Raw genomic sequence first — 56,676 nt, 5'->3', positions numbered from 1 at the left:
TTGGTTCTACCACGCGCTGCGCGCCGAAGGCTTGCCAGCGATCTGCATCGACGCGCGCCATGCCAAGGCCGCGCTCGACATGGCCGCCAACAAAACCGACGCCAACGATGCCGACGGGCTGGCCCATCTGGCCGAGGTCGGCTTCTTCCGCGAAGTGCGGGTGAAGGGATACGACAGCCTGCTCGTGCGAACGCTTGTCGCCGCGCGCAGCAAGCTCGTGCAGGTGACGACCGAGCTATCCAATCAGATCCGCGGCCTGATGAAGACGTTCGGCTTGATCGTGCCGGGCGCAAAGGGCGGATCGTTCGAGGCGGAGGTTCGACGTCTCCTGTCGGGCGATCACGGTCTGGCTCGCGTCATCCTTCCGCTGCTTGAGGCCTGGAACGCGGTTCGCCGTCGAGCAGCGGAGCTCGGACGCCAGCTTCTGGCCGGTGCACGGCAGAGCCAAGCCTGCCAGCGGCTGATGGCGATTCCCGGGATCGGGGCGATCACCGCGACCGCCTTCGTGACCGCGATCGAGGATCCCGCCAACTTCCGATCGTCCCGCTCCGTCGCCGCCTGGTTCGGGTTGACGACGCGGCGCTATCAGTCGGGCGAGGTCGACTATGACGGGCATATCTCCCGGAGAGGAGACGCCCATATGCGAGGGCTTCTCTACGAGGCGGCGACCGTTCTCCTGACGCGTAGCCAGGTGGACAGCGACCTGCGAGCCTGGGGACTGAAGCTGCGCGAGCGGCTCGGCTTCAAGCGCGCCGCCGTGGCGGTCGCGCGCAAGCTGGCCGTCGTCATGCACGCCATGCTGAAGTCCGGCCACTCCTACCGTGCGAAGGCTGCCATGGCCTGATCCCAGAACACCCCAGCTTGTCGCGTCCCGAAGGCGCGTCGAGGCGTCCCTGCCGGGACGTGGGCGAACCATTCCGCCTAGGCTGTTGCACCGTGAGATCCAGACCGGTCCATCGAGTGCGCTTCACACATCGGAAGGTTCATCCTGCGAAGCCCCATCATGCGGCGGCTCATGCCGACCGCGAAGACGACCGTGCTCCCGGCAAACGACGGCCCGACAATCCAAAAAGGACTTGCTTTATGCGAGGCGATTAGACGACAGCCTCGGTCGGAAGCCGCCCTTGGCATGGTCAAGCTGATTGGGTTTTGACCCTAGAGCTCGAAGCTCACGCCCTGCGCCAGCGGCAGGCTCTTGCCGTAATTGATGGTGTTGGTGGCCCGGCGCATATAGGCCTTCCAGGAATCCGAACCGGCCTCGCGGCCGCCGCCGGTCGCCTTCTCGCCCCCGAAGGCGCCGCCGATCTCGGCGCCGGAGGGGCCGATATTGACGTTGGCGATGCCGCAATCGGAGCCCGCCACCGACAGAAAAATCTCGGCCTCGGACAGATCCCGGGTGAAGATCGAGGAGGAGAGACCGGCCGCCACCGCATTCTGCGCCGCGATCGCCTCGTCCAGCTCCCGGTAGGGTACCACGTAGAGGATGGGCGCGAAGGTCTCCCGCAGCATCGGGCCGGCCTGGGTTCGCATCTCGACGAGGGCCGGGCGGAGATAGGCCGCCGCATCGCCGCGGATGTCGGACAGGCGCTCCCCGCCCTGAATCGTCGCCCCCAGCGCCCTCGCCTCGTCGAGGGCTCGCGCCATTCCGTCCGCCGCCGAAAGGTCGATGAGCGGGCCGACGAGGGTGGCGGGATCGCGCGGATCGCCGATCCGCACCGACGCATAGGCCGTGCGCAGGCGCGGCAGAAAGGCGTCGTAGATGCTCTCCTGCACGAACAGGCGCCGCAGCGTCGTGCAGCGCTGGCCCGCGGTGCCCATGGCCGCGAAGGCGACGGCACGCAGCGCGAGGTCGAGATCGGCGGAAGCGGCGACGATCGCGGCGTTGTTGCCGCCGAGTTCGAGGATGGCCCGGGCGAAGCGCGCGGCGAGCACCGGGGCCACCTGCCGGCCCATGGCGGTCGATCCCGTCGCCGAGACCAGGGGAATGCGCGGATCGGCGGCGAGCCGCTCGCCGAGGGAGCGCCCGCCGATCAGCACCTGCAGCAGGCCCTCCGGCGCCTCGGCGCCGAAGCGCTTGAGCGCCCGCCCGGCGATCGCCTGCACGGCGAGCGCGGTCAGCGGCGTCTTCTCGGACGGCTTCCACAGCACCGGATCGCCGCAGACGAGGGCGAGCGCCGCGTTCCACGACCACACCGCCACGGGGAAGTTGAAGGCCGTGATGACGCCGCAGGGCCCGAGCGGATGCCAGACCTCCATCATCCGGTGGTCGGGCCGCTCGGTCGCGATGGTGAGGCCGTGAAGCTGGCGCGAGAGACCGACCGCGAAATCGCAGATGTCGATCATCTCCTGCACCTCGCCGAGGCCCTCGGAGAGGATTTTTCCCGTCTCCAGCATCACCAGCCGGCCGAGATCGGCCTTGGCGGCGCGCAGCTCCTCGCCGAGGAGCCGCACCAGCTCGCCGCGACGGGGCGCCGGGACGCGGCGCCAGGCCAGAAATACCTCGGCGGCGCGGCCGATCGCGGCCTCAGCCTCCGCATCGGTGGTCTCGTGCAGATGCCCGATGGTGAGGCCGTCGATGGGCGAGCGGGCCGGGACGCCGCCCTCGCCCGTGAAGGGCGCCGGGATACCGAGCCGCTCCAGGACGGCCAGCAAGTCGTCGCGGACGGAGAGGACGGTCGGGGCCATGCGGTCTCCTGTGCGTCGGTTCGGGAGCGGGCCGTTCGCGAAAGGCAGCGCGCGGCGTCCCCTCCCGGAGGGGGGGCGCCGCACGGGCGGGTCAGGCCGCCTTCTGCTTCGGGCTGATCAGCTTGCGGTTGATCAGCACCTCGGCGATCTGGACGGTGTTGAGCGCTGCGCCCTTGCGCAGGTTGTCGGACACGCACCAGAAGGACAGGCCGTTCTCGACCGTGATGTCCTCGCGGATGCGCGACACGTAGGTGGCGTCCTCGCCCGCCGCCTCGTGCGGGGTGATGTAGCCGCCCGGCTCGCGCTTGTCGTCGACGAGCACGCCCGGCGCCGAGCGCAGGATCTCGCGCGCCTCCTCGGCACTGATCGGCCGCTCGAACTCCACGTTCACCGCCTCCGAATGGCCGATGAACACCGGCACGCGCACGCAGGTCGCCGTCAGCTTGATCTTGGGATCGAGCATCTTCTTCGTCTCGGCCACCATCTTCCACTCTTCCTTGGTGGAGCCGTCCTCCATGAAGACGTCGATGTGCGGGATGACGTTGAAGGCGATCCGCTTGGTGAACTTCTGGACCTTGACCTCGCCGGCGGTGAAGACCGCCCGGGTCTGGTTGAACAGCTCGTCCATCGCCTCCTTGCCGGCCCCCGAGACCGACTGGTAGGTCGCCACCACGACCCGCTTGATGGTGGCGGCGTCGTGCAGGGGCTTGAGGGCCACGACGAGCTGAGCGGTCGAGCAGTTCGGGTTGGCGATGATGTTCTTCTTCGAGAAGCCGACCACCGCGTCCGCGTTCACCTCGGGCACGATCAGCGGCACGTCGGAATCGTAGCGGAACGCCGACGAGTTATCGATGACGACGCAGCCCTGGCTGCCGATGCGCGGCGACCATTCCTTGGAGGTCTCGCCGCCGGCCGACATCAGGCAGATGTCCGTGTCGGAGAAATCGTACTGATCGAGGGCCTGGACCTTCAGCGTCTTGTCGCCGAAGGACACCTCCTGGCCGAGGCTGCGGCGCGAGGCGAGCGCCACCACCGTGTCGGCCGGGAAGGCGCGCTCCGCCAGGATGTCGAGCATCTCCCGGCCCACATTGCCGGTGGCTCCGACGACGGCAACCTTGTAACCCATCTCATCTTCTCCAGTTCGGCGAAAGAATCCTCCCCGGAGATCGCGATCGGGCTTCGCTGAAGGAGCCCGGCCTCCGTCCGCCGCGGACGGGGAGGGATCCGAGGACGACGCGAGGCTTCAGCCGGCGGTGACCGCCGTCAGGGCTTTCGGTTTCGTCGTAATCGACACGGCACGCATGGCGCGGTCTAAAGTCCCCGGACGGTGCGCCCACAGGAGATGGGGAGCACGGCCGGGCGCAGCAACAGCGCGCGCCGGGCGATCTGTCAAGGGCCGGGGCGCTGCGCCGGCAACAGAATCGGCCGGTCGTCAGCGGTCAGGACCGATTCACCATGATCGGCACGAGCCGTGGACAATTGCCCGCCGCCAACCGGATGGCGAGGCGGCTGCGGTTGCATGGGTGCGCGGCCATCCGTTCCCGGCCGCTTCACGCATTCGGAGGCCCCGTGCCGCTGCGGGATTTCGATGACGCGGCCCTGATGCGGGCCGGACGCGCGCTGGCCCGCGATCTCGGGCCGGCCGATCCGGTGGTGCCGCGGCCGCTGCCCCGGGCTGTCCGGCGGCGCAGCTGGCATCCGCTGCGCAGGAGCATCGGCGCCGCCGCGGTGATCGCGCTCATCAGCATCCTGGCGAGCGAGCGCCGGGACGTGCCGCCGGAGGCGGCTGCCCCGCTCGCCCCGCCCCCCGCCTGGGAGGCGGCCGCGCCGGACCGCTACCGCCTCGACGGCGCCGAGGAAGCCCGGGCGACGGCGCGGCGCCGGCCGGGCCTCGGCCTGCGGGAGGACAGCCTCGCGCTTGGCACCTTCGGGGCCGTGGAGACGCTGTTCCTGCGGATCACCCTCGCGGATGCGCCCGACCCGGAGACGAGCCTGTTCGTGAGCCTCGCGCGCCGGGCCGCCGAGCACGATGGCCTGGCGGTGATCAAGACCGGCGACCGCGGTCAGGTCGACAGCCGCTTCGGCCCGGTCGAGACCCTTGAGGCGACGCTCTCGGGGGAAGAGGGCAGGCGGGTCTGCACGGCCTTCCGCGTCATCGACGCCACGGTGCGGCTCGACGGCTGGCTCTGCGCGCCCCTCGGCCTACTGCCTGAGCCCGTGGCGGTCGGCTGTGCCATCGACCGGCTCACCGCCAGGCCCAACGTCCTCCTGCCCGCCGCCTTGGTCGACCTCCTCACGCGGCCCGCGCGCCCGGTCTGCGCGCCGCCCGAGCCGGTGGCGGCATTGGTGCCGCGCAAGTCGCGCGATCGGAAGAATGCGGCGAAAGTGCGACAATCGGCCCAAGCGTGGCAGGATCCCGGAACCACGGCCGCGCTCGGGCGTCATCCTGGGACAAGCCGCTGACCTTTCCTTATCACCTCGCCGCTAAGGTCGCGGCGACACAATCGAGGTTCCGCCAATGCGCATGTTCCGACCGGCCCTGCTCGGGCTCCTCTCACTCGCGGCGCTCGGCGCCGGCACCGCCGTCTCGGAGGCGCAGGACAGCTACGTCATCCGCAGCTATCGCGGCGGGCAGGGCCTCGCGATCCGCGTGCGGCCGCGCAGCTGGCTCGATGCCGGCAACGTGGTCGAGCCGAATTCGGGCGCGGTCTCCAACCCGGCGACGAACCCGCATTTCATCACGGCGTCCTATCTGAGCTCGCCGCCCTATATCGCCAACCGCGAGCGCTGGGGCGGGGCCGGCGTCCTGCCCGACCCGATCACCAACGGCCCGTTCATCGGCGCCCGCCGCGCCGCCGTCACGGTCGACCTCTCGGGCATCGACTATCTCGACCCGACCTCGCCGCTCGCCCGCGGCTACTGACTGGTAGTGCCATCCGCTCCGCGGCTACTGACCGGTAGTGTCATCCGCGATGCAGCGACGGGCCCCGTTCGGGGCCCGTTCCGTTTCCGCATCCCGGCGAGCCTATTCTCATTCCGGCCGCGACGGCTTAAATGACGATGGGTCCCTTGCCCGCTCCCCACCGCAGAAGGCCGATTCGTTGAAGAAAGCGTTCGTCAAATCCTACGGCTGCCAGATGAATGTCTACGACGCGGCCCGGATGGTGGATCTGCTCGGCCGCGAGGGCTTCACGGAAACGGCCGTGATAGAGGAGGCGGACGTCGTCGTCCTCAACACCTGTCACATCCGCGAGAAGGCGGCCGAGAAGGTCTATTCCGAACTCGGCCGGGTGCGCGACCTCAAGGGCGAGCGGGCGGAGGCCGGCCGCGAGACGACGATCGTCGTGGCGGGCTGCGTGGCGCAGGCCGAGGGCCGCGAGATCATCCACCGGGCGCCCGCCGTGGACGTGGTGGTCGGCCCGCAGAGCTACCACCGCCTGCCCGACCTGCTGCGCCGCGCCCGGGCCGAGAAGGTCGTCGACACCGAGTTTCCGATCGACGACAAGTTCGACCACCTGCCGCCGCGCCGCATCGCCGGCGTCTCCTCCTTCCTCACCGTGCAGGAGGGCTGCGACAAGTTCTGCGCCTTCTGCGTCGTGCCCTACACGCGGGGCGCCGAGGTCTCGCGGCCGGTCGCCAAGGTGCTGGCGGAGGCCGAGCGGCTGGCGGCCGGCGGCGCCCGCGAACTCACGCTCATCGGCCAGAACGTCAACGCCTATCACGGCGAGGGCCCGGACGGGGCGACCTGGTCGCTCGGGCGCCTGCTGCGGCGGCTCGCCGAGGTGCCGGGCATCGCCCGGCTGCGCTATACGACGAGCCACCCGCGGGACATGGACGACGACCTCATCGCCGCCCATCGGGATTGTCCGGCGCTGATGCCCTATCTGCACCTGCCGGTTCAGTCGGGCTCCGACCGCGTCCTCGCGGCCATGAACCGCAAGCACGACGCCGAGACCTACCTGCGCCTGATCGACCGCATCCGCACGGCGCGGCCCGACATCGCCCTCTCGTCCGACTTCATCGTCGGCTTTCCGGGCGAGACGGATGCCGATCATGCGGCGACGATGCGGCTCGTCGCCGAGGTCGGCTTCGCCAGCGCCTTCTCGTTCAAGTACAGCCCGCGTCCCGGGACGCCTGCGGCCGAGAGCGCCGACGCGGTTCCGGAGGCGGTCAAGCGCGAGAGGCTCGCGGAGCTGCAGGCGCTCCTGGAGGAGCAGAACCGCGCCTTCAACCGCGCCACGATCGGGCGCACGGTCGAGGTGCTGTTCGAGAAGCCGGGCCGCCATCCCGGGCAGGTCGCCGGCAAGTCGCCCTATCTCCAGGCGGTGCAGATCGAGGCCGATCCGGCCGTGATCGGCACGGTGCTTCCGGTGCGCCTCACCCGGCCTGGGTCCAACAGCCTGTTCGGGGAACGGGCGGAGGCGGCGCCGGCCGCCGCAGCTTGAGGGGCGAGCGCGTGCGACCGGGAGAGGCTTCGGGACGCGGCGGACGGACACGCGAGGCGGCGGCGCGGCCGGTCGCGGGCCTGAGCGAGGCCGCTGAGATCGCCATCACCTTCGACGACAATCGCCTCGCAAGCCTCGTCTTCGGCCAGTACGACCAGAACGTCGCCCATCTGGAGCGGCGGCTCGACGTCCTGGCGACGGCCCTCGGCAACCACGTGGTGGTCAAGGGCACGCCGGACGCCGCCGAGCGGGCGCGGCTCGTGCTCGAGACGCTCTATGCGCGGGTGCGCGACGGAGGCGGCATGCCGATGACGCTCGGCGACGTCGACGGCGTCATCCAGGAGGTGTCCCTGCAGGGCAACCTGTTCCCGGCCGCCGAGGCGCCCGCGAATGGCGAGCGCGCGCAGTTCGAGCAGATCGCTACCCGCCGCCGCGGCGCCGTGCGCGCCCGCAACGCCGCGCAGGACGCCTACATCAAGGCGCTGCGCGCCAACGAACTCGTCTTCGCCGAGGGGCCGGCCGGTACCGGCAAGACCTGGCTCGCCGTGGGCCATGCGGTCTCGCTCCTGGAGCAGGGGCATGCCGAGCGCCTGATCCTGTCGCGCCCGGCCGTCGAGGCGGGCGAGCGGCTCGGCTTCCTGCCGGGCGACATGCGCGAGAAGGTCGATCCCTATCTCCGCCCGATCTACGACGCCCTCTACGACTTCATGGAGGCGCGCCACGTCGACCGGGGTCTGCAGACCGGCATGATCGAGATCGCGCCGCTCGCCTTCATGCGCGGGCGCACGCTCACGAACGCGGTGGTGTTGCTCGACGAGGCGCAGAACACCACATCCATGCAGATGAAGATGTTCCTGACCCGGCTCGGCGAGAACTCGCGCATGATCGTCACCGGCGATCCGAGCCAGATCGACCTGCTGCCGGGCCAGAAATCCGGCCTCGTCGAGGCGGTGCGCATCCTCGAAGGGGTGGAGGGCATCGGCCGCGTGATCTTCAAGGATGCGGACGTGGTCCGTCACGACCTCGTGCGCCGCATCGTCAGCGCCTACGAGGCGGATGCGCGCCTGACCGGCGAGCAGCCGGACAGCCGTCCGGCGCCCCGGCGCGGTCCCCTGCCGTGATCTCCCCTGCCAAGACCCCCCTGTCATGACAAACGAGATCGACGTGGTCGTCGAAGACGAGCGCTGGGATCGGGCCGTGCCGGATCTCGGCGGATTCGTGCGTGGCGCGGTCGAGGCGGCGCTCGCCGTCCTGCCGCCGGGCGGCCCCGTCGAGGTGAGCGTGGTGCTCACCGACGACGCCGCCGTGCAGGAGCTCAACCGCACCTGGCGGGGCAAGGACAAGCCCACCAACGTGCTCTCCTTCCCGGCCGGCCACCCGCATGGCGGCGACCTGCGGCCCCTCGGCGACGTGGTTCTTGCGTATGACACAATGCTGCGCGAGAGTGGGGAGCAGTCGAAGCCCCTCGGCCACCACCTTGCGCATCTGCTGGTTCATGGCACGCTGCACCTTCTCGGCCAGGATCACGAGACCGGCGAGGCCGAGGCCGAGGCCATGGAAGCGCTGGAAGTCGTCGCGCTCCGGCGCCTCGGCGTTCCGGATCCCTACGGCGACGCCGCGGAGTGAGTCGCGGACGCTGCAATTTCCAGACTAGAGAGACATGAGCAACGATCGAAGTCGTGGCGCCGCCGCGACCGCCCAGGCCGCCCCGGACGAGGACAGTCCGGCGCGCGAGCCGTGGTATGACCGTCTCCTCACCATTTTCCATCTGAAGCCGCGCGAGACCCCGCGCGACGAGATCACGGACGCACTGGCCGAGGCGCAGTCGGGCGACCACGCCTTCTCGCCCGTCGAGCGGGCGATGCTGAAGAACGTGCTCAGCCTGCACCGCGTCCGCGTCGACGACGTGATGGTGCCGCGGGCCGACATCGTGGCGGTGCCCGACGACATCTCGCTCGGCGAGTTGCTGAAGGTGTTCCGCACGGCCGGCCATTCGCGCCTGCCGGTCTACGGCGAGACCCTCGACGATCCCCGCGGCATGGTCCACATCCGCGATTTCGTCGATCATCTGGCAGCCCGAGCGGAGGGCGGCTCCGGCCGCGGGGTGAAGCCCGCCGCCGAGCCGCCGCCGGTGATCCAGGACGATGGCCGGGCCCGGCGGCCCCAACTCGCCCGCACCCCGAGCCTCTGCGAGGTCGACCTCAACGCCACGCTCGCCTCGACCCGCATCCTGCGGCCGGTGCTGTTCGTGCCGCCCTCCATGCCCGCCATCGATCTCCTCGTCCGCATGCAGGCGAGCCGGACTCACATGGCCCTCGTCATCGACGAGTATGGCGGCACCGACGGGCTGATCTCCATCGAGGATCTCGTCGAGGTCGTGGTGGGCGACATCGAGGACGAGCATGACGTCGCCGAGGGCCACCGGGTGCTGCGGGTCGAGGGCGAATCCGAGATCTACGTGGCGGATGCCCGCGCCAGCCTCGATGACGTGGCCGAGGCGACGGGCTTCGACATCGCGGCGGCGGTCGGCGAGATGGCCGAGGAGGTCGACACGATCGGCGGCCTCGTGGTCACCATCACGGGCCGGGTTCCCTCGCGCGGCGAGGTGATCGCGGTGCCGGGCGACTTCGAGGTCGAGGTGCTGGACGCCGATCCGCGCCGGATCAAGCGCCTGCGCCTGCACCACGGTCCGGCGAAGCTCGCCACCTCGGCCGAGCCCCTTGCCCTTCCGCCGCCCCATACCCTGAACGGCACCGGCGCCCCGGCCGATGCCGGTGCGTGACACCGACGGTCGTCTCCTCTGGCCGCCGGGTCTGGTCTTGATTTGTCGTCGGGCCCCCGGCTCGGCGTCGAAAATTCGACATGGGTCGATGGTCCGCTGCGCCGGCACCTGCTGCGTCAGCAGCCCGGGCCGTTGCCGTAACACGGTTCCCGGTTGATTCCTTCCGAGACGAATCCACGCGGGCACCCCCTCTCCCGAGTGGGAGAGGGGCAGGGGTGAGGGTGGAGACGGTTCCGCAGAACTCAGGAACCGTGCCGCTGCCAGCGCTGCGCTCAGTGCTTTGTTCTGAAGCGTAGCACCCTCACCCCTACCCCTCTCCCACTCGGGAGAGGGGATCCCGCGCCCTCTTGTCTTCGGACGGATCAACCGGAAACCGAACAACTCCACCCGGCCGCCTTCCGCGGCCTCGCACCGACCTTGCGCGGAAGACGTCATGCGGCCTCCCGACTTCGACGCGCCGAGCTTTTCGGCCCCCTCGCGGCTCGGCGCCGTGGCGGATCGCATCGCGCTCGCCTCCGGCTGGCAGCGCCTCGCTTTGGCATGGCTCGCGGGCGCCTGCGGGGCGCTGGCGATGCCGCCCTTCGGCATCCTGCCGGCGCTGGCGGTCGCGCTCGTCCCCGCCGTGTGGCTCCTCGACGGGGCGGCGACCGGGACCGGTCGCCTGCGCCGCCGCCTCGCCACCGCCGGGAGCGCCGCGGCGATCGGCTGGGCCTGGGGCTTCGGCTATTTCGTCGCCGGCCTGTGGTGGCTGGGCGCGGCCTTTCTGGTGGAGGCCGACCAGTTCGCCGTGCTGATGCCGCTCGGCGTGCTCGGCCTGCCGGCGGTGCTGGGCCTGTTCTTCGGCTTGGGCTTCGCGCTCGCGCGGCTGCTCTGGTCGCCCGGCTGGGCCCGGATCCTCGCCCTCGCCGCCGGACTCTCGGCCGCCGAGTGGCTGCGTGGGCATCTCTTCACCGGCTTCCCGTGGAACACGCTCGGCATGGCGCTCGGCCAGAACCTGTGGCTGATGCAGGCGGCCTCGGTCTTCGGGCTCTACGGGCTCACGCTGCTCGCCGTGCTGATCGGCGCCGCGCCCGCGACCCTCGCCACGGGGGCCACGCCGCGGGCGCGCTGGACGCCGCCGCTCCTCGCGCTGGCCGTCCTCGCGCTCCTCGCCGGGGCGGGAGCGTGGCGGATCCCCGCCGGGCCGATGCCCGACGTGCCGGGGGTGCGGCTGCGCCTCGTCCAGGCGAACATCCCCCAGGATGCCCGCTTCAACCCGCGCAACCGTGACGGCATTCTTGAGCGCTATCTCGGCCTCAGCGACAGCGCGACGGCGCCCGAATCCAGGGGGCTTGCCGATGTCACGCACCTGATCTGGCCTGAATCGTCCTTCCCGTTCCTGATCCAGCGCGACCCGAAGGCCCTCGCCCAGATCACCGCCGCGCTCCCGCCGGGCAAGCATCTCGTGACCGGGGCCGCCCGGGCCGACGAGCCGCTGCCGGGCGAGCGGCTGCACTTCTACAACGGCATCCTGGTGATCGGCGCCGAGGGCTTCGTCGGGCTGCCCTATGACAAGCACCACCTCGTGCCCTTCGGCGAGTACCTGCCCGGACCGGTCGACCGGATCCTGCGCGCCGTCGGCCTGCGCCAGTTCGTGGCCGTCCCGGGCGGGTTCACGGCCGCGGAGGGCGCGCGACGCCCCTTCTCGGTGCCCGGGCTGCCGCCGGTGGCGGCCTCGATCTGCTACGAGGTGATCTTCCCGGGCGAAGTCGTGCCGCAGGTGGGCGCCCGACCCGGGCTGATCCTGAACCTCACCAATGACGGCTGGTTCGGCGATACGCCGGGACCCCGCCAGCATTTTGCCCAGGCGCGCCTGCGTGCCGTAGAGGAAGGCCTTCCTCTCGTCCGCGCCGCCAACACCGGCATCTCCGCAGTGGCCGACCCTTACGGACGGGTGACCGGGTTCCTGCCGGTCGGGGCCGAGGGTGTGCTCGACCGGAAGCTTCCCAGAAACCTAGGGGAAAGCACGTTCTATTCACGTTTTCGCGATTTGTTTTTTGCCGCTCTGCTTCTAGGGTCTGTCCTGCTGGCCATCGGCGCGCGCGGGAGGATCGCGCGGCCTTAGGCAGGGGTGGAGCAGACACATTGAAGAAGGCACCGGATCCGATCGATCGCCACGTCGGGCACCGGGTGCGGGTCCGGCGGCTTCTCGTCGGCGTGAGCCAGGAGAAGCTGGGGGATGCGCTCGGTGTCACGTTCCAGCAGATCCAGAAATACGAGAAGGGGGCCAACCGCATCAGCGCAAGCCGGCTCCAGCAGATCGCCGAGATGCTCGGCGTGCCGGTCGGCTTCTTCTACGAGGGCGCGCCGCGCCCCGAGAACTGGCTGGATGAGGAGCACGTCGAGGTGGCGAGGCAGCCGGGCTCGGACCTGTTCTGGACGAGCCAGGATCTCCAGCTCGTGCGGGCCTTCCAGCGGGTGGACGACCCGCAGGTCCGCCGCCGCCTCGTCGCCCTCGTCGAGGCGCTGAGCGGCAAGGACGTCGCGGCCCAGGGCTGAGAAGCCCCGGGCCGTGAGCTACCGCGGTGCGAGGCCGAACAGGGCGCGCGCCTCGGCGGGTGTCGCCGGAACGCAGTCGAGGAGCGAGAGCAGCGTCGCCGCCTTCTCGACGAGGGCCGCATTGCTCGGCGCGAGCTGGCCGCGGGAGAGATAGAGGTTGTCCTCCAGGCCGACCCGCACGTGGCCGCCGGCCGTCGCGGCGAGCGCCACCATCGGGAACTCGGCGCGCGAGATGCCGAAGGCGGACCAGATCGCGTCCGGCGGCAGCCGGTCGCGCATCTGCAGCAGCGTCTCGGGCGTTGCGGGGGCTCCCCAGGGGATGCCGAGGCAGATCTGGAACAGGGGCGGGCGGGCGAGATGCCCCTCCGCGATCAGATGCTTGGCGAGTTCGATCTGGCCGAGGTCGAACACCTCGATCTCGGGCCGCGTGCCGGCCTCGGCGATGCGGGCCGCCATGGCCCGCAGATGGCCGGGCGTGTTGAGGAAGGCGTGCTCGCCGAAATTCATCGTCGCCACGTCGAGGGTGCAGATCTCGGGCCTGAGCGCCGTGACGTGCCGGGTGCGCGCCTCCGGCGAGGCGAGGCTGGTTCCGGGGCCGGGCCGAGCCGGATCGTCCTCGCCCGGGACGAACCGGCCGCCCGCGCCGGTGGTCAGGTTGAGGATCACGTCGGCATTCCGCTCGCGGATGCGCTCGACCACTTCCCGGTAGAGCGCGAGGTCCATGCTGGGCTCGGCCGTCTCGGGATCGCGCACGTGGATATGGACCACGGCCGCCCCGGCGCCGGCCGCCTCGAGCGCGGATTGGGCGATCGCCTTGGGGCTCACCGGGACGGCCGGGTTCTTCGACGGGGTGTTGAAGGAGCCGGTGAGGGCGCAGGTGATGACGGTCTGGCGCGACATGGCGTGATCCCTCAATCGCTGCCGCCATCGACGACCAGGGTCTCCCCGGTCATGTAGGCCGCCCCCGCCGCGAGGAAGAGCATCGCCTCGGCAATGTCCTCGGGCTGCGCCAGGCGGGCGAGCAGAGTGCGCGCCAGCGTCGCCTGCTTGCGCTCGGGCGGCCATTCGCGCGTCCAGGGCGTCTCGACGAGGCCGGGCGCCACCGCATTGACCCGGATTTCGGGAGCAAGCGCCCGGGCGAGACTGCGCGTGAGGTTCACGAGCCCGGCCTTGCTCGCCGAATAGGCGATGCTGGATCCGCGCCGTCCGAGCCCGGCCACCGAGGCGGTGTTGACGATGGCGCCGCGCCGCGTCTTCAGCGCCGGGGCTGCGGCCCGGGCGCAGCGATAGGGCCCGATCAGGTTCGTCGACAGGATCGTCTGCCAGAACTCCTCGGTCATGGCGTCGAGGTCCGAGAAGGCGATCGGCTGATGGGTCCCGGGCGTGCCGGCATTGTTGATGAGCACGTCGAGGCCGCCGAGCGCCGCGATCGACCGTTCGACCAGGTCCTCGGCCTCGCCCGCCACCGCGACGTTGCCGGGCACCGCCATCACCGCAAGGCCCTCGTCCGCGAGGCGCGTCGCGGCCTCGGGGCCGCGCGGATCATCCGGCAGATGATTGAGGGCCACCATGGCGCCGTTGCGGGCGAAGAGGGTGACGGCCGCGAGCCCGATGCCCGATGCCCCGCCGGTCACGAGGACGCACCGTCCCCTCAGGTCTGCACTGATCATCCGCGCTTCCACCCTGCGAAATTGTGTTTCGCAGCACGATGGCAGGGCGGGCGGGTTCTGTCCAGGGCCGCACCGGTGACCCGGGTTGGCGCTGCAGGTCTTTGATCTTACGGAGCTTTCTGCAACAGTCCGTCATCCGCCCCCTCGGCGCGGGATCTCGTCGACGATCCCGAGCACGCGCATCCGGTCGATCGTCTCCAGGAGCTTCGGCCCGGTCTCGCGCCGCAGCACCGCCTCGGTCATCAGGAAGGCCGGGCCGCTCACGTTGATGGCGAACAGGCCCCGGGTGCCGGGACTGTGCACCGGGGCCGCCACCGCGTTGATCTCCGGATGCCAGATCCCGATGCCGACGCAGAAGCCGTGATCCGCCACCTCGGCGGCGCAGCGCGCCATCGTCGCCTCCAGGCGAGGCCAATCCGCACCGCTCTCCGCGCGCAGCCGCTCGACCAGGGGCGCGCGCTGCTCCTCGTCCATGCCGGCGAGCGTTGCCATGCCCATGGCACTGCGGGCAAGCGGCAGGTGAAAGCCGACCTCCCGCGACAGGGTGATGGTCTGGCCGAGGCCCCGCCAGAGCTGGATGTAGACGCTGTGGAGCCCATCGCGGAGGCCGAGCGCCACATGCGCCTGAACCGCGGTGGCGAGATCCTGCAGGTAGGGCTTGGCCATCTGCGGAAACGAGTTCTGGCGAAGGAAGGCCGCCGACAGCGCCAGCACCGCGGGGCCAAGACCGTAGCGCTCGCCGTCCTCCCCGTGCACCAGGTAGCCCAGGGTGAGCAGCGTGTGCGTGAGGCGCGACACGGTCGGCTTGGGCAGCCCGGTACGCTCGGCGATCTCCCGGTTGCCGAGCATCTCGGTTGCGTCCTTGAAGGCGCGCAGCACCTGGAGCCCGCGGGCGAGCGCGGTGACGAACTGGCGGTCGCCATCCTCGCCGTCGAGGAGCGCGGGATCGCGCCAGGCCGCCGCGCGGCTGCGCTGCGGGTCGCGGGTCGTCGCGAAAGCCTCTGACATCGTCTGTTCCGTCCGGATGGCCGCGAATGCCGCGGCCGACAGGCCTGAACCCTGCCCAATCGCCGGACCGTTCGGCAACCTGTTTCGCGATGCGGATCATGATTTCGCGTCTTGACCCGGTCGGGGTGCACGGGCAGGCTTCTCCCAACGCGGCAGCCCGGGATGCTCCGGAGACATGCACGCGACCACGGCGGCTCAAGGCCGTCGGCGACGCCGAATGCGGCGCGTCATCAACGAGGCGGAAACGCGCTCCGGAGGAGGAAGACCGTGTTGAGAACGATCGCGCGCACCACCGCGGCCGGGCTTCTGGCGCTGGCGGCGGGCACGGCGCTGGCCGCACCCGCGACCCTCAGGATCGCCTTCATCGATCCATTGTCCGGCGGCGGCGCCAGCACCGGCGAGTCCGGCCTCAAGACCTTCCAGTACATGGCGGAGCAGAACAACGCCAAGAACCCCGACCTCAAGCTGGAGGTCACCGGCTACGACAACAAGCTCAACTCGCAGGAGAGCCTCGTCCAGCTCCAGAAGGCGATCGATTCGGGCGCCCGTATCGTCGTGCAGGGCAACGGTTCGAGCGTCGCGGCCGCGATCATCGATTTCGTGAGCAAGTACAACGACCGCAATCCGGGCAAGGAGGTCATCTATCTCAACTACGCGGCGGTCGATCCGGCGCTGACGAACGCCAAGTGCAGCTACTGGCACTTCCGCTTCGACGCCAATTCCGATATCAAGATGGCCGCGCTGACCAGCTTCATCAAAGGTAAGCCCGAGATCAAGAAGGTCTATCTCATCAACCAGGACTACTCGTTCGGGCAGGCGGTCCGCGCAGCGGCGCGTGCGATGCTGAAGGAGAAGCGCCCGGACATCCAGATCGTCGGCGACGAGGTCGCACCGCTGCAGAAGGTCAACGACTTCTCGCCCTATATCGCCAAGATCAAGGCATCCGGCGCCGACACGGTCATCACCGGGAACTGGGCGCAGGACATGGCGCTGCTGCTCAAGGCGGCGGGCGATGCCGGGTTGCAGGCGAATTTCTATACCTATTACGGCGGCGGCACCGGCGGCCCGACCGCGATCAAGCAGGCCAACCTCGGCGACCGCGTCTTCCAGGTGGCCGAAGGCTTCGCGAACATTCCCTATCCGCCCGGTCAGGACTTCGAGAGGGCGTTCCGCGCCAGGACGGGCCAGGAACTCACCTATCCGCGCGTCGTGAACCTGATGAACGTGCTGGTGAAGGCGGCCGATGCAGCGAAGTCGACGGATCCGAAGGCCATCGCCAAGGCCATGGAATCGATCCACAACGACACGCTCTACGGCCAGGACAGCTTCATGCGGCCGGACGACCATCAGCTGTTCCAGACCCTGTACATCTCGCAACTGGGTCCGGTGGATACGTCGAAGCAGTTCGACAGCGAGAATACCGGCTGGGGCTGGAAGGCCGCGGGCGAAGTCAGCGCCAAGGACACGCTTCTGCCGACCACCTGCAAGATGGACCGGCCGAGCTGAGGGCTCCGGATCCGGCGCACGGAACCCGCTCCCGTACGGGAGCAGGTTCCCGCGATATCTGTGACGGACGATAAGTCGAACATCTTGGATCGCCCCAGGAGGCCGCCCGTTGCTCGAACTCGTGATCGTCTCGACGTTGAATGGCGTGCTCTACGGCATGCTGCTCTTTCTCATGGCGAGCGGGCTGACGCTCATCTTCAGCATGATGGGCGTGCTCAACTTCGCGCATGCCAGCTTCTACATGCTCGGCGCCTTCTTCGGCTATCAGATCAGCCGCTTCGCCGGCTTCTGGGTCGGGCTCGTCGTCGCGCCGGTCCTGGTCGGCGGTCTCGGCGCGCTCGTCGAGCGCTACGGGTTGCGCAACGTCCACCGCCACGGCCACGTCCCGGAACTCCTCTTCACCTTCGGCCTCGCCTACGTGATCGAGGAAGTGGTGCAGATGATCTGGGGCAAGCTGCCGCTCGACTATCGGGTGCCGGCGCTCCTCGACTTCCCGGCCTTCACGATCTTCGACACCAACTACCCGGCCTATAAGCTGTTCATGCTGCTCGTCTCGGTGGTGATCTTTGCCGGCCTGCTGCTCGTGCTGACCCGCACGCGGGTCGGGCTGATCATTCAGGCGGCGCTGACCCATCCCAACATGGTGGCGATGCTCGGCCACGACGTCGCGAAGGTGTTCATGCTCGTCTTCGGCATCGGCACCGGGCTCGCCGCGGTGGCGGGCGTCATCGCCGGGCCCGCCCTGGTGACGCAGTCCAACATGGCGGGCCTGCTGGGGCCGATCCTGTTCGTGGTCGTGGTCGTGGGCGGGCTCGGCTCGCTGACGGGCGCTTTCGTCGCCTCGCTGCTGATCGGCCTGATCCAGACCTTCGCGATCTCGCTCGACGTCTCGATCGCCAGCCTGTTCGAGGCTTTCGGCATCGCCGCCGCGCCCTCCGGCGGGGTGCTCGGCGACCTCTGGACCGTCACGATCGCGCAGATCGGGCCGGTCATTCCCTATCTCCTGCTCGTGATCGTGCTGATCTTTCGGCCGACCGGGCTGCTCGGGAGCCGCGAAGCATGACGGATCTCGCCGAAGGCGCCTCCGCCGGCAGCGACTGGGCTAGCAGCCGCCCGGTGCGCGCCGTGCAGCCGCGCAGCGGCAGCCGGCTCGGGGCGGTGGCACCCTGGCTCGCCGCTTCCGCCATCCTGGTCGCCGCGCCGCACGTCTTCACGAGCGGCGCCTCGCTCACGATGATGAGCCTCATGGGCATCATGGTCGTGTTCGCCCTGTCCTACAACATGCTGCTCGGGCAGACCGGGCTCCTGTCCTTCGGGCATGCGGTCTATTACGGGCTCGGAGCCTTCTTCACCGTCCATGCCATGAACGTGGTGGCGGCCGCGCGGCTGCCCGTGCCGCTCGTCGCGATGCCCCTCGTCGGCGCCGTCGCGGGCCTCGCCTTCGGCTTCCTGTTCGGCACGGTTTCCACGCGGCGCGCCGGGACCGTCTTCGCCATGATCTCGCTCGGGCTTGCCGAACTCGTCACCTCCGGCTCGCACATCCTGCACAGCTTCTTCGGCGGCGAGGAGGGCGTCACCACCAACCGCACCAAGATGCTGCGCCTGTTCGATCTCAGTTTCGGGCCGCAGATCCAGGTCTATTACCTGATCGCGGGGTGGTGCCTCGTCTGCGCGCTCTTGATGTACGGCATCACCCGGACGCCGCTCGGGCGGCTGTGCAACGCCGTGCGCGAGAACCCCGAGCGGGTCGAGTTCATCGGCTACGAGCCGCAGCTGGTGCGTCTCGTCGCCTTCTGCCTCTCGGCCCTGTTCGCGGGCGTCGCCGGCGCCCTGGCGGCGATCAATTTCGAGATCGTCAATTCCTCCTATCTCGGGCTGCAGCAATCGGGCGTGGTGCTGCTCGCCGCCTTCATCGGCGGCATCGGGCATTTCGTCGGGCCGGTGATCGGCGCGGTGCTGGTCACCATCCTGCAGGTCTCGCTCAGCGACCTCACCGAGGTCTGGCAGCTCTATTTCGGGCTCCTGTTCATCGCGATCGTGATGTTCGCGCCGGGCGGCATCGCCGGCCTCGCGCTGATGCACGGGCCACTGATCCGCCGCGGCACGGCCCACCGCCTCGTCCCGGCCTATGCCCTCGCGCTCGCGCCGACGCTCGTCATGCTGGCGGGCCTCGTCGCGCTCATCGAGATGAGCTTCCGGGCCCTGGTGAAGGCCGGGGAGGGGACCTCCATGACCCTGTTCGGCTTCGGCCTCGACGTCGCGACGCCGCTGCCCTGGATCGTGGCGGCTGCAGCCTTCCTCGGCGGCCTGCTCGCCGTCCGGGCGGCGTGGCCGCGCGTCACCGCGGCCTGGCATGCGGCCTCCCTCGCCGCCCGGGAGGGCTGACGCGATGACGCCTCCTGCCGTCGAACTCTCCGGCGTGACCAAGTCCTTCGGGGCGACGCAGATCATCGCGGGCGTGGATCTCCGGGTGCCGGCCGGCGAGCGCCACGCCATCATCGGCCCGAACGGGGCCGGAAAGTCGACCCTGTTCAACCTCATCAGCGGGCGCCTCGTGCCGACATCCGGGACGATCCGCCTGGAGGGGGCCGACATCACCGGGGCGCGCCCCTCCGTGATCAACCGCCGGGGCCTCGCCCGCAGCTTCCAGGTCACCAACATCTTCCCCCGGCTCTCGGTCTGGGAGAACGTGCGCTGCGCGGTGCTGCGGGCCATGGGCTACCGGCCCCTGTTCTGGCGCAGCGTCGAGCGCCTGCCCGGCGTCGCGTCGCGCACGGCCGAGATCCTCGACAGCATCCGCCTCGGCCACCGTGCCGCGATGCCGGCCGGCATGCTGGCCTATGCGGAGCAGCGGGCCCTGGAGATCGGCATCAGCATCGCGAGCGACGCCCGCGTCATCCTGCTCGACGAGCCCATGGCCGGGATGAGCCACAGCGAGAGCGAGCACGCCACCGCGCTCATCCGCGAGGTGACGCAGGGGCGCACGCTGCTGATGGTGGAGCACGACATGGCCGTGGTGTTCGGGCTCGCCGACCGCATCTCGGTGCTCGTCTACGGCCGGCTGATCGCCACCGACACGCCCGAGCGCATCCGGGAGAACCGCGCCGTGCAGGAAGCCTACCTGGGAGTCGCGGCCGCATGAGCGCCGCCCCCGCGCTGCCGCAGGCCGCCCCGGCCCTCCTGGAGGTCGAGGACCTGCACGCCTATTACGGCAAGAGCCACATCCTGCAGGGCGTAAGCTTTCACGTCGGGGCGGGCGAGATCGTCGCGATCCTCGGCCGCAACGGCGTCGGCCGCTCGACGACGCTCAAGGCGATCATGGGCGACGTGGCGCCCCGCGGCACGGTCCGGTTCAAGGGCCGGCCGATCGCCGGGCTCAAGCCTCACCTCGTCGCCCGCCGCGGCCTCGGCTACGTGCCCGAGGAGCGCGCGATCTTCCCCGGGCTCACCGTGCGCCAGAACCTCGCCCTCGGCGAGAAGGCCGGCGCGGGCGCGCGCTGGACCACCGCCGACATCTTCCGGCTGTTCCCGCGGCTCGAGGAGCGCATCGACACGCCGGGCGGGGTGCTGTCCGGCGGCGAGCAGCAGATGCTCACCATCTGCCGCACGCTGATGGGCAACCCGGATCTCATCATGATCGACGAGCCGACCGAGGGGCTCTCGCCCCAGATGGTGGCCCGGGTCGGCGATCTCATCGCCGAGATCGCGGCCCGCGGCGTCGCCGTGCTCCTGGTCGAGCAGAAGCTGACGATCGCCCTCAAGCTATCGCAGCGCCTCTACGTGATGGGCCACGGCCGCATGGTCTTCGAGGGCACCCCCGCCGGCCTGCTGGAGAACGAGGCGGTCCGGCGGGAATGGCTCGAAGTGTGAGCCGATGCCGGCACCGTTGCTGAGTGCGGACGCTGTGCGACTTCTTGTGCTGGGTCCCGGGTCGCATTCCGCTGGCGCTGCATGCGCCCGGGACAGGGATTACGGCAGACGGGCTGCGCTTGATCAGGGTCGCCTGGGCGGCCCGCCCCTCCGCTCTCGGCGTCAGCGCACGCCGAGCAGTTCCACGTCGAAGATCAGCGTGGCGTTCGGCGGGATGACCCCGCCGGCGCCCCGCGCGCCGTAGCCGAGATCCGGCGGGATCACCAGCGTGCGCTTGCCGCCGACCTTCATGGTCGAGAGACCCTCGTCCCAGCCCTTGATCACCTGGCCGGTGCCGACCGCGAAGTTGAGCGGCTGGCCGCGATCGACCGAGCTGTCGAACTTCTTGCCCTTGCGGCCCTTCTCATCGAGCCAGCCGGTGTAATGGACGCTGACGGTCTGGCCGGCCGCCGGCGCCGGGCCGGTGCCGACGACATCGTCCTTGTACTTGAGGCCCGAGGGGGTGGTGGTGAAGTCGGCGGAGGAAGCAGCGGCGGTCATGGCAATCAGCAGGGCTCCGGCACGAAGGAAGGGGGAGAGGCGCATCGCGGGGAATGGTCCTCGCTTGTGGAACGGGTGGCCGGGTTAGCACGCCCGCCGCCCCGTGCCGAGAGGCCCGCCTCTCACGCCCTCGGCAGCGCCTCGGGATCGACCGGCGCACCCCCGGCCCAGCGCAGGATGAGGTCGCGCACATCCTCCGGCTGGGCGAGGCGGTGCTGCGCGATCGTCTCGCCCCCGCCGATGCGCACGCTCACGCCCCCATCCGCGTTGACGGTCGCGAAGGCCTTCTCGTCGGTGAGGTCGTCGCCGAAGAAGACGGCGCGGCGGCCCGCATAGGGCGCATCTTCCTGGAAGGCCCGGATCGCATGGCCCTTGGTGGCCGTCGCGGGCAGGATCTCGCCCACGGCCTTGCCGAGCTGCAGCCGGTAGGCGGAGCCGAGATCCGCCGCGAGGCGCTCGACCGCGTCCTGCGCCTTGCGGGCGTCGGTCGGGGTCGCGAGGCGCCAATGCACCGCCACCGAGCAGCCCTTGTCCTCGATCAGCACCGCCTCGAGCGGGGCGGTCTGGTCCTGCAGCCGCGCGACACCCGCACGGAGCGTCGGATGGGCGGAGGGCTCGCAGCCCGCCACCCGGTCGCCGCGCCGCATCTCGACGCCGTGCAGGCCGCCGACATCGAAGCGCTCGGGCGCGAGAAAGCCGTCGATCGTGGCGATCGGGCGGCCGGTGACGATGGCGAGCGCGCCGCCGAGCCTGCCGCGCAGCGTCGCGAGCGCCGCGGGAAGCTCCGCGGGCACGACCACCTGATCGGGCCGCGGGGCGATGTCGACGAGCGTGCCGTCGAAGTCCAGGAACAGTGCAAGGGCGGTATCGGTCACGGGATCGGCTCTCCGGAAGGCCCGCCGCATCCTGCCCACGGAACCAGACGGGCCTGCGACGCGAAGTCCTCGGCTTAAACCGCAAGGTTCGGCGGGAGGCAAATGGCCTCGGCGGCGTCACGCTTGCCTACGACCTCCCGCCCGGGTCCGGCGTGCCGGCAGCGGCGGCCAGCCGGTCGAGGCGGTCCAGCATCCGGCGGACGTGGCTGCCCGGCCAGTAGATCCGCCCGCAAACCGGGCAGGCCCGGAACGGGCCGGGCCCCGCCCGGGTGGAGAGGGGCAGGGCCGCGATCTCCTCGGGCGGCGCCTCCCGCAGAAGCGCATTGTCCATCAGGCAGCGCGTGAACCGGGCGAGGTTCCAGTCGATGCCGCAATGGCGCGCGAGATGCCGCGCCTGTTCCTCCGGATCGTTCTCGGGGATCAGCAGGGCCCGGGCTCCGGCCGCGGCGGCAAGCCGCCGGTCCCGGGTGAGCAGCAGGCGCTCCTCCCGTTCGGCCGTCTCCAGGATCGCGCGATCCGGCATGCCGGATGCGGCGAGCGCGGTGTCGTGGCCGGCCGCGCGCAGCAGGCGCGCGAGCCGCGCCAGCATCTCGTCGCAGAGCCAGCGCGGCGCCGGGCCGAGGGGCGCCATGGGCGGCTCAGGTGGGCTGCCGGGGCGCGTCCAGCACCGGCCAGGGCCGCGCCGCCTCGAAGGCCCGGGCGGCCGCGAGCACCCGCGCGTCCTCGCCCATCGGCCCGACGATCTGGAGGCCGACCGGGAGCCCGGCTCGCGTCAGGCCGCAAGGCACGCTCGCCGCCGGTTGCCCGGTGAGGTTGAACGGGTACGAGAACGGGGTCCAGGCGAGCCAATCCTCGCCGTAGGAGCCGTCCGGAGGCGTGAGATGGCCGGCCGCGAAGGCCGCCACGGCGGTGGACGGCGTCAGGAGGAGGTCGTAGCGCGCGTGGAATCGCGCCATCGCGGTGTAGACCGCGGCGCGCGCGTTGAGCGCGGCGAGGAAATCCGGCGCCGCGATGCGGCTGCCCCGCTCGGCCGCTGCCCGCAGGGCGGGCTCCACCTCGGGACGCCGGTCCTCCGGAAGGGCGCGCAGCACGCTCCAGGCGCCGACGAGCCAGATGCCGTTGAGGGTCTCGACCGGATCGGCGAAACCCGGATCCGCCTCCTCCACGATCGCGCCGAGATCCGCAAAGGCGGCGGCCGCCTTCGCCGTCAGCGCCGCCACCTCCGGATCGACCTGCCGGGCAAAGCCGAGCCGCGGGCTCCAGGCGACGCGAAGGCCGCGCAAGCCCGTCTCCAAGCCCGCCGAGTAGTCCGGCGGCTCGCTGAGCCAGGCCGCCATGTCCCGCGCATCCGGCCGTGCGATCGCCCGCATCATCAGCGCCGCGTCCCCGACACGCCGGGCCAGCGGCCCGAGATGCGCCACCGGCCCGAACGGGGAGGGTGGATAGGCCGGCACGCGCCCGTAGCTCGGCTTGAGGCCGAACACGCCGCAGAAGGCGGCCGGGATGCGGATCGAGCCCGCCCCGTCCGTGCCGAGATGCGCGAGGCCGAGATCGAGCGCCGCCGCGGCGGCGGCCCCCGCGGAGGAGCCGCCGGTGGTGCGCGAGAGGTCCCAGGGATTGCGGGTGATGCCGGTGAGCGTCGAATCGCCGAGGCCCTTCCAGCCGAATTCCGGCATCGTCGTCTTGCCGACCGGGATCGCCCCCGCCTCCAGCAGCCGGTCGACCGCGGGGGCGTTCTCGGACAGCGGCGTCTCCGGGCTCACCCGCGAGCCGCGCCGCATCGGATGCCCCGCCCAGGCGATGTTGTCCTTGATGGTCACGGGCAGCCCGTCGAGGGGGCCGCAGGGGGCGCCGGCCGCCCAGCGTGCCTCGGAGGCCGCGGCCGCTGCGAGCGCCGCCTCCCCGTCGGCCAGGATGAAGGCGTTCACCGCCGGCTCCTGCGCCGCGGTTCGGGACAGCACGTCCGCCACCACCTCGCGCGGCGACAGGGAGCGTTCGCGGTAGCGCCTGAGCAGCGCCGCTCCGTCGAGGTGCCGGATCTCCGTCATGGTGCCTCCTCTCACGATGCAGGGGGCTCCGCGCCCCCTGCACCCCCGGCAGAGGGACCCGGTCCCTCTGCACTCCCGCCATGCCGCCGGATAGGTCCGGCCCTGCCAGTCACTGCGAGCCGCGTGCCAAGCGAGGCCAGCAGGGCCGGAAGACAGCCGGCATCCCCGCGAGCACGGGCAGCCAGGGCAGAACATGCCCGCCGAAGAGCAGGAGCGTCCAGACCGGGAGGCCCTCATGGGCGTTCTTCGAGAAGCCGGCCCAGGCCTGTCCGAGAGACGTGGACATGCGGCAGGTCGCGAGCGGCGCGCCGTCGACCAGATCCGTGCGCCAGCCGCCCGGCGAAGAGCCGCATCGGGCTGGTCTTGCCCGCGCCGTTGGGGCCGAGCAGGGCCACGATCTCGCCCGCCCGCAGGGTCAGGTCGAAACCGTCGAGAGAACCGGCACTCGATGGTCCGGCGCGCGGCGGTCAGCGCGATCCTGGCTTGACGGCAGAGCCCGAGAACCGGCCGGCATCGACGGCCTCCGGCCCGCGCGGCTGGAACCGCAGGGCGACGTCCCCGGCCGGTGCGGCGACGAGACCCGCCGGCGGCGTCCCGCGGGAGGCCGTGCGGGCCTGGGTGAGCTGGACGGCGCTTCCCTGTGGCGCGGCCGGGTCCGCCGCGGCGACGAACAACGCGCGAAGCTGGGCCTTCGCGTCGCCTGCCGCGGCCTCGGCGACGGGCGAGCGGGATGAGCGCGGAGGCAGCAGCGGCCCGAGCGCCGCCGGGTCCGCCGACGCGATCTGGACGGCGGCCGGCCGCGCGGGCGGCAGCGGCGCGGCGGCGAGCGCCTCGGCCAGGGCGGCGAACTCGGCCGGACGGCGCGGCGGCAGCGGCGCGGCCGCCTCGGACGGGGCGGGCGGTTCGGCCGGGCCCGCCGCGGCGGGGCCCGGTGCGGCCGGCGGAGGGCTTGCGTCGCGGAGCAACGCGGCGCGCGGATCCGGCTGCGCCGCATAGGCGAGGGCGCCGCGGGTGCCCGCATCGTCCGGTGCCGCGCTCGCGAGGGCCACGGGCCGCACGCGCGGGGGCGCCTGCGGAGCCGGAGCCGGAGCCGGGGCAGGTTTCGACCCGCCGCCGAACAGCATGCTGAAGAACTGGCCGACGACGCTCGGGCTGTCCTCCTCGTCGAGGGCCGCGACGGCTTGGCCGTAGCCCAGCACCGAGCCGCCGCGGGCGAGGATCTCGGCCTTCGCCACCTCGTAGCCCGGGAGCGGGCGGCCGTCCCGCGGCAGGTGGACCGTGCGCCCGTCCGGAAACAGCCGGGCCAGCTGGTCGTAGGACATGCGTGGCCAGGCACGCACGGAGCCGACATCGAGATGCACGAAGGGATTGTAGGCGTGCGGGTACCAGCCGACCCCGCCGCGCTGCATCCGCATGCCGATCTCGCGGATCTGGTCCACCGAGACGTCGGTCAGGAAGAAATCCATCGCCTTGCCGAGCATGTGCTGGCTGTGCTCGGCGACCGCGCGGGAGCGGCGGCGCAGGGCCGCGTTCGTCTGCGGCGACCGGTAGGCCGAGACGATATGGACCGCGTCCCGAGACCCGCTGGCCCGATGCGCCTCCCAGACCACGTCGAAGAGGCGCGGATCCATCTTGGTCGGCTCGTCGATGCGCCAGTCGCGCAGGAGCCAGTTGAGCTGTTCCAGCGCCGCCCGGTCGTAGCGCCCATCCCGCTTGAAGGTGACGGTCGCACTCTCCTTGGTGTGCTCGTGGATGATCGAGAGCGTCCGGGTGTCGCCGTTGGCGGCTGCGTCCTGGGTGCCGCGGGTCCCGCCGACCAGCGCCGCCGCCACCGCCGCGGCGGCGAGCCCGGCCCGGCGCAGGGAGGGTCGGAGACGAGGGACATCCGCGCTGCGGGACCGGAACTCGCGAAGGGTCGCTGCCGTCCGGCAGCCGGTCCGCAGCAGCGCTCGCACGATCGTCTCCGCTCCCGCATCCTGCCGCGCGACGGCGGCCGCCATGGTGAATGCAGGGTTGCCGAGAACCGTGAAGAGACGGTTACCGGCACCCTGAATTCCTTTTGCGGTGACGGTTAAGGCTTAACCATGGCGAAAATCGGCCGCTAGAGCATCTTCCGACGAAGCGGATCCCGGTTCGTCGTAGAAAATGCGGCAAACTCAAAGGCTTAGGGCGGCATCCATTCCAACGTGAACGGATGCCGCCCGAGCCGCGGGCATCCGGGACGGGTCACCACCAGCCGAAGCGGGAGGAGGCGGGCGCCGGAGCCGGCGCGTAAGCCGGAGCCGGGGCGTAGTAGTCCGGGGCCGGCTGCACCACGGCCTGGCCCGCCGTGGCGACCGGGCGCGTGCGGCGGGGCGCCTGGGCGACGACGCGGGCGGGCCGCGCCTCGCGCGCGGGCGCGGGAGCGGTGCGGGCGGCCCGCGCCTCGCGCGTGGGCGCATGAGGAACGGGCGCGGGCGCGTGAGGAGGAGGAGAATGCGCGGGAGCCGGCTTCACCTTCGGCTTGCGGGACACCTCCGGGGCCGGGAGGGGCTCGTTCGACAGGCCGAGGGCCATCTTCACGCGGGCATTGATGCCGTAGAGGTCGTCGAACTGGCGCAGGGTCCCGGCCTCGTCCGCCACCAGGGTGAAATAGGCGAGGTGGACCGGCAGCTTCTCGGGCAGCATCACGGTCCGCTCGCCCTTGCCGATGAGCCGCTTGAGGCGCTCGGTCGGCCAGGTCGGGCCGAGCACCACCTCCGCGAAGCGGAACGGATCGTCCACGCGCACGCAGCCGTGGCTCAGGGCCCGCGCGCTGCGGGCGAAGAGCGCCCGGTTCGGCGTGTCGTGGAGATAGACCGCGTGGTCGTTCGGGAACATGAACTTGATGAAGCCGAGGGCGTTGCGCTCGCCCGGCGGCTGGCGGATCGCGATGCCGTTGCCGCGCCGGACCACCTCGTAGCCGAGACGGGCCGCATAGGTTGGGTCGCGGGCGAGGCGGGGCAGGAACTCGTTCTTGAGGATCGAGGGCGGCACGTTCCAGGACGGGTTGACCACCGCGTAGGTCATCTCGCCGGAGAAGACCGGCGTCGGCGAGTCGGGCTTGCCGACGATCACCCGGGCCTCGTCCACGACCCGGGTGCCGGACACCACCCGCACCTTGTATTCGGGGATGTTGACCCAGACGTGGGTCTTGCCGAGGTCGGCGGGCAGCCAGCGCCAGCGCTCCATGTTGGCGAGGAGGTCCGCCTCCTGCCGCCCGGGCGAGGGGCCGGCGAGCGCCGCGACCGTCTCCGGATTGAGGATTCCGGTGGCGGCGAGCCCCCGCTCGCGCTGGAAGCGCTCGACCGCGCCCGCGACCGCCGCGTCGTAGGCGGTGGCGTCGTCCGCAGGCCCGAGCCCGAACCGGGCGCGGATCAGCGGCACGCGGGCGTCGCGCATGCCGGGCTTCAGGGTCGGGCCCTTCGGCAGGCGCACCATCGGCACGCCGCCGGGCCGCTGGCTGCGGAGCGCCGCGAGCTTCGCCTTCAGGGCGAGGTAGCCTGTCTGGGAGGGATTGTAGGATTGCAGCACCGCGTTGGCGCCCGGCCCGGCGGCGGCGAGCCGCGGCAGCACCGCGTCGGCGCTGGGCAGGTCGAGCTTCGGGGTGATGAGCCGCGAGAGCCGCGACGGCTCGATGCGCCCGCCCCGTGCGTCGCGGGCATAGAGCGCCGCGGCGGCCGAGAGCTTCAGGTCCGCCTCCGCGAGGTCGGCGGGCGAGCCCGTCGGGATGCCGAGCGTCGGGATCGGGTAGTCGAGAGGATCGAGCCCGTCCTCCCCGGCGGCGCCGAGCCGGGCGATCACGGCCTTGGCCGCATCGGTCCAGGCGCCATCAGTGATCCAGACCGGCTTGAAGGCCCCGAGCGCGTAGAAGGCCTGGAGCGCCTCCCGCTCCCTGCGCCCGAAGCGGCGCAGGAGGGGAACGGTGGAATCCGCGAGCTTGGTGGCGATCGCCGCCGCGACCGGATCATCCGGCAGCGGCGGCTTGGATGCCTCGGCAGCCTGAGCCGGAGCCTCGGCCGGTTGTGCCTGCGGCGCGGCGGTTTCTGCCGGCGGCTCGGTGGCCTGCACGGGCGCCTCGGCGGCCGCGGGCGGCGTGGGGGCCGCCGCTTCGGGCGGGCTTGCGGGCGGGGCAGCCTCCTGTGCCCGCGCGCCGGCGAGGCTCGCGGCTCCCGCCATCAGCACCGCGACCAGCGCGGCGGCCCTGCGCCTGGGGAGCATGATCGTCTCCTGGAACACGCCGCCGGGCACCGGCCGCGGATCATCACATCAACCAACACTTAAGCTAGTGCGCGCGCCCCAATAAGGCGTGCCATCGCACACATGCCGCACCCTCCCGGTATGGAACACTTGTGGGGCGCGATGATGTCGCTCGGCGCGCCGACGGCTCGCGATGCCGCGGACCGGCCCCGGCTCAGGCGGCGTCGTCCGCCTTGTCCTCGTCGATCCCGAGATCCTTGAGCTTGCGGTAGAGCGTCGAGCGCCCGATGCCGAGGCGGCGGGACACTTCCGACATCCTCCCGCGGTAGAATTGCAGGGCGTAGCGGATGATCTCGCCCTCCAGTCCCTCCATGGTCTTCATCTCGCCGCTCTCCTCGGACACGAGCGAGATGGCGTGCGGATCGCGCACCTCGACGCGGACGATCTCGCGTAAGGGGGCGGAGGCAGCGACCGCCTCCGGCAGGCTGGGGGCTGCGGGAATGCGCACGTCGAAGCCCTCGACCTGCGCGGCGATCTGCGGGAACTCCGCCACCGTGAGCTCGTCGCCATCCGCCAGCACCACGGCGCGGAAGAGCGCATTCTCGAGCTGGCGCACGTTGCCGGGCCAGTCGTAGCGGGTGATGAGCGCCATCGCCTCCGGCGTGATGGCCCGCACGCGCTTGCCCTCCTCGGCCGCGAAGCGGGCGCAGAAGGAGCGGGCGAGGTCGGGAATGTCCTCGCGGCGCGCCCGCAGCGGGGGCAGGGTCATCGGGAAGACGTTGAGCCGGTAATAGAGATCCTCGCGGAACCGGCCCTGCTTGACGAGGTCGAGGAGCGAGCGGTTGGTGGCCGAGATCAGGCGGATGTCGACCCGCACGCTCTTGCGCCCGCCGACCGGATCGACCTCCCCCTCCTGGAGGGCGCGGAGCAGCTTGACCTGGGCATCGAGCGGCAATTCGCCGATCTCGTCGAGGAACAGCGTCCCGCCCGACGCCTCCACGAACTTGCCGACATGGCGCTCCGTGGCGCCCGTGAAGGCGCCCTTCTCGTGCCCGAACAGGGTCGACTCGACGAGGTTGTCGGGGATCGCGCCGCAATTGACGGTGACGAAGGGCTTGCCGCGCCGCTCGCCCGAGCCCTGGATGGCGCGGGCCAGCACTTCCTTGCCGACGCCGGACTCGCCCTCGATCAGCACCGGGATGTTCGACTTCGCCGCCCGCTCGGCGAGCCGGATGATCCGGCCCATGTCGGGGCTCTTCGAGGTCAGGTCCTTGAAGGTCAGCGCCCCCGAGGCACGGCGGCGCATGCGCCGGATCTCGTCCTGCAGCTGGTCGACCTGCAGGGCGTTCTTGATCGAGACCTGGAGGCGCTCGGCCCCCGCGGGCTTGACCACGAAATCGATGGCGCCGGCCCGCATCGCCGTGACCACGGCGTCGATCGAGCCGTTCGCGGTCTGGACGATCACCGGCGTGTCGATGGCGCTCCTGCGCATCTCGGCGAGCACGCCGAGGCCGTCGAGGCCGCCGGGCATCACGAGGTCGAGGAGCACCACGTCGATGCCCGCATCCGGGGCGCGTAGGCAAGCGAGCGCCGCCTCGCCGCCCTCCGCCACGATCGCCTCGAAGCCGAGGCGCCGGACCATCGCCTCCGCGAGGCGCCGTTGCACGGGATCGTCATCGACGATGAGCACCGTGGTCGACATCCTGTCCCTTTCGGCTTTAGCGAAGGCGGCGGGCAGGAGAGGGGCATCCCGTGCCCTTGGGCCTCTCCTCCGGTGGCCGAATCGCGTGACTGTTTCGTTTCGAACCGGATGCTCGCCCACAACCGTAAAGTGGCGATTAACGCCAACGAACTGTTGCGCGCCCGGAGGGAGGCGGCCGGCGCTCACGGCGTTGGGACAGGGGGCCGTGTTGATCAGGGCCGCGCGGCGGCCGATATGACGGTGCTGATTTTTAGTCCACGACCAGAGAGGACGAGAGCCCATGCCGACCCGAGCCGCCGCGCCATCGGAAGCCCCCCAGAGCGCGGCCCAGGCCATGGCACGCGCCGTCGATCTCGGTCCGCTGCCCGAATGGGACCTCTCGGATCTCTATGCGGGCCTCGACGACCCCGCCTTCGCGCGCGATCTCGCCCGGGCCGAGGCCGAATGCCGGGCCTTCGCGGAGGCCTATCAGGGCAGGATCGCCGCGCTCGCAGCCGGGGACGGCGCCTCCGACCGCCTCGGGACGGCGGTCGCCGCCTACGAGGCGCTGGAGGACCTGATGGGCCGGCTCCTGTCCTTCGCGGGTCTGGTCTATTCGGGCGACACCACCGATCCGGCCCGCGCCAAGTTCTACGGCGACACGCAGGAGCGGCTCACCGCGGCGTCGAGCGACCTCCTGTTCTTCACCCTCGAACTCAACCGCGTGCCCGACGAGGTGCTCGACGCCGCAACCGCGCTGCCGCCGCTCGCGCGCTACCGACCCTGGATCGAGGACATCCGCCGCGAGAAGCCCCACCAGCTCAGCGACGAGCTGGAGCGGCTGCTCCTGGAGAAGTCGGTCACCGGGCGGGCCGCCTGGAACCGCCTCTTCGACGAGACGGTCGCTTCCTTACGCTTTCCGGTGCGCGGCGAGTTGCTCACCCTGGAGCCGACGCTCAACAAGCTCCAGGATGCGGACGAGGGCCTGCGCCGCGACGCCGCCGAGGCGCTGAGCGGCGTCTTCCGGGCGAATCTGCGGCTCTTCACGCTCATCACCAACACGCTCGCCAAGGACAAGGAGATCGCGGACCGCTGGCGCCGCTTCGGGGACGTGGCGGATTCCCGCCACTTGGCCAACCGGGTCGAGCCGGAGGTGGTGGCGGCGCTCGTGGAGGCAGTGACTGCCGCCTATCCGCGCCTCTCCCACCGCTACTACCGGCTGAAGGCGCGGTGGTTCGGCCGCGACAGCCTCGCCTATTGGGACCGCAACGCGCCGCTGCCGAAGGTGGAGCAGCGCACCATCCCCTGGGCCGAGGCGCGCGAGACCGTGCTGTCGGCCTACGGCGCCTTCTCGCCGCGCATGGCGGAGATCGCCCGCACCTTCTTCGACGGCGGCTGGATCGACGCGCCGGTGCGGCCCGGCAAGGCGCCCGGCGCCTTCGCGCATCCGACCGTGCCCTCTTCCCACCCCTACGTGCTGGTGAACTACCAGGGCAAGCCGCGGGACGTGATGACGCTCGCCCATGAGCTCGGCCATGGCGTCCATCAGGTGCTCGCCGCCGGCAACGGGGCGCTGATGGCACCGACGCCGCTGACGCTCGCCGAGACCGCGAGCGTCTTCGGCGAGATGCTGACCTTCCGCCGCGTGCTCGACGCCACGACCGATCGCCGCCAGCGCCGGGCGCTCCTCGCCGCCAAGGTCGAGGACATGATCAACACGGTGGTGCGGCAGATCGCCTTCTACGTCTTCGAGCGCGAGCTCCACCTCGCGCGCCGCGCGGGCGAGCTCACCGCCGACCAGATCTGCGCCCTCTGGATGTCCGTCCAGGCCGAGAGCCTCGGGCCGGCGATCCGGCTGGATGCGGGCTACGAGCCCTTCTGGGCCTATATCCCGCACTTCATCCACTCGCCCTTCTACGTCTATGCCTACGCCTTCGGCGACTGCCTCGTGAACTCGCTCTACGGCGTGTACCGGAACGCCGAGGAGGGGTTCGTCGACCGCTACTTCGCGCTCCTGTCGGCGGGCGGGAGCAAGCCCTACGGCGAGCTCCTGGCCCCGTTCGGGCTCGACGCCCGCGACCCGTCCTTCTGGCAGATCGGCCTGTCGATGATCGAGGGCATGATCGCGGAACTCGAAGAGATGGAGGCCTAAAGCCGAGCTGGCCTCGACGGTTTCATGCGATATCGCGAGACCGATGCTCGGCCGGTATCGGTCACGCGGTCGCCGTTGCGCGTTTCGCGAGAATTCGCCAGAGTGTTCGGACGAGGATGCTCTGTGGTGACGTCTGGCGACCACTCGGCCTGCGGCGGGCTAAGCCGGGAAAATCGGCCGGGCCTAGCCGGCCTGAGCCGGTTGGATCGGCCCGGCCGGGCGCGGGATTCTGTCGCCGGCCGGGCACGGGCGTGAACATACCTGGCGGACTGGCGCGATCGGCCTTGACCGGAAGGGCCGAAATATCCGATCCGTTCGGCTTCCGTAGAGACAGGACAGCGGTCGTCCCTGCGAGCTCGAACAGTCGTGCCGCAATCTCCTCGCATGCGGGCCGCGGACGAACCGGATCGGATGGTCATGGACTACACCTACCAGGATGGACGCCTTCAGATCCGCCGCACCGAGGAGGAGAAGCGGCCGATTCTGCAGCGCTTGAAGCGGATCGAGGGGCAGGTTCGCGGCCTTCAGTCCATGGTGCAGGAGGACCGCTACTGCCTGGACGAGGTGCAGCAGATGAACGCCATCACGGCTGCGGTGCGGGAGGCGGCGCTGCAGCTGATCAGCGACCATCTCGACGCGTCCGTGCAATATGCGGTGAGCAGCCATGATCGCGACGGGGCGGTCGAGGAGATGATCCGGGCGCTGCGCAGCGCCCTGCGGCAGTCCTGACGCCGGTGCGACCATCCCGCCCGGCGGCCTAGCGGAACCGTCGCCGGGACATATCTCATGCCAACGGCCCGATGCATCGGCAGCTCGGGCCGTTGACCTGTCTCGCATGGTCGCCAAGCGTCCGGCTTGGCGACCATGCGAGACCGGAACCAACGGTCATTGGCGATGCCCGTTGGAATCGAGGCCCGCCAACGCCTTCCGGTGAGTTTCCGCGCATGTCCGACACCGAAGCCAACCGCTTCTCCGCCCGCGCCGCCCGCTATGCCCGGGTCGGCGCCAATATGGGCGGCGTCGCGGCCCGGATGGCGGGGTCCCGGCTGCTCGGCCGGAAGGGCGAGGAGCTGTCGAACGCCGCCGCCCTGGCTCAGGCCCTCGGGGGCCTGAAGGGGCCGATCATGAAGGTGGCGCAGCTTCTCGCCACCGTTCCCGATCTGCTGCCGCCCGAATACGCCCAGGAGCTGCAGAAGCTGCAATCCGAGGCGCCGCCGATGGGCGCCGCCTTCGTCAAGCGGCGCATGGCGGCCGAACTCGGGGCCGATTGGCAGAGCCGCTTCGGCAGCTTCGACCTGAAGCCCTCCGCGGCCGCCTCCCTCGGCCAGGTGCACCGGGCCGCGACCCGGGACGGCGCCCCGCTCGCCTGCAAGCTCCAGTACCCGGACATGCAATCCGCCGTCGAGGCGGATCTCAAGCAGCTCGAATTCGCCTTCGCGCTGCACCGGCGCATGCGCATCGCCATCGACACCCGCGAGATCGCCAAGGAGATCGGCGACCGGGTGCGGGAGGAGCTCGACTACCTGCGCGAGGCCAAGCATGCCGCCCTCTACAGCGAGGTGCTGCGCGACATCGCGACCGTCCGGGTGCCCGGCGTGCATCCGGGCCTCACGACGAAGCGCCTGCTGACCCTCGACTGGCTCGAGGGCGAGAAGATCCTGACCTTCGCGCAGGCCCCGCTGGAGATCCGCAACCGGCTCGCCCACGCGATGTTCAAGGCGTGGTGGCACCCCTTCAGCCGCGCCGCCGTCATCCACGGGGACCCGCATCTCGGCAACTACACGGTGTTCTCGGAGGGCGGCGAGCCGCAGGGCATCAACCTGCTCGATTACGGCTGCATCCGCATCTTCCACCCGCGCTTCGTCGGCGGCGTGGTCGATCTCTACCGGGGCCTCCTGCACGATGACCAGGAGCGCATCGTCCATGCCTACGAGAGCTGGGGCTTCCGCCGGCTCAACCGCGAGTTGATCGACATCCTCAACATCTGGGCACGGTTCATCTATGGGCCGCTCCTCGAGGACCGCGTGCGCACGGTGGCCGATGGGGTGAAGCCCGGCGAATACGGCCGGCGCCAGGCCTTCGAGGTGCACCGCGCCCTCAAGGAGCGCGGCCCCGTCACCGTGCCGCGGGAATTCGTGTTCATGGACCGGGCGGCGGTGGGGCTCGGGGCGGTGTTCCTGCACCTGCGCTCGGAGTTGAACTATCACCGCCTGTTCGAGGCCGAGATCGACCGCTTCTCCCTTGATGAGCTGGCGGCCCGCCAGAAGATGGCGCTCGAAGCGGCGAAGCTGCCGCTCCCCGCGTGAGGCGGGAAGCGCGTTTAATCCCGCTTCGCCCACGCGCTCCGTCTCACCCGAATGGGGGTGCCGATCCCGGTGCCTCCTGCATTGCCGCAACCCGGACCATGCGCTAAAGCGCCTCCCAACACCGAGACGACCGGGGCCCCCGCAGAATGGCTAGCAGCAACCACGCCTCCAACGACGCTTACGGGCCCTCCATGGACGGGGACACCCACGAGGCGACCTATCGCGGCTTCGTGCGCTTCGTGGAGATCGCCACCACGGTCGTGGTCTGCTGGATTCTGTCGCTCGGGATCGGCGGGATCCGCGAGGCGTGGCTCACGGCGATCTTCGGCGTCGTGCTGTCGGGCCTCGCCGGCGCGGTCGGCGCCCTGGCGCCGGCGCTCGGCTGGCGGGCGCCGGGAGCGGTGGCGGTGCTGCTCGCGGTTCTTCTCGCCCTGTACTGATCCGCATTCGGAACTGCCTGAGACCGGCGAAAGGCCGCTGCCCGGCAAGGCAGCGGCCTTTCGCGTTGTGTGCGAATGGCCGCGCCGCGCTTTCAAAGCTCGAAAAAATACACTAGAGGCGATCTCGGCGGGAGGAATCAGCTTCACGGTTGTGTGGGTCTCCCCTCGGTGCCGGCGTCGCCGGCAGCCGTTCTCCACACATGACCGAAGGATGAATGGATGCGGATCGCGGTGCTATCCGAGACCGACCCGGCGGAGCCGCGCGTCGCGGCGATCCCCGAGACGGTCAAGAAATACAAGTCGCTCGGCGCCGACGTGACGGTCCAGTCGGGTGCCGGCGCCAAGGCCGGGCTTCCCGACAGCGAGTTCGAGGCCGTCGGCGCGACCATTGCGCCGGACGCAGCCGCGGCCGCGAAGGATGCCGAAATCGTGCTGCGCGTCCGCCGGCCGGCCGCCGAGGAGCTCCCGGGGCTCAAGCGCGGAGCGATCGTCGTCGGGATCATGGACCCCTACGGCCACGAGGCCGAGATCAAGGCCCTGGCCGATGCGGGGGTTGCCGCCATCGCCATGGAGCTGATGCCGCGCATCACCCGCGCGCAGGTGATGGACGTGCTGTCGAGCCAGGCGAACCTCGCCGGCTACCGCGCCGTGGTGGACGGGGCCGCCGTCTACGGCCGGGCGCTGCCCATGATGATGACCGCGGCCGGCACCGTGCCGGCGGCCCGCGTCTTCGTGATGGGGGCCGGCGTCGCCGGGCTCCAGGCCATCGCCACCGCACGCCGCCTCGGCGCCGTGGTGACGGCGACCGACGTGCGCCCGGCCGCCAAGGAGCAGGTCGAGTCGCTCGGCGCCAAGTTCATCGCCGTCGAGGACGAGGAGTTCAAGCAGGCCGAGACCGCGGGCGGCTACGCCAAGGAGATGTCGGCCGAGTACCGCCGCAAGCAGGCGGAGCTGGTGGCGAGCCACATCGCCAAGCAGGACATCGTCATCACCACGGCGCTGATCCCGGGCCGTCCCGCCCCCAGGCTCGTCACCGCCGAGATGATTGCGGCGATGCGGCCGGGCTCCGTGCTGGTCGACCTCGCGGTGGAGCGCGGCGGCAATGTCGAGGGCGCCAAGGCCGACGAGATCGTCGAGACGCCGAACGGCGTGAAGATCGTGGCCTACGCCAACGTGCCGGGCCGCCTCGCCGCCACCTCGTCGAGCCTCTACGCGCGCAATCTCTATGCCTTCGTCGAGACCCTGATCGACAAGGCGTCGAAGAGCCTCGCCGTGAAGTGGGATGACGAGCTCGTCAAGGCGACCTGCCTGACGCGCGACGGCGCCGTCATCCATCCGAACTTCCAGCCCAACGCCTGATCCCCGCGGAGACCTTCATGGCGACGCTTCCTCCAGACCAGGCGGCCGAGCAGGCGCGCGCGGCGGCTGCCGCCGCCCGGACCGCCGCCGACATCGCGGCCAAGGCCGCCGAACAAGCCCAGGCCATCGCCGATGCGGCCGGCCACGGCATCGCGGCCGTCACCCACGGCGCGGTCGATCCCACCGTGTTCCGCCTCGCGATCTTCGTGCTGGCGATCTTCGTCGGCTATTACGTGGTCTGGTCGGTGACCCCGGCCCTCCACACCCCCCTGATGTCGGTCACCAACGCGATCTCGTCGGTGATCGTGGTCGGCGCGCTCCTCGCGGTCGGCGTTCCGCTCGTCGAGAAGGGCACCGGAATTGCCCGCTTCCTCGGCTTCCTCGGCCTCGTCTTCGCGAGCGTGAACATCTTCGGCGGCTTCCTCGTCACCCAGCGCATGCTCGGCATGTACAAGAAGAAGGCGTGACGCGATGTCGGAGAACATCTCTTCCCTTCTCTACATCGTCGCCGGCGTCCTGTTCATCATGGCGCTGCGGGGCCTGTCGCACCCGACCACCTCCCGGCAGGGCAACCTGTACGGCATGGTCGGCATGGGGATCGCGATCCTGACCACGCTCGTCGGCCACGCGCCTGCCGGCGCGGGCGCGTGGTTGCTGGTGCTGCTCGGCCTCGGAATCGGCGGCGGCGTGGGCGCCGTCATCGCCCGGCGCGTGCCGATGACCGCGATGCCGCAGCTCGTGGCGGCCTTCCACTCCCTCGTCGGTCTCGCGGCCGTGGCAGTGGCGGCGGGCGCGCTCTACGCGCCGCATGCCTTCGGCATCCTGGAAGGCGGCCACATCCACAAGCAGTCCTTGTTCGAGATGGGGCTCGGCGTCGCCATCGGCGCCATCACCTTCACGGGCTCGGTGATCGCCTTCCTCAAGCTCGACGGGCGCATGTCGGGCAAGCCGATCATGCTGCCGCAGCGGCACCTCATCAACATCCTGCTGGGCGTCCTGCTCGTCGTCCTGCTCGCGACCTTCATCGCCAACGAGAGCAAGGTCCTCTTCTGGCTGATCGTGCTCCTGTCCTTCGCGCTGGGCGGGCTCCTGATCATCCCGATCGGCGGCGCCGACATGCCGGTCGTCGTCTCGATGCTCAACTCCTATTCGGGCTGGGCCGCGGCGGGCATCGGCTTCACGCTCGGCAACCTCGCGCTGATCATCACCGGCTCCCTGGTCGGCTCCTCGGGCGCGATCCTGTCCTACATCATGTGCCACGCGATGAACCGCTCGTTCATCTCGGTGATCCTGGGCGGCTTCGGCGGCGAATCCGCCGTCGCGGCCGGCGGGCAGGTCGAGGCGCGGCCGGTGAAGCAGGGCTCGGCGGACGATGCGGCCTTCATCATGAAGAATGCCGAGAAGGTCATCATCGTGCCGGGCTACGGCATGGCGGTGGCGCAGGCCCAGCACTCGCTCCGCGAGATGGCCGACCAGCTCAAGAAGGAGGGCGTCGAGGTCAAGTACGCCATCCACCCGGTGGCGGGCCGCATGCCGGGCCACATGAACGTGCTCCTCGCCGAGGCGAACGTGCCCTACGACGAGGTGTTCGAGCTGGAGGACATCAACGGCGAGTTCCCGCAGGCGGATGTCGCCTTCGTGATCGGCGCCAACGACGTCACCAACCCGGCCGCCAAGACGGATCCGCAATCGCCGATCTTCGGCATGCCGATCCTCGACGTGGAGAAGGCCAAGACCGTGCTGTTCGTCAAGCGCGGCATGGGCTCGGGCTATGCAGGCGTCGAGAACGAGGTGTTCTTCCGCGACAACACCATGATGCTGTTCGGCGACGCCAAGAAGGTGGTCGACGAGATCGTCAAGAGCTTCTGAACCGGGCTTGCGATGGCGAATCGAGCGGGGCCTTAGCGCCCCGCTTTTTTATTGCGGCGAGGGGGCATGATACGGCTTCCGGGTGATCTGTTCGGAAACGAGAGGGCGCGGGAACCGCGGGATCCCCTCTCCCGCACGGGAGAGGGGTTCCCCGCGCGGACTCGTCTTGGAACAGATCAACTGGAAGCCGCATGACGCCCCGCTCTTGCTCGCTTTTGAGGTGTCTCCCGGCTGCGGCAGCGGCCGAGCGGGAATCCGGCTAGACTGGCCCGCGTGACCGCCCTCATCGACCACCCGCGCCCGCTCCTCGACGTTCACCGCTCCGTGCTCGGCCGCCCCTGGCGCGACCGCTGCGCCGAGGCCGGCCCCCAGGCGGCGGCCGTCACCATCGCGCAGAGCCACGGCCTTCCCGAGGTGCTGGCCCGGGTGCTCGCGGGCCGCGGCGTCGCCCCGGGCGAGGTGCCGGGCTTCCTCGAGCCGCGCCTGCGCGATCTGATGCCGGACCCGAGCATCCTCGTCGACATGGAGGCGGCGGCCGATCGGCTCGCGCATGCGGTGCTCCGGCGCGAGAAGGTCGCGATCTTCGGCGATTACGATGTCGACGGCGCGGCGAGCGCCGCGCTCCTCGCCGGCACGCTGCGCGATCTCGGCGTGCCGTTCCGCCTTCACATCCCGGACCGGATCACCGAGGGCTATGGCCCGAATGGCGAGGCCATCCGCATGCTGGCAGGGGAGGGGGCGAGCCTCCTCGTCACGGTGGATTGCGGCACCGCGGGGCACGGACCCCTGGCCGAGGCCGCGCGGCTCGGCCTCGACGTGCTGGTCCTCGATCATCACGGCGCTCCCGAGACGCTTCCCCCGGCCCGGGCCGTCGTGAACCCGAATCGCCTCGACGACCTCTCGGGGCTCGGTCATCTCTGCGCGGCGGGCGTGGTCTTCCTCACCCTGGTTGCGCTCAAGCGGCGGCTGCGCCGCGACGGCGTGGAGGTTCCCGACCTGATGGCCGGCCTCGACCTCGTGGCGCTCGCTACCGTCGCCGATGTGGTGCCCTTGCTCGGCCTCAACCGCGCCTTCGTGCGCCAGGGGCTTGCGGTGATGCGCGGGCGCGGGCGGCGCGGCCTCGCGGCGCTCCTCGACGCTGCGGGCCTCGCGGAACCGCCGCAGGCTTGGCATCTCGGCTTCCTGGTCGGCCCCCGCATCAATGCCGGAGGGCGGATCGGCGACGCCACTCTCGGCGCGCGCCTCCTCCTCTGCGAGGATCCGATCGAGGCGGCCGGCATCGCCGCGCAGCTCGATCAGCTCAACCGGGAGCGACAGGCCATCGAGGCCGCCGCCGTGGCCGAGGCCGAGGCTCTGGCCGCCCTGCGCCTGGAGCGCGATCCGGACCAGCCGGTGATCGTGGCCGGGAGCCCCGATTGGCATCCGGGCGTCGTGGGCCTGATCGCGGCGCGGCTCAAGGAGCGGTTCGGGCGCCCGGCCTTCGCCTTCGCCCTGCGCGAGGACGGCACTGCCACCGGGTCCGGGCGCTCCATCATCGGGGCTGATCTCGGCCGGGCAGTGCGCCGGGCCGTGGAGGCGGGGCTCGCAGCTAAGGGCGGCGGCCACGCCATGGCGGCGGGCGTGACGCTCGCCGCCGTCGATCTCGACCGGTTCCGCGACGGGCTCTCCCAGGAACTTGCCGCGGCGGTGGGGGATGCCCGCGCCGCTCAGGCCCTCCTCGTCGACGGAGTGCTCTCGGCCGGAGGCGTGCAGCCCGATCTCGTCGCGGCGGTGGAGCGGGCCGGTCCCTTCGGCCAGGGGGCGCCCGAGCCCGTCTTCGCGCTCGCCCGCCACCGGATCGCAGATGCCCGCATCGTCGGCACCGGCCACGTCAAGGCACAGTTGCGCGGACGCGACGGCGTCACCGTGGGGGCGATCGCCTTCCGGGCCGCCGAGGGGCCGCTCGGTCAACTGCTCCTGCGCAGCATCGGCCGGGACATCCATGCCGCCGGCACGCTGTCGCGCGACCGTTGGCGCGGCGGGGAGCGGGTTCAGCTGCGGCTGTGCGATGCGGCCGAGACCGTCTGATCCGGCCGGTCATCCCGCTTGACACCTGCGGGGGGGCTCCACCATAAGGGCCTCCGTCGGCGCCCGGCGCGCCGGCCCCGCGGCCACCGCCGCGATGGGGGAATGTCCCGAGCGGCAAAGGGGGCGGACTGTAAATCCGCTGGCTATGCCTTCGTAGGTTCGAGTCCTACTTCCCCCACCACCCATTCTCAGCAAATCGCAAAGTTTCCAGCTGCCTTGAGAACGGCGCATGCTCAGGCTCTTGGCCATTCCGGCATTTTGGCGCCAAGGCTCTCACGCCAGCTAAATAGAACCTGACCTGCGTGGCAGCCGCCGCGCTCCTCATGCTGAGCCAGCATTCGATTGAGGGCCGGGGTTGGCTGCCGCCGGCGGGAGCGCTCATTCAGCCGGTTTCATCCGTCAGGGTCGGCGCTGCCGGTGGCGAACTGATCCCAACCGGCCTTGAAAAGGACCGTCGGCATCATCGCCCGTTCGTCGGTACTTTGCTTTCTCGCAAGATGCGCAGCTCCGCCTCCTATGAGCCGGTGTGACCCCGGTGCGCGGGCTCGACGATGACGTTCGGGGGATCGGGCGACGAGTCATCGAGCGCAGCGTCCAGTTCTCCTCCGGTCACGGCCGCGGCGGTGGCATCGGGCGTGGACCTGCTGATCCGGCGTAGCGGAGACCGTCGGCCTGCGCCTTCGGCCGCCACCTTCTCCGAGGCGACATCCTCCACCGCTTGCGCAGCAATCAGGCCGAGGCGTGCCGCGTGCTCGGCGATCGCGCGGCTGTCGGCAGCCAGCACGAGGCTGCTTCCTGCCGCCGCGACCGTCTTCGCAAGCTGCTCGATCTCCGCTGCGCGGCTCGCCTCGCGCGACACGTTGCGGATGTAGACCGCCAGCACCCGGCCGGGGTTCTCGCTCACGATCCGCGCGTAGACCTCGGGATCATGCTGACCACTGTCGCCGATCAGCACGAACGGCAGGTCGTGGTAGAGCGTGAGCATGTGGCCGATCAGATCGCGCTTGTGCTCCTCGGCCCGACGCGGCAGGGGATGGCGCCACGACAGCCCCCACTCGCGCAGGAACAGCACCGGCCCGACCGGAATGGCATGCAGCCGGAAGAACTCCGAGAGCATGTCGTAGATGCCCCAAGGCGCGCGCGACACGTAGAGCATCGGGTTCCGCTCCGCGCCGGCGGGGCCGGCATGGAGCGCGCGGTAGAGCGCCGCGACGCCCGGAAAGGCGACCCGGCTCGCCGCGTCGGCGACGAACAGGCGCCAGAGCATCTTGAGCTTGTTGGCGACACCGGTGTGCATGACGGTGTCGTCGATGTCGCTGATCACCACGAAGCGGCAGCGCTCGGGCGGGATGAACACCTCGCCCTGCGCGTGAACCGGAGGATCCGCGTCGAGGGTGATCTCGACCGGGTGCCACGCCCCCTCGCTCCGAGGCGGCTCGCGGGGGCGCAGGTGGATGCGGAAGTAACCGTCTCCGTCGGTCGCGACGCGCACCGCGCTGCCGCCGAAGCACGCCGTCACGCCGACATCGGCGAGGCGCCGGCGCCGGATCCGCCGGCCGATGTCGCGCAACTGCGCGCGCAGGTCGTCCGGGTCCGCGTCGCGCTCCGTGCCGGATTGCCGGAACACGCGGCCGATGAGGAAGATCTCCTCGGCGGAGCCGTAGCCGCGATAGGCTTCGACCGCCACGCCTTGCGTCACTTGCGCCCTGCGCGCCGGCCGCGCGAGCAGGCTCAGAATCCAGGCGGCGGAACGCCTCAGCCGGCGAGCCCGAGCGATGGCCATGGCGACGACATCCCGCTGCGCAGATCCTAATCGGCCAAGCTCGACGGCGCCTGCCAGGCGACGCCGGGATGCTCGCGGATGTCGCCGGCCGCGATTCCCGTGTCGGCGTCGCTCACCCAGTCGCTCGGCTCCACCACCGCCTCGATGTCGGCGTCGGGGTAGGCGGCTTCCAGGAACAGGCGGGCTTCTCCCTCGCCCGCCGCCCGTACGGTGACGAGCGGGCGCGGCGCGCCGGCTTCGGTGATCTTGGCGATGAAGAGCTTCGTCATCTCGAGCTCCTGCTGCGGCGTGTGCCACGCGGCAGCATACAACATAGATCGAGCAGGCCTCGATCACGATCTTATCGGTAAGGGCCGCCGGTCCAGACCACTAGAGCGCTCCCCGCCGCAGTGGATCCCGGTTCGGCGCAAGGGAGCGCGTCACATCAAAGGCTTAGAGCCGTGGCCGTTTCAACCGAAACGGGCGCGGCTCCAGCGCCAGCGGCCTAGCGCGTTGAATGACGCGGCTGTCCGTCAGCGCGGCTGTTCGATGGGATGCGCCCGGGATCCGGACAGGAATGGATCCGAACAGAATGGATCAGAAGCGCGACGATCGTGCCTCACCAGGGGCTCAAGTCCTCGTCCTCGTCGCGCAACCAGGGCACGGCCTCTCTGAACGGCCGCAAAGGCGGGCGCGGGGCGGCATTCAGTCGGATCGCTTCAGGTCCGTCGAGGCGTGGCGCCAGGCTCGCGTGAACCGGCCTGTGCTCGGGCGCCTTCTGCGGATTGGCGGCTTTCTGGCGATCGGGCCCGCCTGCGGTTCGGCTGCCGGCTTTGCCGCGCTGCTGAGCGATGCGGTATTCCACCATCTCGTTCGCGCTGGACGACACGCGCCGGAAGTACTCGGCGGGCGCCCCTTTGCCGGCCAGGCCCTCTCCGACGGCATCACGCCGCCGCCCCATCCAGACGCCCAGGACACGCCCCTCGCTCCAGCCCACGAACCACGCATCGGCGTTGCCCGTGGAGGTCCCCGTCTTTCCATACGCCGCCCATCGGCCCAGGCCGGCGCTCCGTCCTGTCCCGGAGCGGACGACCTCCCGCAGGATGCTGCGTGTCGGTGCGACGCAGTTTTGCGGGATGACCCGCGTCCGGATCGGGTCCAGGAAGCTCGCGCGCACCTGCCCGCGGCCGTCCACGACGGCGAGCACGCCGGTCGGCGCGACGCGATAGCCACCGTTCGCAACCGTGGCGTAAGCCGCCGTCATGCTCAGCACGTTGGTCGAGAAGGAGCCGAGGACGAAGCCCGCATCCGGATCGGGCCCCGGCTCGATGCCGAGCCGGCGGCTCACCGCCGCCACGCGCCGAACCCCGAGATCCTGGGTGAGCCGGACGGCCGCGGCATTTCGAGAGGACGCCATCGCCTCCAGGAGCGTCGTCTCACCTTTGTAGCCGAGATGTCCGTTGGCGGGCCACGTCGCGGTGATCGGACGATCGACCACCCGGCTCTGCGGCGAGAGGCCGGCCTCGCAGGCCGCCACGATCAGCGGCAGCTTCGCCGTCGAGCCGGGCTGCACGCTCGTCTTCACGGCCGCGTTGAACTGCCGACGCGACCAATCCACGCTGCCGATCATCGCGCGAACCCGCCCGTCGCCGGACATCATCACGGCCCCCGCCTCGTATTCGGCCGGGATGGTCCCCTCGCCGACCATGTCGCTCAGCTGCTTCTCGGCCAGGCGCTGAAACCGAGGCTCCAGGGTGACGAAGAACCTGATCGTCTCACCCTCCTGCACGAAGCGTGGGGCCAAGGTCTGGACGATCCACTCCGTGAAGGGCTGCGCCTGGATCCTGAACTCCGGCAGCAGCCCCGGGCGCACGCCGACCCGCTCGGCCCGCAGCCGCTCGGCCTGGCTGATCTTGCCCTGCTGGACCATGAGGCCGAGCACGAGCCTCGCGCGCTCATAGGCGCGCTCCTTTGTGGTCTCCTTGACCGGATTGAACCGGGCAGGCGCCTGCACCATGCCGGCTAGCAGCGCGCACTCGAACAGGTTCAGGTCCCGGGGCTCCTTGTGGAAGTAGTACCGGCTCGCGCGATAGAGGCCGACGATCTCGCGTCCGCCGAACTCGATCTGGTTGAGATAGGCCGCAAGCAGCTCCTGTTTGCCGACGGCCCCGTCGAAGGTTCCGGCATGCCAGACCTCGGAGCCCTTGCGTTCGAGCTTGCTGAAGAGGTCGCGGCCCTGCAGATCGTGGAACACGAGGTTCTTGAGGAGCTGCATGGGTATGGTGCTGCCGCCTCGACTCAGTCCGCCGCGGAGCACCGCCGCCAGAGCGACGAGGTCGACGCCGCCGTGCTCCATGAAGCGCCGATCCTCGACGGCGATGATGGCCTTCTTCATCGCCTCCGGGATTTCATTCGGCTTGAGCACTACGGGACAGCGGCAATAGGCCTCCCAGCCGGATGCGGTGCGGGTGACCATGACCTGCGGCGAGGCGACCAGAATGCGCAGCTGCCCGGGCTTGAGATCCCAGAAGGACAGGCTCTCGGCGGGGCCGGCATGAGCCGGGCCGGCGATCGCGGCCGAGCAGAGCAGGGCGAGGCCGACACGGCGGCGCATGTCTCAACTCCAGGGTCGGCGCAGGAACGGGCGCGGCCACGGCTGGAGCAGGTGTGATCGCGGCGGATGATCTACAAGGGTGCTGGTGCCGGAAGGCCCGCATCACCGCGGAGTGGCGATGCCTGGCATTCCTGTCCGGTGGCGATGCAAACAAGACGGGGCTGCACTTGCTGCTTGCTTCAATGCCCGCCGTCAGACAACATCGGCCACACAGCGAGCCGACACAGCAGTCGAGGCTGACGCGCTCACGTCGATGTGAGCAAGAACGGACGGCGAAGTAGCAGTCGCTCCTAGGGAAGGAGATGTGTTGTAGCCGATTGTATCTCCCAAAGATGATCTGCTGTCGGCGTGCGCGCGATGGTGCAGTGGTTGGAGGGGAGTGTCATGTCTGAACATGTATACAAACTGACCGAGATTGTCGGTTCGTCGACCGTGTCGATCGAAGATGCGATTCAGACGGCCATCGCTCGCGCCGGAAGTACCTTGCGCAATCTCCGGTGGTTCGAGGTGCAGGAAACGCGCGGCCAAATCGCCAACGGCAAAATTCAGCACTTCCAGGTTACATTGAAGGTCGGCTTCACGATGGAAGACAGCTGAGCTGATGAAATGCGCTGTGGCTGCCGGCGCGGCGGTCCACTGGCTCCGTCTCCGGTTCGCCGTCGACGGCCCGCTGCGTCAGCAGCCTGGGCCGTTGGCATCACGCTGGGAGGACGGGCATGCGTTGCCGATCGATCCTGATCGCGTTCATCGCCATGCTGCCGGTTGCGCTCGCTCTGCCGCGTGCAGCGCACGGGCAAGCTGGATTCGACGATGACCGTGTTCTGTTGCAGAGCTTCTACTGGGAATCCTATCGGCACGGCCACCCCGTCAAGTTCCCGGCCTACGGCAACAAGCGTTGGTATCGTATCGTTGCGGAACTCGCTCCAGCCATCCGCGCGGGCCGCTTTGATCTCATCTGGCTGCCTTCGCCCTCCTTTTCTGGCGCTCACGCGGCATGCATGCCGCGCGAATGCCTCCACAGCGCAGGCTACAACCCCAAAGAGTATTTCGACCTCGACAACAGCTACGGTGATGCTGCCGAGCACGCGTCCATGCTGACGAACCTGCTCGGCAACGGGGTCGAGCCGGTTGCCGATCTCGTCCTCAACCACCGCGATGGATCTCAGAGCTGGGGCGACTTCAGGAATCCGGATTGGGGTCCGTGGGCGATAACGCGCGACGATGAGGCGTTCACCAACCCCGCCTCACCCCTGTTCAACCTGCCCGTGCCTCAAAGAGGCGCTCCGGAAGAGAAGCCGGTCGAGTATGCCCGACACGGCGGGACCACCTATGCCTATGGCTCGTTCCGGGACCTCGACCACACCAATGAGCAAGTCCGCCGGGACATCATCCGTTACCTGCTTCAGCTGAAGAGTCTCGGCTACCGCGGGTGGCGCTACGACATGGTCCACGGCTACCACGCCAGGTGGATCGCCGTGTACAACCGCGCCTCCGCCCCAACCTTCTCGGTGGGCGAATACGATTGGGACAAGCCGGACGAACAACGAGGGTGGGTGTGGTTTACGGCTGCCGTTCCGGGTCGCCTGGAGACGTCCAGCAGCGTGTTCGACTTCATGACCCAGTTCTACCTGAAGGACCACAAGGGCGACTCCGTCGCGCAATACGGCACCGGGCGCGGCCTCGTCGGCGACACCACCGATGGACAGCCCTGGAAGAACAAGGCAGTCACCTTTCTGGAGAACCATGACACGGGCTACCGGACCAACGAGGACGGCACGCCTGAGAACAGCCACACGGCCGACAGCTTTGCGAACGGCTGGGAGGTGGAGCAGGGATATGCCCGTATTCTCACCCACCCTGGCGTGCCGGCGGTTTACTGGAAGCACTACTTTGATTGGGGCCCTGACCTGAGCGCCAAGATCCGTGCGCTGATCAATGCCCGGAAGGTGGCAGGCGTGCACGCCGGCAGTGCCGTCCACCCGCAGGACAACGCGCGTTCAGCCAACGTCTATGCCGCCCGCGTAGAGGGGCGGAACGGGGATCTCTACGTCAGGATCGGAGGAAGCGACACGGACTGGCAGCCGTCCCGGTCGGGCTATCGCGACTACCGCGAATATGCCCGGGGGGCCGGGTGGACGGTGTGGGTGGGGCTCTCCGGCAATCCTGCTTTCCAGGAGGCTCCGCTCAGGGCGCCCTTGCCGATCCCGATCTACCGGGACCCGCAGACGATCGACGTGCCCGATCGCCTGCTCAATTAGAGCCCAGCCCGGACGGCAGGCTTTCGAATTCGCGGATCGCGAGAGCCACTGCCGTCACGGCGCTCCCACCACCGTCGCCTGGCGGTGGATGGCCTCGCCTGCCGCCCCGGCGTGCATGTTCTCGGGGACCGGCACCACGATGGTGCCGTTTGACGTGGTGATGGACCGCCAAATCAAGAGCTTATACGGTTTCCGGTTGATTCCTTCCGGGTGAGGACGCGCGGGGAAGGAATCAACCGGAAACCGTATTAGATGCAGGGGGGCCAACGGCGACTCGATGCCGTCTTGCCGGCGCCGCGCGGCGGGCGACCTACTGCGCATGGCACATCCCCGGCCGTGTCGAAGCCCAAGGGTGATCCGATGCCACTCGCCCCTTCCGAGACCGAGGCCCTGGGCTGGGACCTGGCCATGGCGCGCCGCACCGGGCAGATCTCGACCAACGCCGACCTGCGGCGCCTGTCCGACCTCGACGACGCCGAGGCCGTGCTGGCGGCGGCGCTGCGCCACCTCGGCGGCGCCCCGGCCGGCTACGTGCTGACCGGGACGAGCCCTCCCTGCGCCAAGCTCCTGTGCTGCGAGCACCCGGTCGTCGCCCCGCTCGTGCGCGAAGGGCTCCTGGAGGAAGGAGGGAGCCTGCACCTGCCGGGAGGCGCCATCGGGGTGGGGGCCGGCTTCGCGTTCCGGCTCGGGCGGCCATTCCCGGACGATGGCGAGGAGATCACGGAGGAGCGGGCGGCGGAGGCCTGTGTCTCCTGCCATCTCGACCTGCACCTCCTCGGCCGCCGCATGCCGAACGGCATCCTCCTCAACGCCTGGACCGCCACCGCCGATTTCGGCCTCGACGTCGCGCGTATCCGCGGGCCTCGGGTCGCGGGCTGGCACGACGGGGACCTGAGGGAGGCCGCGGTGTCGCTTCGCGTCGACGGCAACGAACTCGCCCGCGGCCGGGGCGCCGACATCCTCGGGTCGCCGATCGCCGCCGTGGCGTGGCTCGCCGGCTACCTCGCCGAGCGTGATCTGTGCCTCAATGCCGGCGACCTCGTCGCCACCGGGAGCTGCACCGGCCTCATCCAGGTCCTGCCCGGCCAGACCGTGCTGGCCGAGTTCGGGCCATTGGGCCGCGTCACGCTCCGGATCGCGTGAGCGATCCGGCCCCGCAGGCCGCGGCATAGAGCTGCGCCGCGTCGCGGGCCGCGCGCATCGCATCGGCCACCCGCCTGTCGCGCAGCCGGCGCGCCACGCAGGCCAGGGCGTTCAGGTCCGCGCCCTCCGCGTTCCTTGGCAGAAGCAGCAGGACGACGAGGTCGACGGGCCGGTCGTCGACCGCCTCGTAGGCGATGGCGGCCCGCAGGCTCGCCAGCAGGCCGAAGGGGCGGGCGAGCCCGGCCAGCCGGCCATGCGGCAGGGCGACGCCGTCCCCGACCCCGGTCGAACCGAGCGCCTCGCGCTTCACCAGCGCCGACAGGATGGCATCCATGCCGAGCCCGGTGGCGCGTCCGGCGCGGCGGGCCATCTCCTCCAGGAGGGCGTCCTTTCCGCCGACCCGAAGGCCTGTGACGGCCTGGTCCGGCGACAGCAGATCTTCGAGGGTCATGGCAGGGGACCGCGGGAGGGGCTGGAGCGCTCCCCGCCGAACGGCATCCACGACAGGGGAGGGCGCTTCAAGCGGGTCAAGGTCGTCGCCCCAGGCTGGGGCCGGCGCGTCCCCGGGGCCGGGAGGTCCGTCCGCGGCAGCCTGCGGATCGGCGGCTCGCCGTCGGCGACGAGGATCCGGATGCTCATGCGGCGATCTCCGGAGCGGCGTCCCGGTCCTTTGCCGGGACCGGCAGCGTCAGGGTGAAGGCGGCTCCCGGGCGGTCGGGGCGGTTCGCGGCGACGAGGGCGCCGCCCATCGCCTCGACGAAGCCACGGGCGATGGACAGCCCGAGCCCGGTCCCGGCCCGGACCCGGTCGCCCTTGCGGACGCGGTAGAACTTGTCGAACACCCGCTCGATCTCGGCCTCGGGCAGGCCCTCGCCCTCGTCGAGCACCTGGAGGCGCACGAGGCTCCCCTCCCGCCACCCGCGGATGGTCACCGTGGAGCCCTCGGGTGCGTATTTCGCGGCGTTGTCGAGCAGGTTCACCAGCACCTGCTCGAACAGCACCGGGTCGAGCCGCAGGGCCGGAAGGTCGGCCGGCACGTCGATCGCGACGCGGTGCCCGGCCAGCATTGCCTCGGTGCGGCGCAGCGCGGTGCCGACCGTCTCGCCGATGTCGTGCGGGGCGAGGTTGGGCGCGACCGCGCCGGCCTCGAGCCGGGTCATGTCGAGGAGATTGGCGATGAAGCGGTTCAGCCGCTCGGATTCCGCGATGATCGTCGCCAGCAGGTCCCGCTTGGCCTCGGGGGCCAGCGCCTCGTCGAGGTCGCGCAGGGTGGTGGCGGCGCCCAGCACCGAGGCGAGCGGGGTGCGCAGGTCGTGGGACATCGAGGTGAGCAGCGCCTGACGCAGCCGGTCCGTCTCGGCGGCCCGCTCGGCCCGGTCGAGGTCCTCGACGAGGCGAACCCGCTCGATGGCGAGTGCCCCCTGGTCGGCGAGCGCGTCGAGCAGGCGCCGGCCTTCCGGCGTGAGGATCGGGCCGGTGCCGTCGGCATCGAGCCCGATCACCCCGATGGTGCCGCGGCCCGTCCGCATCGGCAGGAACAGACGCTTGGCGCCCGGCAGGGTGTCGGCTCCCCGGCCCGCGGACCGGTCGTTGTCGAAGGCCCACTTGGCGGCCGCCACATCGGCGTCGTCGAGCATGTCCTCCGGCGGGTAGCCGGCCCGCACCGCCAGCCCGTCCTGCTCGGGCAGGAGCAGCACGACCCGCACCTTGAGCATCGCCGCCACCTGCGCGCAGGTCGCCCAGAGCACGTCGTCGAGGGTGCCGCAGCTCGCGAGCTTGCGGGAGAAGCCGTAGAGGCGCTCGGTCGCTCGCGCGCGCGCCTGAGCGACGGCGGCGACACGCTGCGAGCGGGCGGCGAGGTTCGAGACCAGCACCGCCACCACCGTGAACAGCACGAAGGCCGCCACGTTCGTCGGGTCGGCGATGGTGAAGGTGTAGACCGGGGGCAGGAAGAAGAAGTTGTAGGACAGCGAGGCGGCGACGACCGCGAGCAGCGACGGGCCGAGCCCGTACCGCACCGCCACCGCGACCACCGAGGAGAGCAGGAACAGGTTGGAATTCTCGACCCCGACATAGGGCTGGCCGAGGAGGGCCACGCCGAGGGCCGCCGCGACCGCCAAGAGGGCGACCGCATAGGGGCGCGGCCCCCAGGCCGGCGTGGCCGCCATGGTGGCCACGGTCTTGCGCGGCACCGGTGCTGCCTCTGCGGCCTCGCCGGCCACGACGTGGACGCTGATGGTGCCGCTCCGGCGCACGAGGTCGTGCACCACCGAGCCGTGCATGAGCTCGAACAGCCACGAGCGATCGGACTTGCCGACCACGACGTGGTTGACATTGGCCGAACGCGCATAGGCGAGGATGTCCTCGGCAATGCGCCGCCCGCCCGGGATGGTGACGGTATCGCCGCCGAGCCGGTCGGCCAGCCGCAGGGTGTCGGCGATGCGGTCGCGCTCGGCCTCGCTCAGGGACGGGCTGCGCGGCCCCTCGACGGTGAGCGCGGTCCAGGGCGCGTGCAGCCGGTCGGCGAGGCGCTTGGCATAGCGCACGAGCCCGGCCGCGCGCGGATCCTCGCCGACGCAGACCAGCACGCGCTCGCCGGCGCCCCATGGCCCGGCGATGGCATTCGCCCGCATATGGCTGAGGAGCTCGTCATCGACCCGGTCGGCCGTGCACCGCAGGGCGAGTTCGCGCAAAGCCGTCAGGTTCCCGCGCGAGAAGTAGTGCTTGAGCGCCCGCTCGGCGTTCTGCGGCACGTAGACCTTGCCGTCCTTGAGCCGCTGGATCAGGTCGTCCGGGTTGAGGTCGACCACCTCGATGTCGTCGGCCCGGTCGAGGATCGAATCCGGCACGGTCTCGCGTACGCGGATGCGGGTGATGGAGGCCACCACGTCGTTGAGGCTCTCGACATGCTGGATATTGAGGGTGGTCAAAACGTCGATGCCGGCATCGAGCAGCTCTTCGACGTCCTGGTAGCGCTTCGGGTGGCGCGAGCCCGGGGCGTTGGTGTGGGCGAGCTCGTCCACCAGGGCGAGAGCCGGGCGGCGGGCGAGGAGCGCGTCGAGATCCATCTCCTCCAGCAGCGTGCCGCGATAGGGCACGCGGCGGCGGGGGATCACCTCGAAGCCCTCCAGCAGCACCTCGGTCTCGGCCCGGCCGTGGGTCTCGACGATCCCCACCACCACGTCGGCGCCGGCCTTCCGCCGGGCCCGCCCGATGGTGAGCATCTCGTAGGTCTTGCCGACGCCGGGCGCCGCACCGAGGAACACCTTGAGGCGCCCGCGCCGGCCCTCCTCCCGGCGGGCGGCGGCGAGCAGCGCATCGGGCGAGGGGCGGGTCGGATCTCGGCGTGGTTCGGACATGCGCGTGACCGTGGCCGGGAGCCTATTTCCCGGCAAGCTCGTCGAGGGCGAGATTGAGCGCGAGCACGTTCACGCGCGGCTCGCCGATGAGGCCGAGGGTCCGGCCCTGGACCTGCGCGGCCACGAGGTCGCGCAGGCGCTCCTCGGGAAGATGGCGCGCCTTGGCGATGCGGGGCACCTGGAACAGCGCGGCTTCGGGCGAAATGTCCGGGTCGAGGCCCGAGCCGCTGGTGGTCACGAGGTCCACCGGCACGGGCGCGCCCGGATTCTCGGCCCGGAGCCGCTCGACATCGGCCTTGACCCGGTCGGCCAGGGCCGCGCTGGTCGGACCGAGGTTGGAGCCGCCCGAATTCGCCGCGTTGTAGGGCGCCGGCATGGTCTTGGAGGCGTCGGTGGGGTCCGGCGCCGTGGTCGCCGAGGGCCGGCCGTGGAAGAAGCGGTCGCCGGTGAAGCTCTGACCGATGAGCCTGGAGCCGACCACCTTGCCGTCACGCTCGACGAGGCTGCCGGCGGCCTCTACCGGGAAGAGGATCCCGGCGAGGCCGGTCATCGCGAGCGGGTAGGCGAGGCCCGTGAGCAGGGTCAGGGCGACCCCCAGGACCAGGGTGGGGCGCAGATGCTGGAGCATGGAGCGGAACTCCCTTAGAGCATTTTCCGACGAAGTGGATGCCGGTTCGTCTCAGAAAATGCGGCACAATCAAAAACCTAGAGCAGGGCACTGACCGCGAGGTCGATGAGCTTGATGCCGGCGAAGGGCACCAGGATGCCCCCCAAGCCGTAGATCATGAGGTTGCGCCGCAGCAGCGCGGCGGCGCCGACCGCCCGGTAGCGCACGCCCTTGAGTGCCAGCGGGATCAACGCGACGATGATCAGCGCGTTGAAGATGATCGCCGAGAGGATCGCGCTCTGCGGCGAGGCCAGCCCCATCACGTTGAGCGCCTGCAGCTGCGGGTAGAGCGTCACGAACATCGCCGGGATGATGGCGAAATACTTCGCCACGTCGTTGGCGATCGAGAAGGTGGTGAGCGCGCCGCGGGTCATCAGCAGCTGCTTGCCGATCTCGACGATCTCGATGAGCTTGGTCGGGTCGGAATCGAGGTCGACCATGTTGCCCGCCTCGCGGGCGGCGACCGTGCCGGTATTCATGGCGACACCGACATCCGCCTGGGCGAGCGCCGGCGCGTCGTTGGTGCCATCGCCGCACATGGCCACCAGCTTGCCCTGCTGTTGCTCCTTGCGGATGAGGGCGAGCTTGTCCTCGGGGGTGGCCTGGGCGAGGAAGTCGTCGACGCCGGCCTCCGCCGCGATGGCCGCCGCGGTCACCGGATTGTCGCCGGTGATCATCACGGTGCGGATGCCCATGCGGCGCAGCTCCGCGAAGCGTTCGCGGATGCCGCCCTTCACGATGTCCTTGAGGTGGACCACCCCGAGCAGGCGCCCGCCGCGGGCCACCGCGAGCGGCGTGCCGCCCGCCTTCGCGATCTCCTCGGTGATGGCCTGGACCTCGCGGACGGCGGCAGCCGAGACCTGGGGCTGCATCACCCGGATCGCGCCGCTCGGCACTACGGCGGTGGCGGAGGCGGTCACGTGCGCGAGGATCGCATCGACGGCGCCCTTGCGGATCGAGGATCCGTCGAGGTCGACGCCCGACATGCGCGACTGCGCCGTGAACGGCACGAAGGTGGCGTGGAGGCTCGCCATGTCGCGGGCGCGGATCCCGTACCTCTCCTTGGTCAGCACCACGATCGAGCGGCCCTCCGGCGTCTCGTCGGCCAGCGAGGCGAGCTGGGCCGCATCCGCCAGCTCCTGTTCGGTGACGCCGCGCAGCGGGCGGAACTCCGCCGCCTGGCGGTTGCCCAGCGTGATCGTGCCGGTCTTGTCGAGGAGCAAGGTGTCGACGTCGCCCGCCGCCTCGACGGCGCGGCCCGACATGGCGAGCACGTTGAAGCGCACCAGCCGGTCCATGCCCGCGATGCCGATGGCCGAGAGCAGCGCCCCGATCGTGGTCGGGATCAGGGTCACGAACAGCGCCACCAGCACCACCATCGGGATGGCGCCGCCCGCGTAAGCAGCGAAGCTCGGGATCGTCGCCACCGCGATGACGAAGATGATCGTGAGGCCGGCGAGCAGGATGTTGAGCGCGATCTCGTTCGGGGTCTTCTGGCGCGCCGCGCCCTCGACCAGGGCGATCATGCGGTCGACGAAGGTCGAGCCCGCCGCCGCCGTGATACGCACCCGGATCCAATCCGAGAGCACCTGCGTGCCGCCGGTGACCGCCGAGCGGTCGCCGCCGGATTCGCGGATCACGGGGGCGGATTCGCCGGTGATTGCCGCCTCGTTCACCGAGGCCACGCCCTCGATGACCTCGCCGTCGGAGGGGATCAGGTCGCCGGCCTCGACCAGCACCACGTCGCCGACCCTCAGGGTGGTGCCCGGCACCACGCGGAAGCCGCTCCGGGGGCCGCCGACCGAAGCGGCGGGGCCGGTGAGGAGCTTTGCCGTCATCTCGGTGCGGGTGCGCCGCAAGGCATCGGCCTGGGCCTTGCCGCGCCCCTCCGCGATGGCCTCGGCGAAGTTGGCGAACAGCACGGTGAACCACAGCCAGAGGATGATCTGGCCCGTGAAGGCGAGGTCGGCGCCTCCTGTGAGGACGTCGCGCACGAACAGGACGGTCGTGAGCGCGGCGACCACCTCGACCACGAACATGACGGGATTCCTGATGAGGATGCGCGGGTCGAGCTTGCGCACCGCGCCGATGAGCGCGGGCCCGATCAGGGCGGCGCTGAACAGGGACGAGATCTGGCGGGCCATGGGGACTTGTCCGTCGGGAAGGGCGCTGCGAGGCCGGCGCGGTTCGCCGGCCCGGGAGTTTCAGTGCTGCGCGAGGCCGCGACCGAGGAGGTCGATGGAAGCCATCAGGGCCAAGCCCCCGAGCAGGGTCACGCCAAGCATGGCGAGGACGAGGTCGGATGCCCTCGGGCCTTCCCGTGTCGGGGACATGCGGCTCCAGACCGGAGGGCGGGGCCTGTGGAGGGCGAGACCCCGGCGCCGGGAGGCACCCGGGCGCAAGGCCGCGCGCCTCTGCGCGACCCTCAGGGAACCGGTGTCGCACATCTCAGTCTCCCATCGCGAAGGTCTGGCCGGCCGCGCCGGCGAGATGCTCGACGACCGGGCCGAGCGCCAGGGCCGGGAAGAAGGTCAGGCCGCCGATGATCAGGATCACCCCGACGAGCAGGCCGACGAACAGCGCGCCATCGGTCGGGAAGGTGCCGGCCGAGGCCGGAACCGTCTTCTTGGCGGCCAGCGCGCCGGCGATCGCCAGCGCCGGGATGATCACGAAGAACCGCCCGACCAGCATGCCGACCGCGAGCGTCGCGTTGTAGAACGGCGTGTTGCCCGAGAGGCCCGCGAAGGCCGAGCCGTTATTGGCCGCCGCCGAGGTATAGGCGTAGAGGATCTCCGAGAAGCCGTGCGGGCCCGCATTGGCCGGACCCGCGAGCCCGGTCGGCAGGACGGTGGCAAGCGCCGTGAAGCCCAGCATCATCAGCGGCAGGCACAGGATGCCGAGCATGGCCATCTTGACCTCCTTCGTCTCGATCTTCTTGCCGAGGTATTCGGGGGTGCGGCCGACCATCAGCCCGGCGACGAAGATCGCCACGACGACGAAGATCAGCATGCCGTAGAGGCCGGCGCCCACGCCGCCGATGATCACCTCGCCGAGCTGCATGTTGACGAGCGGGATCATGCCGCCGAGCGCCGTGAAGCTGTCGTGCATGGCATTCACGGCGCCGCAGGAGGCGGCCGTGGTGACGACCGCGAACAGCGCCGAGGCCGCGATGTCGAAGCGGACCTCCTTGCCCTCCAGGTTGCCGCCGGAAAGGCCGAAGGAGGCGAGGACCGGGCTGCCGTTGGCCTCGGCCCAATAGGCCACGGCCACGCCGGCGAGGAACAGCGCGCCCATGGCGGCGAGGATCGCCCAGCCCTGGCGCTCGTCGCCGACCATGCGGCCGAACACGTTGGTGAGCGCCGCCCCGATGGCGAAGATCGAGACCATCTGGACGAAGTTCGACAGGGCGGTCGGGTTCTCGAACGGGTGCGCCGCGTTGGCGTTGAAGAAGCCGCCGCCGTTGGTGCCGAGCATCTTGATCGCCACCTGGCTGGCGACCGGCCCGAGCGCGATCGTCTGCTTGCCGCCTTCGAGCGTAGTGGCGTCGATATAGGCCCCGAGCGTCTGCGGGATGCCCTGCCAGACCAGGAACAGCGTGTAGAGAATGCAGATCGGCAGAAGCACGTAGAGGATGGCCCGGGTCAGGTCGACCCAGAACGAGCCGAGCGTCCGGGTCGAGGCCCGGGCGAAGCCTCGGATCAGCGCGACCGCCACCGCGATGCCGGTGGCCGCCGAGAGGAAGTTCTGGTGGGTAAGCCCCAGCATCTGGGACAGGTAGGAGAGCGTGCTCTCGCCCCCGTAGTTCTGCCAGTTGGTGTTGGTGATGAAGCTCGCCGAGGTGTTGAAGGCGAGATCCGGTGCCACCGCCGCCTGATCCGCCGGATTGAGGGGCAACGCCGCCTGCAGGCGCAGGATGGCGTAGAGCACCAGGAAGCCGAAGACGTGGAAGAGGAGCAGCGCGCCGGCATAGCCGAGCCAGGTCTGCTCCTGGCGTGCGTCGATGCCCGCTGCGCGGTAGAGCCCGCGCTCGATGGGCGCGAGCACGGGAGACAGCAGGGTCCGTTCGCCGGTGAAGACGCGCGTCATGTACCAGCCGAGCGGTTTGACGAGCGCCAGCACGACCGCGCCATAGAGCGTGATCTGGGTCCAGCCGTTGAGGGTCATGGGGATTGGTCCTTCAGAACCGCTCGGGGCGGACGAGGGCGTAGGTGAGGTAGACGAGGAGGCAAGCGGTCACGAGGGCGCCGAGGGTGAGGTCGAGGGTCACGGGCGGCCTCCCTCAGAGCCGTTCGCACAGGGCGGCGTAGCCGACCGAGGCGGCGAAGAACGCCAAGCCCCCGGCGATGAAGACGATGTCGAGCATGGTTCGTCCGATCAGGTCCGGGCAGGCCGCCCGCGGACCAAGGTCTCCGCTGGGCGCTGCCGTCGATGAAGATGGTCGGGAACCGCGTGAGGAATCGAGATGGACCGGAGGGTCATCTTATAAAGAAGGCATAAAGATCCGGGCCCGTCCGCGTCTCCGGCCGACGCCCTGGCTCATGAGGCGTCGCGATGATGCGGATGGCGCTGCACACGCTGGTTGGAACCGTCCTTCTCGGTCTCGTCCTGTTCGGGCCCGCGGGCACGCTGGCATGGCCTGAAGGCTGGTGGTTCCTGGCGCTGTTCATCGGCTGCGGCGTCGCCATCGGCATCTGGCTGGCGCTCACCGACCCGGGGCTGCTCGCGGCCCGCATGGCCTCGCCCTTCAGCGCCGACCAGGCCCCGCGCGACCGGGTCGTGATGGCGTTGATCGCGCTGGCGTTCTCAGTCTGGCT

50 protein-coding genes, 1 tRNA gene and 1 pseudogene (2 of these 52 only partly in view) are annotated in these 56,676 nt (G+C 70.5%); 28 read left to right on the top strand and 24 right to left on the bottom strand.

Annotated features, from left to right (window positions below):
- On the top strand, window positions 1-844 hold the 3' portion of the coding sequence (locus tag MNOD_RS01180; protein ID WP_015926997.1) for an IS110-like element ISMno14 family transposase. It extends 179 nt beyond the left edge of the window; 844 of the gene's 1,023 nt are visible here — the last part of the coding sequence; its start codon lies beyond the left edge, outside the window; it ends in the stop codon at window positions 842-844.
- A gap of 311 nt (window positions 845-1,155) precedes the next feature.
- On the opposite strand, the gene amaB is transcribed toward MNOD_RS01180, so the two are convergent.
- Together amaB and MNOD_RS01170 are read right to left on the bottom strand one after the other, a co-directional pair.
- Window positions 1,156-2,685, bottom strand: coding sequence for an L-piperidine-6-carboxylate dehydrogenase (amaB, locus tag MNOD_RS01175; protein ID WP_015926996.1), 1,530 nt, complete (start codon window positions 2,683-2,685; stop codon window positions 1,156-1,158).
- Window positions 2,686-2,776: 91 nt separating this feature from the next.
- On the bottom strand, window positions 2,777-3,811 hold the full coding sequence (locus MNOD_RS01170) for an aspartate-semialdehyde dehydrogenase (RefSeq protein WP_015926995.1): 1,035 nt from the start codon (window positions 3,809-3,811) through the stop codon (window positions 2,777-2,779).
- Between the two features lie 443 nt (window positions 3,812-4,254).
- On the opposite strand from MNOD_RS01170, the gene MNOD_RS01165 reads away from it, so the two are divergent.
- From MNOD_RS01165 to MNOD_RS01130, 8 genes are all read left to right on the top strand, one after another.
- Window positions 4,255-5,148, top strand: a complete 894-nt coding sequence (locus MNOD_RS01165) for a hypothetical protein (protein WP_085984936.1) — start codon at window positions 4,255-4,257, stop codon at window positions 5,146-5,148.
- A 55-nt stretch (window positions 5,149-5,203) separates the two neighbouring features.
- Window positions 5,204-5,608 (top strand): hypothetical protein, encoded by a 405-nt coding sequence (locus MNOD_RS01160; RefSeq protein ID WP_015926993.1) that lies wholly within the window; start codon window positions 5,204-5,206, stop codon window positions 5,606-5,608.
- 178 nt (window positions 5,609-5,786) lie between these two features.
- A complete protein-coding gene (miaB, locus tag MNOD_RS01155) occupies window positions 5,787-7,130 on the top strand; it encodes a tRNA (N6-isopentenyl adenosine(37)-C2)-methylthiotransferase MiaB (RefSeq protein WP_015926992.1) in 1,344 nt (447 codons plus the stop codon).
- 11 nt (window positions 7,131-7,141) lie between these two features.
- On the top strand, window positions 7,142-8,251 hold the full coding sequence (locus MNOD_RS01150; protein ID WP_015926991.1) for a PhoH family protein: 1,110 nt from the start codon (window positions 7,142-7,144) through the stop codon (window positions 8,249-8,251).
- Between the two features lie 25 nt (window positions 8,252-8,276).
- Window positions 8,277-8,756 (top strand): rRNA maturation RNase YbeY, encoded by a 480-nt coding sequence (gene ybeY / locus MNOD_RS01145; protein WP_015926990.1) that lies wholly within the window; start codon window positions 8,277-8,279, stop codon window positions 8,754-8,756.
- Between the two features lie 34 nt (window positions 8,757-8,790).
- Entirely contained in the window at window positions 8,791-9,912 is a 1,122-nt protein-coding gene (locus MNOD_RS01140; protein ID WP_015926989.1) for a hemolysin family protein, read from the top strand.
- Window positions 9,913-10,345: 433 nt separating this feature from the next.
- Entirely contained in the window at window positions 10,346-12,016 is a 1,671-nt protein-coding gene (gene lnt / locus MNOD_RS01135; RefSeq protein ID WP_015926988.1) for an apolipoprotein N-acyltransferase, read from the top strand.
- Between the two features lie 20 nt (window positions 12,017-12,036).
- Window positions 12,037-12,450 carry a helix-turn-helix domain-containing protein gene (locus MNOD_RS01130; RefSeq protein WP_015926987.1) on the top strand — a complete coding sequence of 138 codons (414 nt, stop codon included), beginning with the start codon at window positions 12,037-12,039 and terminating at the stop codon, window positions 12,448-12,450.
- 18 nt (window positions 12,451-12,468) lie between these two features.
- On the opposite strand, the gene MNOD_RS01125 is transcribed toward MNOD_RS01130, so the two are convergent.
- The 3 genes from MNOD_RS01125 to MNOD_RS01115 all read right to left on the bottom strand — a co-directional run bounded on the left by MNOD_RS01125 (window position 12,469) and on the right by MNOD_RS01115 (window position 15,128).
- Window positions 12,469-13,350 carry a beta-keto acid cleavage family enzyme gene (locus MNOD_RS01125; RefSeq protein WP_015926986.1) on the bottom strand — a complete coding sequence of 294 codons (882 nt, stop codon included), beginning with the start codon at window positions 13,348-13,350 and terminating at the stop codon, window positions 12,469-12,471.
- Between the two features lie 11 nt (window positions 13,351-13,361).
- On the bottom strand, window positions 13,362-14,120 hold the full coding sequence (locus MNOD_RS01120) for an SDR family NAD(P)-dependent oxidoreductase (RefSeq protein ID WP_015926985.1): 759 nt from the start codon (window positions 14,118-14,120) through the stop codon (window positions 13,362-13,364).
- A 132-nt stretch (window positions 14,121-14,252) separates the two neighbouring features.
- On the bottom strand, window positions 14,253-15,128 hold the full coding sequence (locus MNOD_RS01115) for an IclR family transcriptional regulator (RefSeq protein WP_015926984.1): 876 nt from the start codon (window positions 15,126-15,128) through the stop codon (window positions 14,253-14,255).
- Between the two features lie 270 nt (window positions 15,129-15,398).
- Between MNOD_RS01115 and MNOD_RS01110 the strand changes: the two genes are divergently transcribed.
- The 5 genes from MNOD_RS01110 to MNOD_RS01090 all read left to right on the top strand — a co-directional run bounded on the left by MNOD_RS01110 (window position 15,399) and on the right by MNOD_RS01090 (window position 20,504).
- Entirely contained in the window at window positions 15,399-16,634 is a 1,236-nt protein-coding gene (locus tag MNOD_RS01110; protein WP_043747800.1) for a branched-chain amino acid ABC transporter substrate-binding protein, read from the top strand.
- A gap of 109 nt (window positions 16,635-16,743) precedes the next feature.
- Window positions 16,744-17,697: a branched-chain amino acid ABC transporter permease gene (locus MNOD_RS01105; protein ID WP_015926982.1), complete on the top strand. Its 954-nt coding sequence runs from the start codon at window positions 16,744-16,746 to the stop codon at window positions 17,695-17,697.
- Window positions 17,694-19,019, top strand: coding sequence for a branched-chain amino acid ABC transporter permease (locus MNOD_RS01100; RefSeq protein ID WP_015926981.1), 1,326 nt, complete (start codon window positions 17,694-17,696; stop codon window positions 19,017-19,019). Before MNOD_RS01105 ends, MNOD_RS01100 begins: the two co-directional genes overlap by 4 nt.
- A gap of 4 nt (window positions 19,020-19,023) precedes the next feature.
- A complete protein-coding gene (locus MNOD_RS01095; protein ID WP_015926980.1) occupies window positions 19,024-19,776 on the top strand; it encodes an ABC transporter ATP-binding protein in 753 nt (250 codons plus the stop codon).
- A complete protein-coding gene (locus MNOD_RS01090; protein WP_015926979.1) occupies window positions 19,773-20,504 on the top strand; it encodes an ABC transporter ATP-binding protein in 732 nt (243 codons plus the stop codon). The genes MNOD_RS01095 and MNOD_RS01090 overlap by 4 nt, the downstream gene beginning before the upstream one ends.
- A 162-nt stretch (window positions 20,505-20,666) precedes the next feature.
- Here the strand turns inward: MNOD_RS01090 and MNOD_RS01085 are convergent, their stop codons facing one another.
- The 8 genes and pseudogenes from MNOD_RS01085 to MNOD_RS01055 form a co-directional block, all read right to left on the bottom strand.
- Window positions 20,667-21,089, bottom strand: coding sequence for an FKBP-type peptidyl-prolyl cis-trans isomerase (locus MNOD_RS01085; protein WP_015926978.1), 423 nt, complete (start codon window positions 21,087-21,089; stop codon window positions 20,667-20,669).
- A 77-nt stretch (window positions 21,090-21,166) separates the two neighbouring features.
- Window positions 21,167-21,919 (bottom strand): trehalose-phosphatase, encoded by a 753-nt coding sequence (gene otsB, locus MNOD_RS01080; RefSeq protein WP_015926977.1) that lies wholly within the window; start codon window positions 21,917-21,919, stop codon window positions 21,167-21,169.
- 127 nt (window positions 21,920-22,046) lie between these two features.
- The gene (locus MNOD_RS01075) at window positions 22,047-22,550 is read right to left on the bottom strand and encodes a DUF5615 family PIN-like protein (RefSeq protein ID WP_015926976.1); all 504 of its coding nucleotides are present in this window, start codon (window positions 22,548-22,550) and stop codon (window positions 22,047-22,049) included.
- Between the two features lie 7 nt (window positions 22,551-22,557).
- Window positions 22,558-23,967, bottom strand: coding sequence for an amidase (locus MNOD_RS01070; RefSeq protein ID WP_015926975.1), 1,410 nt, complete (start codon window positions 23,965-23,967; stop codon window positions 22,558-22,560).
- 178 nt (window positions 23,968-24,145) lie between these two features.
- Window positions 24,146-24,301, bottom strand: a pseudogene (locus MNOD_RS45930) (glycosyl transferase); the annotation flags it as partial.
- A gap of 133 nt (window positions 24,302-24,434) precedes the next feature.
- Entirely contained in the window at window positions 24,435-25,967 is a 1,533-nt protein-coding gene (locus MNOD_RS01065; RefSeq protein WP_015926974.1) for a peptidoglycan L,D-endopeptidase MepK, read from the bottom strand.
- A gap of 226 nt (window positions 25,968-26,193) precedes the next feature.
- Entirely contained in the window at window positions 26,194-28,206 is a 2,013-nt protein-coding gene (locus tag MNOD_RS01060) for a L,D-transpeptidase family protein (protein WP_015926973.1), read from the bottom strand.
- A 193-nt stretch (window positions 28,207-28,399) separates the two neighbouring features.
- Window positions 28,400-29,887, bottom strand: a complete 1,488-nt coding sequence (locus MNOD_RS01055; RefSeq protein ID WP_015926972.1) for a sigma-54-dependent transcriptional regulator — start codon at window positions 29,885-29,887, stop codon at window positions 28,400-28,402.
- A gap of 280 nt (window positions 29,888-30,167) precedes the next feature.
- Here MNOD_RS01055 and MNOD_RS01050 point away from each other — a divergent pair, with 280 nt between their 5' ends.
- The 10 genes from MNOD_RS01050 (at window position 30,168) to MNOD_RS45925 (ending at window position 40,589) form a co-directional block, all read left to right on the top strand.
- Window positions 30,168-32,018, top strand: coding sequence for a M3 family oligoendopeptidase (locus tag MNOD_RS01050; protein ID WP_015926971.1), 1,851 nt, complete (start codon window positions 30,168-30,170; stop codon window positions 32,016-32,018).
- 417 nt (window positions 32,019-32,435) lie between these two features.
- Window positions 32,436-32,747, top strand: a complete 312-nt coding sequence (locus MNOD_RS01045; RefSeq protein WP_015926970.1) for a metal-sensitive transcriptional regulator — start codon at window positions 32,436-32,438, stop codon at window positions 32,745-32,747.
- 215 nt (window positions 32,748-32,962) lie between these two features.
- Complete coding sequence (locus tag MNOD_RS01040; protein WP_015926969.1) at window positions 32,963-34,324, top strand: ABC1 kinase family protein; 1,362 nt, start codon at window positions 32,963-32,965, stop codon at window positions 34,322-34,324.
- A 146-nt stretch (window positions 34,325-34,470) separates the two neighbouring features.
- A complete protein-coding gene (locus tag MNOD_RS01035) occupies window positions 34,471-34,764 on the top strand; it encodes an aa3-type cytochrome c oxidase subunit IV (protein WP_015926968.1) in 294 nt (97 codons plus the stop codon).
- Between the two features lie 219 nt (window positions 34,765-34,983).
- Window positions 34,984-36,123, top strand: coding sequence for a Re/Si-specific NAD(P)(+) transhydrogenase subunit alpha (locus tag MNOD_RS01030; RefSeq protein ID WP_015926967.1), 1,140 nt, complete (start codon window positions 34,984-34,986; stop codon window positions 36,121-36,123).
- Window positions 36,124-36,140: 17 nt separating this feature from the next.
- Window positions 36,141-36,590: a proton-translocating transhydrogenase family protein gene (locus tag MNOD_RS01025; protein ID WP_015926966.1), complete on the top strand. Its 450-nt coding sequence runs from the start codon at window positions 36,141-36,143 to the stop codon at window positions 36,588-36,590.
- Between the two features lie 4 nt (window positions 36,591-36,594).
- The gene (locus MNOD_RS01020) at window positions 36,595-37,992 is read left to right on the top strand and encodes an NAD(P)(+) transhydrogenase (Re/Si-specific) subunit beta (protein WP_015926965.1); all 1,398 of its coding nucleotides are present in this window, start codon (window positions 36,595-36,597) and stop codon (window positions 37,990-37,992) included.
- Between the two features lie 273 nt (window positions 37,993-38,265).
- On the top strand, window positions 38,266-40,059 hold the full coding sequence (gene recJ, locus MNOD_RS01015) for a single-stranded-DNA-specific exonuclease RecJ (protein WP_015926964.1): 1,794 nt from the start codon (window positions 38,266-38,268) through the stop codon (window positions 40,057-40,059).
- Window positions 40,060-40,155: 96 nt separating this feature from the next.
- Window positions 40,156-40,240: transfer RNA gene (locus MNOD_RS01010), tRNA-Tyr, on the top strand.
- 121 nt (window positions 40,241-40,361) lie between these two features.
- A complete protein-coding gene (locus MNOD_RS45925; protein ID WP_157091362.1) occupies window positions 40,362-40,589 on the top strand; it encodes a hypothetical protein in 228 nt (75 codons plus the stop codon).
- Here the strand turns inward: MNOD_RS45925 and MNOD_RS01005 are convergent.
- From MNOD_RS01005 to MNOD_RS00995, 3 genes are all read right to left on the bottom strand, one after another.
- A complete protein-coding gene (locus MNOD_RS01005) occupies window positions 40,574-41,842 on the bottom strand; it encodes an App1 family protein (protein WP_015926963.1) in 1,269 nt (422 codons plus the stop codon). The genes MNOD_RS45925 and MNOD_RS01005 overlap by 16 nt on opposite strands.
- Window positions 41,843-41,868: 26 nt before the next feature.
- Complete coding sequence (locus MNOD_RS01000) at window positions 41,869-42,111, bottom strand: hypothetical protein (protein ID WP_015926962.1); 243 nt, start codon at window positions 42,109-42,111, stop codon at window positions 41,869-41,871.
- 329 nt (window positions 42,112-42,440) lie between these two features.
- Window positions 42,441-44,435, bottom strand: a complete 1,995-nt coding sequence (locus MNOD_RS00995; protein WP_015926961.1) for a transglycosylase domain-containing protein — start codon at window positions 44,433-44,435, stop codon at window positions 42,441-42,443.
- Window positions 44,436-44,819: 384 nt separating this feature from the next.
- Here MNOD_RS00995 and MNOD_RS00990 point away from each other — a divergent pair, with 384 nt between their 5' ends.
- Together MNOD_RS00990 and MNOD_RS00985 are read left to right on the top strand one after the other, a co-directional pair.
- Window positions 44,820-45,032: a dodecin gene (locus MNOD_RS00990; protein ID WP_015926960.1), complete on the top strand. Its 213-nt coding sequence runs from the start codon at window positions 44,820-44,822 to the stop codon at window positions 45,030-45,032.
- 119 nt (window positions 45,033-45,151) lie between these two features.
- Window positions 45,152-46,693, top strand: a complete 1,542-nt coding sequence (locus tag MNOD_RS00985; protein ID WP_015926959.1) for an alpha-amylase C-terminal beta-sheet domain-containing protein — start codon at window positions 45,152-45,154, stop codon at window positions 46,691-46,693.
- Window positions 46,694-46,747: 54 nt separating this feature from the next.
- On the opposite strand, the gene MNOD_RS49835 is transcribed toward MNOD_RS00985, so the two are convergent.
- Complete coding sequence (locus MNOD_RS49835) at window positions 46,748-46,870, bottom strand: hypothetical protein (RefSeq protein ID WP_280113443.1); 123 nt, start codon at window positions 46,868-46,870, stop codon at window positions 46,748-46,750.
- A gap of 183 nt (window positions 46,871-47,053) precedes the next feature.
- On the opposite strand from MNOD_RS49835, the gene MNOD_RS00980 reads away from it, so the two are divergent.
- The gene (locus MNOD_RS00980) at window positions 47,054-47,836 is read left to right on the top strand and encodes a 2-keto-4-pentenoate hydratase (RefSeq protein WP_015926958.1); all 783 of its coding nucleotides are present in this window, start codon (window positions 47,054-47,056) and stop codon (window positions 47,834-47,836) included.
- Here MNOD_RS00980 and MNOD_RS00975 read toward each other — a convergent pair.
- The 7 genes from MNOD_RS00975 to MNOD_RS42315 form a co-directional block, all read right to left on the bottom strand.
- Window positions 47,817-48,287 carry a PTS sugar transporter subunit IIA gene (locus MNOD_RS00975; RefSeq protein WP_015926957.1) on the bottom strand — a complete coding sequence of 157 codons (471 nt, stop codon included), beginning with the start codon at window positions 48,285-48,287 and terminating at the stop codon, window positions 47,817-47,819. The two genes, MNOD_RS00980 and MNOD_RS00975, sit on opposite strands and share 20 nt — an antisense overlap.
- A 184-nt stretch (window positions 48,288-48,471) precedes the next feature.
- Window positions 48,472-51,195, bottom strand: coding sequence for a sensor histidine kinase (locus MNOD_RS00965; RefSeq protein WP_015926955.1), 2,724 nt, complete (start codon window positions 51,193-51,195; stop codon window positions 48,472-48,474).
- Window positions 51,196-51,217: 22 nt separating this feature from the next.
- Complete coding sequence (locus tag MNOD_RS00960) at window positions 51,218-51,823, bottom strand: K(+)-transporting ATPase subunit C (protein WP_015926954.1); 606 nt, start codon at window positions 51,821-51,823, stop codon at window positions 51,218-51,220.
- A 77-nt stretch (window positions 51,824-51,900) separates the two neighbouring features.
- The gene (kdpB, locus tag MNOD_RS00955; protein WP_015926953.1) at window positions 51,901-54,006 is read right to left on the bottom strand and encodes a potassium-transporting ATPase subunit KdpB; all 2,106 of its coding nucleotides are present in this window, start codon (window positions 54,004-54,006) and stop codon (window positions 51,901-51,903) included.
- 60 nt (window positions 54,007-54,066) lie between these two features.
- The gene (locus MNOD_RS49830; RefSeq protein ID WP_280113442.1) at window positions 54,067-54,195 is read right to left on the bottom strand and encodes a hypothetical protein; all 129 of its coding nucleotides are present in this window, start codon (window positions 54,193-54,195) and stop codon (window positions 54,067-54,069) included.
- 115 nt (window positions 54,196-54,310) lie between these two features.
- Complete coding sequence (gene kdpA / locus MNOD_RS00945) at window positions 54,311-56,026, bottom strand: potassium-transporting ATPase subunit KdpA (RefSeq protein WP_015926951.1); 1,716 nt, start codon at window positions 56,024-56,026, stop codon at window positions 54,311-54,313.
- A gap of 13 nt (window positions 56,027-56,039) precedes the next feature.
- Window positions 56,040-56,129, bottom strand: a complete 90-nt coding sequence (locus MNOD_RS42315; RefSeq protein ID WP_063748558.1) for a K(+)-transporting ATPase subunit F — start codon at window positions 56,127-56,129, stop codon at window positions 56,040-56,042.
- Between the two features lie 293 nt (window positions 56,130-56,422).
- Between MNOD_RS42315 and MNOD_RS00940 the strand changes: the two genes are divergently transcribed.
- Window positions 56,423-56,676, top strand: the beginning of a protein-coding gene (locus tag MNOD_RS00940) for a methyltransferase family protein (protein ID WP_244424638.1). The gene runs 412 nt beyond the window's last position; the window shows 254 of its 666 coding nt (coding positions 1-254); its start codon is at window positions 56,423-56,425; its stop codon lies beyond the right edge, outside the window.

The sequence above is a fragment of the Methylobacterium nodulans ORS 2060 genome, assembly GCF_000022085.1.
Classification (GTDB): domain Bacteria; phylum Pseudomonadota; class Alphaproteobacteria; order Rhizobiales; family Beijerinckiaceae; genus Methylobacterium; species Methylobacterium nodulans.
The sequence above is the reverse complement of the archived record's forward strand: the minus strand, read 5'-3'. Positions and strand labels throughout refer to the sequence as shown.

Excerpts from the sequence above, each read along its gene's own strand:
- MNOD_RS01170 (WP_015926995.1), bottom strand. The coding sequence starts at position 3,811 with ATGGGTTACAAGGTTGCCGTCGTCGGAGCCACCGGCAATGTGGGCCGG.
- MNOD_RS01025 (WP_015926966.1), top strand. The coding sequence starts at position 36,141 with ATGGCGACGCTTCCTCCAGACCAGGCGGCCGAGCAGGCGCGCGCGGCG.
- lnt (WP_015926988.1), top strand. The coding sequence starts at position 10,346 with ATGCGGCCTCCCGACTTCGACGCGCCGAGCTTTTCGGCCCCCTCGCGG.
- MNOD_RS00995 (WP_015926961.1), bottom strand. The coding sequence starts at position 44,435 with ATGCGCCGCCGTGTCGGCCTCGCCCTGCTCTGCTCGGCCGCGATCGCC.
- MNOD_RS01055 (WP_015926972.1), bottom strand. The coding sequence starts at position 29,887 with ATGTCGACCACGGTGCTCATCGTCGATGACGATCCCGTGCAACGGCGC.
- MNOD_RS00975 (WP_015926957.1), bottom strand. The coding sequence starts at position 48,287 with ATGACCCTCGAAGATCTGCTGTCGCCGGACCAGGCCGTCACAGGCCTT.
- MNOD_RS00965 (WP_015926955.1), bottom strand. The coding sequence starts at position 51,195 with ATGTCCGAACCACGCCGAGATCCGACCCGCCCCTCGCCCGATGCGCTG.
- kdpB (WP_015926953.1), bottom strand. The coding sequence starts at position 54,006 with ATGGCCCGCCAGATCTCGTCCCTGTTCAGCGCCGCCCTGATCGGGCCC.
- ybeY (WP_015926990.1), top strand. The coding sequence starts at position 8,277 with ATGACAAACGAGATCGACGTGGTCGTCGAAGACGAGCGCTGGGATCGG.
- MNOD_RS01020 (WP_015926965.1), top strand. The coding sequence starts at position 36,595 with ATGTCGGAGAACATCTCTTCCCTTCTCTACATCGTCGCCGGCGTCCTG.
- MNOD_RS01100 (WP_015926981.1), top strand. The coding sequence starts at position 17,694 with ATGACGGATCTCGCCGAAGGCGCCTCCGCCGGCAGCGACTGGGCTAGC.
- MNOD_RS00985 (WP_015926959.1), top strand. The coding sequence starts at position 45,152 with ATGCGTTGCCGATCGATCCTGATCGCGTTCATCGCCATGCTGCCGGTT.
- MNOD_RS00960 (WP_015926954.1), bottom strand. The coding sequence starts at position 51,823 with ATGCTCCAGCATCTGCGCCCCACCCTGGTCCTGGGGGTCGCCCTGACC.
- MNOD_RS01045 (WP_015926970.1), top strand. The coding sequence starts at position 32,436 with ATGGACTACACCTACCAGGATGGACGCCTTCAGATCCGCCGCACCGAG.
- MNOD_RS01005 (WP_015926963.1), bottom strand. The coding sequence starts at position 41,842 with ATGGCCATCGCTCGGGCTCGCCGGCTGAGGCGTTCCGCCGCCTGGATT.
- MNOD_RS01040 (WP_015926969.1), top strand. The coding sequence starts at position 32,963 with ATGTCCGACACCGAAGCCAACCGCTTCTCCGCCCGCGCCGCCCGCTAT.
- MNOD_RS01030 (WP_015926967.1), top strand. The coding sequence starts at position 34,984 with ATGCGGATCGCGGTGCTATCCGAGACCGACCCGGCGGAGCCGCGCGTC.
- MNOD_RS01115 (WP_015926984.1), bottom strand. The coding sequence starts at position 15,128 with ATGTCAGAGGCTTTCGCGACGACCCGCGACCCGCAGCGCAGCCGCGCG.
- MNOD_RS01120 (WP_015926985.1), bottom strand. The coding sequence starts at position 14,120 with ATGATCAGTGCAGACCTGAGGGGACGGTGCGTCCTCGTGACCGGCGGG.
- MNOD_RS01090 (WP_015926979.1), top strand. The coding sequence starts at position 19,773 with ATGAGCGCCGCCCCCGCGCTGCCGCAGGCCGCCCCGGCCCTCCTGGAG.
- MNOD_RS01125 (WP_015926986.1), bottom strand. The coding sequence starts at position 13,350 with ATGTCGCGCCAGACCGTCATCACCTGCGCCCTCACCGGCTCCTTCAAC.
- MNOD_RS01095 (WP_015926980.1), top strand. The coding sequence starts at position 19,024 with ATGACGCCTCCTGCCGTCGAACTCTCCGGCGTGACCAAGTCCTTCGGG.
- MNOD_RS01140 (WP_015926989.1), top strand. The coding sequence starts at position 8,791 with ATGAGCAACGATCGAAGTCGTGGCGCCGCCGCGACCGCCCAGGCCGCC.
- MNOD_RS01075 (WP_015926976.1), bottom strand. The coding sequence starts at position 22,550 with ATGGCGCCCCTCGGCCCGGCGCCGCGCTGGCTCTGCGACGAGATGCTG.
- amaB (WP_015926996.1), bottom strand. The coding sequence starts at position 2,685 with ATGGCCCCGACCGTCCTCTCCGTCCGCGACGACTTGCTGGCCGTCCTG.
- MNOD_RS01085 (WP_015926978.1), bottom strand. The coding sequence starts at position 21,089 with ATGCGCCTCTCCCCCTTCCTTCGTGCCGGAGCCCTGCTGATTGCCATG.
- MNOD_RS01070 (WP_015926975.1), bottom strand. The coding sequence starts at position 23,967 with ATGACGGAGATCCGGCACCTCGACGGAGCGGCGCTGCTCAGGCGCTAC.
- MNOD_RS49830 (WP_280113442.1), bottom strand. The coding sequence starts at position 54,195 with ATGTCCCCGACACGGGAAGGCCCGAGGGCATCCGACCTCGTCCTCGCC.
- MNOD_RS01065 (WP_015926974.1), bottom strand. The coding sequence starts at position 25,967 with ATGGCGGCCGCCGTCGCGCGGCAGGATGCGGGAGCGGAGACGATCGTG.
- MNOD_RS01060 (WP_015926973.1), bottom strand. The coding sequence starts at position 28,206 with ATGCTCCCCAGGCGCAGGGCCGCCGCGCTGGTCGCGGTGCTGATGGCG.
- MNOD_RS01035 (WP_015926968.1), top strand. The coding sequence starts at position 34,471 with ATGGCTAGCAGCAACCACGCCTCCAACGACGCTTACGGGCCCTCCATG.
- MNOD_RS00990 (WP_015926960.1), top strand. The coding sequence starts at position 44,820 with ATGTCTGAACATGTATACAAACTGACCGAGATTGTCGGTTCGTCGACC.
- kdpA (WP_015926951.1), bottom strand. The coding sequence starts at position 56,026 with ATGACCCTCAACGGCTGGACCCAGATCACGCTCTATGGCGCGGTCGTG.
- MNOD_RS00980 (WP_015926958.1), top strand. The coding sequence starts at position 47,054 with ATGCCACTCGCCCCTTCCGAGACCGAGGCCCTGGGCTGGGACCTGGCC.
- MNOD_RS01000 (WP_015926962.1), bottom strand. The coding sequence starts at position 42,111 with ATGACGAAGCTCTTCATCGCCAAGATCACCGAAGCCGGCGCGCCGCGC.
- MNOD_RS01050 (WP_015926971.1), top strand. The coding sequence starts at position 30,168 with ATGCCGACCCGAGCCGCCGCGCCATCGGAAGCCCCCCAGAGCGCGGCC.
- MNOD_RS01160 (WP_015926993.1), top strand. The coding sequence starts at position 5,204 with ATGCGCATGTTCCGACCGGCCCTGCTCGGGCTCCTCTCACTCGCGGCG.